General features: G+C 52.4%; 41 protein-coding genes, 1 tRNA gene and 2 rRNA genes. 10 read left to right on the top strand and 34 right to left on the bottom strand.

Annotated elements, in window-relative coordinates:
* Positions 1–193: 193 nt before the first annotated feature.
* The 10 genes from FBR45_RS26125 to FBR45_RS26085 all read right to left on the bottom strand — a co-directional run bounded on the left by FBR45_RS26125 (position 194) and on the right by FBR45_RS26085 (position 10,246).
* Positions 194–538, bottom strand: coding sequence for an NHLP leader peptide family RiPP precursor (locus FBR45_RS26125; RefSeq protein ID WP_138507404.1), 345 nt, complete (start codon positions 536–538; stop codon positions 194–196).
* 34 nt (positions 539–572) lie between these two features.
* Entirely contained in the window at positions 573–902 is a 330-nt protein-coding gene (locus FBR45_RS26120) for an NHLP leader peptide family RiPP precursor (protein ID WP_138507403.1), read from the bottom strand.
* A 468-nt stretch (positions 903–1,370) separates the two neighbouring features.
* Positions 1,371–3,353 carry an adenylate/guanylate cyclase domain-containing protein gene (locus tag FBR45_RS26110; protein ID WP_171044969.1) on the bottom strand — a complete coding sequence of 661 codons (1,983 nt, stop codon included), beginning with the start codon at positions 3,351–3,353 and terminating at the stop codon, positions 1,371–1,373.
* Positions 3,353–3,526 carry a hypothetical protein gene (locus tag FBR45_RS26475; RefSeq protein WP_171044968.1) on the bottom strand — a complete coding sequence of 58 codons (174 nt, stop codon included), beginning with the start codon at positions 3,524–3,526 and terminating at the stop codon, positions 3,353–3,355. The genes FBR45_RS26110 and FBR45_RS26475 overlap by 1 nt, the downstream gene beginning before the upstream one ends.
* Before the next feature lie 386 nt (positions 3,527–3,912).
* On the bottom strand, positions 3,913–4,092 hold the full coding sequence (locus FBR45_RS26105) for a hypothetical protein (RefSeq protein ID WP_138507400.1): 180 nt from the start codon (positions 4,090–4,092) through the stop codon (positions 3,913–3,915).
* 209 nt (positions 4,093–4,301) lie between these two features.
* Positions 4,302–7,376 carry a lantibiotic dehydratase gene (locus tag FBR45_RS26100; RefSeq protein WP_138507399.1) on the bottom strand — a complete coding sequence of 1,025 codons (3,075 nt, stop codon included), beginning with the start codon at positions 7,374–7,376 and terminating at the stop codon, positions 4,302–4,304.
* Between the two features lie 155 nt (positions 7,377–7,531).
* Positions 7,532–7,891: a response regulator gene (locus FBR45_RS26095; RefSeq protein WP_138507398.1), complete on the bottom strand. Its 360-nt coding sequence runs from the start codon at positions 7,889–7,891 to the stop codon at positions 7,532–7,534.
* A 6-nt stretch (positions 7,892–7,897) separates the two neighbouring features.
* A complete protein-coding gene (locus FBR45_RS26470; RefSeq protein ID WP_171044967.1) occupies positions 7,898–8,038 on the bottom strand; it encodes a hypothetical protein in 141 nt (46 codons plus the stop codon).
* A gap of 204 nt (positions 8,039–8,242) precedes the next feature.
* Positions 8,243–9,394 (bottom strand): sensor histidine kinase, encoded by a 1,152-nt coding sequence (locus FBR45_RS26090; RefSeq protein ID WP_138507397.1) that lies wholly within the window; start codon positions 9,392–9,394, stop codon positions 8,243–8,245.
* Between the two features lie 78 nt (positions 9,395–9,472).
* Complete coding sequence (locus tag FBR45_RS26085) at positions 9,473–10,246, bottom strand: LytR/AlgR family response regulator transcription factor (protein ID WP_138507396.1); 774 nt, start codon at positions 10,244–10,246, stop codon at positions 9,473–9,475.
* A gap of 145 nt (positions 10,247–10,391) precedes the next feature.
* Between FBR45_RS26085 and FBR45_RS26080 the strand changes: the two genes are divergently transcribed.
* Positions 10,392–10,628: a helix-turn-helix domain-containing protein gene (locus tag FBR45_RS26080; RefSeq protein WP_077922442.1), complete on the top strand. Its 237-nt coding sequence runs from the start codon at positions 10,392–10,394 to the stop codon at positions 10,626–10,628.
* Positions 10,629–10,933: 305 nt separating this feature from the next.
* Here FBR45_RS26080 and FBR45_RS26075 read toward each other — a convergent pair whose 3' ends face one another.
* Together FBR45_RS26075 and FBR45_RS26070 are read right to left on the bottom strand one after the other, a co-directional pair.
* Positions 10,934–11,851, bottom strand: coding sequence for a PfkB family carbohydrate kinase (locus FBR45_RS26075; protein WP_138507395.1), 918 nt, complete (start codon positions 11,849–11,851; stop codon positions 10,934–10,936).
* 96 nt (positions 11,852–11,947) lie between these two features.
* Entirely contained in the window at positions 11,948–13,150 is a 1,203-nt protein-coding gene (locus FBR45_RS26070; protein ID WP_138507394.1) for a hypothetical protein, read from the bottom strand.
* Positions 13,151–13,373: 223 nt separating this feature from the next.
* On the opposite strand from FBR45_RS26070, the gene cysS reads away from it, so the two are divergent.
* From cysS to FBR45_RS26055, 3 genes are read left to right on the top strand one after another with little or no spacing between them, the layout of a single operon-like run.
* Positions 13,374–14,864, top strand: a complete 1,491-nt coding sequence (gene cysS / locus FBR45_RS26065; protein WP_138507393.1) for a cysteine--tRNA ligase — start codon at positions 13,374–13,376, stop codon at positions 14,862–14,864.
* Positions 14,865–14,872: 8 nt separating this feature from the next.
* Positions 14,873–15,892 carry a M28 family peptidase gene (locus FBR45_RS26060; protein ID WP_138507392.1) on the top strand — a complete coding sequence of 340 codons (1,020 nt, stop codon included), beginning with the start codon at positions 14,873–14,875 and terminating at the stop codon, positions 15,890–15,892.
* Positions 15,893–15,899: 7 nt separating this feature from the next.
* Positions 15,900–16,316: a hypothetical protein gene (locus FBR45_RS26055; RefSeq protein WP_246082394.1), complete on the top strand. Its 417-nt coding sequence runs from the start codon at positions 15,900–15,902 to the stop codon at positions 16,314–16,316.
* Between the two features lie 18 nt (positions 16,317–16,334).
* On the opposite strand, the gene nadD is transcribed toward FBR45_RS26055, so the two are convergent.
* The 7 genes from nadD to FBR45_RS26020 all read right to left on the bottom strand — a co-directional run bounded on the left by nadD (position 16,335) and on the right by FBR45_RS26020 (position 21,868).
* On the bottom strand, positions 16,335–16,907 hold the full coding sequence (gene nadD / locus FBR45_RS26050; RefSeq protein ID WP_138507391.1) for a nicotinate (nicotinamide) nucleotide adenylyltransferase: 573 nt from the start codon (positions 16,905–16,907) through the stop codon (positions 16,335–16,337).
* Positions 16,908–16,980: 73 nt separating this feature from the next.
* The gene (gene gmk, locus FBR45_RS26045) at positions 16,981–17,580 is read right to left on the bottom strand and encodes a guanylate kinase (protein WP_138507390.1); all 600 of its coding nucleotides are present in this window, start codon (positions 17,578–17,580) and stop codon (positions 16,981–16,983) included.
* A 95-nt stretch (positions 17,581–17,675) separates the two neighbouring features.
* On the bottom strand, positions 17,676–17,879 hold the full coding sequence (locus FBR45_RS26040; protein WP_236648818.1) for a hypothetical protein: 204 nt from the start codon (positions 17,877–17,879) through the stop codon (positions 17,676–17,678).
* A gap of 167 nt (positions 17,880–18,046) precedes the next feature.
* Complete coding sequence (locus tag FBR45_RS26035) at positions 18,047–18,727, bottom strand: sigma-70 family RNA polymerase sigma factor (RefSeq protein ID WP_236648819.1); 681 nt, start codon at positions 18,725–18,727, stop codon at positions 18,047–18,049.
* Positions 18,728–18,974: 247 nt separating this feature from the next.
* Positions 18,975–19,472 (bottom strand): hypothetical protein, encoded by a 498-nt coding sequence (locus tag FBR45_RS26030; RefSeq protein ID WP_138507389.1) that lies wholly within the window; start codon positions 19,470–19,472, stop codon positions 18,975–18,977.
* Positions 19,473–19,565: 93 nt separating this feature from the next.
* On the bottom strand, positions 19,566–20,366 hold the full coding sequence (locus FBR45_RS26025) for a (Fe-S)-binding protein (RefSeq protein WP_077922451.1): 801 nt from the start codon (positions 20,364–20,366) through the stop codon (positions 19,566–19,568).
* Positions 20,367–20,485: 119 nt separating this feature from the next.
* Complete coding sequence (locus FBR45_RS26020) at positions 20,486–21,868, bottom strand: 4Fe-4S dicluster domain-containing protein (protein WP_138507388.1); 1,383 nt, start codon at positions 21,866–21,868, stop codon at positions 20,486–20,488.
* Between the two features lie 143 nt (positions 21,869–22,011).
* Here FBR45_RS26020 and FBR45_RS26015 point away from each other — a divergent pair.
* A tRNA-Phe gene (locus FBR45_RS26015) sits at positions 22,012–22,084 on the top strand.
* A 209-nt stretch (positions 22,085–22,293) separates the two neighbouring features.
* Here the strand turns inward: FBR45_RS26015 and FBR45_RS26010 are convergent.
* The 4 genes from FBR45_RS26010 to FBR45_RS25995 all read right to left on the bottom strand — a co-directional run bounded on the left by FBR45_RS26010 (position 22,294) and on the right by FBR45_RS25995 (position 27,552).
* A complete protein-coding gene (locus tag FBR45_RS26010; RefSeq protein ID WP_138507387.1) occupies positions 22,294–24,117 on the bottom strand; it encodes a MutS-related protein in 1,824 nt (607 codons plus the stop codon).
* Between the two features lie 57 nt (positions 24,118–24,174).
* Positions 24,175–24,588: a Fur family transcriptional regulator gene (locus FBR45_RS26005; protein WP_138507386.1), complete on the bottom strand. Its 414-nt coding sequence runs from the start codon at positions 24,586–24,588 to the stop codon at positions 24,175–24,177.
* 80 nt (positions 24,589–24,668) lie between these two features.
* The gene (locus FBR45_RS26000; protein WP_138507385.1) at positions 24,669–26,480 is read right to left on the bottom strand and encodes an ABC transporter ATP-binding protein; all 1,812 of its coding nucleotides are present in this window, start codon (positions 26,478–26,480) and stop codon (positions 24,669–24,671) included.
* Between the two features lie 97 nt (positions 26,481–26,577).
* Positions 26,578–27,552, bottom strand: coding sequence for a gliding motility protein GldB-related protein (locus FBR45_RS25995; RefSeq protein WP_138507384.1), 975 nt, complete (start codon positions 27,550–27,552; stop codon positions 26,578–26,580).
* Positions 27,553–27,591: 39 nt separating this feature from the next.
* Between FBR45_RS25995 and FBR45_RS25990 the strand changes: the two genes are divergently transcribed.
* Positions 27,592–28,491, top strand: a complete 900-nt coding sequence (locus FBR45_RS25990) for an outer membrane beta-barrel protein (protein ID WP_138507383.1) — start codon at positions 27,592–27,594, stop codon at positions 28,489–28,491.
* 26 nt (positions 28,492–28,517) lie between these two features.
* On the opposite strand, the gene hisF is transcribed toward FBR45_RS25990, so the two are convergent.
* The 8 genes from hisF to FBR45_RS25950 all read right to left on the bottom strand — a co-directional run bounded on the left by hisF (position 28,518) and on the right by FBR45_RS25950 (position 35,144).
* The gene (hisF, locus tag FBR45_RS25985; RefSeq protein WP_138507382.1) at positions 28,518–29,315 is read right to left on the bottom strand and encodes an imidazole glycerol phosphate synthase subunit HisF; all 798 of its coding nucleotides are present in this window, start codon (positions 29,313–29,315) and stop codon (positions 28,518–28,520) included.
* Between the two features lie 3 nt (positions 29,316–29,318).
* Complete coding sequence (locus tag FBR45_RS25980) at positions 29,319–29,741, bottom strand: GNAT family N-acetyltransferase (RefSeq protein ID WP_138507381.1); 423 nt, start codon at positions 29,739–29,741, stop codon at positions 29,319–29,321.
* Positions 29,738–30,448: a hypothetical protein gene (locus FBR45_RS25975; protein ID WP_138507380.1), complete on the bottom strand. Its 711-nt coding sequence runs from the start codon at positions 30,446–30,448 to the stop codon at positions 29,738–29,740. Before FBR45_RS25975 ends, FBR45_RS25980 begins: the two co-directional genes overlap by 4 nt.
* Before the next feature lie 11 nt (positions 30,449–30,459).
* A complete protein-coding gene (gene hisA / locus FBR45_RS25970; RefSeq protein WP_138507379.1) occupies positions 30,460–31,182 on the bottom strand; it encodes a 1-(5-phosphoribosyl)-5-[(5-phosphoribosylamino)methylideneamino]imidazole-4-carboxamide isomerase in 723 nt (240 codons plus the stop codon).
* A complete protein-coding gene (locus FBR45_RS25965; protein ID WP_138507378.1) occupies positions 31,160–31,636 on the bottom strand; it encodes a four helix bundle protein in 477 nt (158 codons plus the stop codon). The genes hisA and FBR45_RS25965 overlap by 23 nt, the downstream gene beginning before the upstream one ends.
* 76 nt (positions 31,637–31,712) lie before the next feature.
* On the bottom strand, positions 31,713–32,300 hold the full coding sequence (gene hisH / locus FBR45_RS25960; RefSeq protein ID WP_138507377.1) for an imidazole glycerol phosphate synthase subunit HisH: 588 nt from the start codon (positions 32,298–32,300) through the stop codon (positions 31,713–31,715).
* 305 nt (positions 32,301–32,605) lie between these two features.
* On the bottom strand, positions 32,606–34,138 hold the full coding sequence (locus FBR45_RS25955; RefSeq protein WP_138507376.1) for a M20/M25/M40 family metallo-hydrolase: 1,533 nt from the start codon (positions 34,136–34,138) through the stop codon (positions 32,606–32,608).
* Between the two features lie 97 nt (positions 34,139–34,235).
* Positions 34,236–35,144, bottom strand: a complete 909-nt coding sequence (locus tag FBR45_RS25950; protein WP_138507375.1) for a DUF72 domain-containing protein — start codon at positions 35,142–35,144, stop codon at positions 34,236–34,238.
* A 162-nt stretch (positions 35,145–35,306) separates the two neighbouring features.
* Between FBR45_RS25950 and FBR45_RS25945 the strand changes: the two genes are divergently transcribed.
* Together FBR45_RS25945 and FBR45_RS25940 are read left to right on the top strand one after the other, a co-directional pair.
* Complete coding sequence (locus FBR45_RS25945) at positions 35,307–38,027, top strand: valine--tRNA ligase (protein WP_138507374.1); 2,721 nt, start codon at positions 35,307–35,309, stop codon at positions 38,025–38,027.
* Positions 38,028–38,175: 148 nt separating this feature from the next.
* Positions 38,176–38,724 carry a D-glycero-alpha-D-manno-heptose-1,7-bisphosphate 7-phosphatase gene (locus FBR45_RS25940; protein ID WP_138507406.1) on the top strand — a complete coding sequence of 183 codons (549 nt, stop codon included), beginning with the start codon at positions 38,176–38,178 and terminating at the stop codon, positions 38,722–38,724.
* Between the two features lie 294 nt (positions 38,725–39,018).
* Here the strand turns inward: FBR45_RS25940 and FBR45_RS25935 are convergent, their stop codons facing one another.
* A complete protein-coding gene (locus FBR45_RS25935; protein WP_138507373.1) occupies positions 39,019–40,503 on the bottom strand; it encodes a type III PLP-dependent enzyme domain-containing protein in 1,485 nt (494 codons plus the stop codon).
* Between the two features lie 327 nt (positions 40,504–40,830).
* Here FBR45_RS25935 and FBR45_RS25930 point away from each other — a divergent pair, with 327 nt between their 5' ends.
* Together FBR45_RS25930 and FBR45_RS25925 are read left to right on the top strand one after the other, a co-directional pair.
* Positions 40,831–42,195: a UDP-N-acetylmuramate--L-alanine ligase gene (locus FBR45_RS25930; RefSeq protein WP_138507372.1), complete on the top strand. Its 1,365-nt coding sequence runs from the start codon at positions 40,831–40,833 to the stop codon at positions 42,193–42,195.
* 54 nt (positions 42,196–42,249) lie between these two features.
* Positions 42,250–42,804, top strand: a complete 555-nt coding sequence (locus tag FBR45_RS25925; protein ID WP_138507405.1) for an LOG family protein — start codon at positions 42,250–42,252, stop codon at positions 42,802–42,804.
* Between the two features lie 71 nt (positions 42,805–42,875).
* Here the strand turns inward: FBR45_RS25925 and rrf are convergent.
* Together rrf and FBR45_RS25915 are read right to left on the bottom strand one after the other, a co-directional pair.
* Positions 42,876–42,986, bottom strand: a 5S ribosomal RNA gene (gene rrf, locus FBR45_RS25920).
* Between the two features lie 150 nt (positions 42,987–43,136).
* Positions 43,137–43,250: ribosomal RNA gene (locus FBR45_RS25915) — 23S ribosomal RNA — on the bottom strand; the annotation flags it as partial.

Here is a 43,250-nt window from a genome sequence, read left to right as displayed (position 1 = left end):
TGGTATAACCGGCAACGCAGGCATTCGGCGCTAGGCTATCTTTCCCCTTTTGACTATTACAGTGGGCAGTGCCAACAAGTTGCTTAAAAGTTTGTCCAGTGTTTTGTTGCAAGTCCATATTGCCAATCTGACTTTGAAGCAGGGAGTAACAAAATCTAGCCTATAAAACCGAAACAAAACTCTTACAAAGAGCCTAACTTATTGTTGGCAGTTCGTATGGTTGCAAAATTATTGGGAGAGAAATAATAACAGGCATGAAAGGAAAGCCACTGGCTCCCCCAGCTACACTCTCAAGTTGTTCTTCGTTCAACTCTACATCTTCCGTATTTTGTTTAGCGGGAATGTTGATGTATGCTGTAGCTTCGTCGGTTTGGTCACGTACTACAAGTCTCTTACCTTCGGGCAGGCTTAACTTTTGGCCGGTTAGCTTTTCGATGGCAGCTACAGGGTTGGCTACTAGCTCCTCCTTAAATTGGGCATCTTCCCAAGCTCTTTGTACAATCTGAGCGTACAGTTTTTGTTCTTTTGTGAACTCCATTGTTTTACTTGTTTTGGTTTATTATTTATTTAAATTAAATGGTAATACAATCTTTAAGGTTGGGAAATAAGCTAACCACAAAATTTCCCCAAATTTGGTGCCCGCCACCGGCTACGGCTTCGAGCTGCTCTTCGCTTAGTTCCATATTCTCGATCTCGGGCTCGGCGGGAATGTTTACGTATATTTTTGACTTATCAGTTTGGTCATTAACGACAAGGGTTTTTCCTTCTGGTATCGCTACTTTAACGCCCGTCAATTTCTCTATTGCTTTTATCGGGTCAGTCAGGAGCTCTTTCCTGTAATTGACATCCTCCCAAGCTTTGGAAATAATTTTTTCTATAATTTCCTGTTTTCGCTGTTCCATATCTTTATTTATATAATATAAAGAAGTATTATAGTTATCTTAAAATTTGTCAGAGCTACTGACAATCTCCTTATTGTTCACGCTTAGCCTATGATAGCAAGTAGACTATTTTTCAAAAAAAAGATAAATGTATATGGCCAAGCCAAAATTGGTAGATGTTGTTGAAATTAATCGATAGCCCTGAGCCGTGTACTCATCAAGCTTAGCCTGAATCTCTTCCTTCGACTTCTTTACGATGTGCTCTGCATCGAGCGTTAATTTTGAATAATAGATCAGGGATTCTACCTTACACTCTTTCATTATTTTGTAGATAAATCTTCAGTTAACAGTATTCTGGCGTCTATTAAAACAGCCTATTTAGCTAAAACAGAAATTCTGTAACTACTTTATATAAGATAACCCCAAGTGCCGCGTACAAAGCTATTTTCCAGGTATCCTTTCTTTTTTCTTCTCTGCTCTTTTCCATGATCACGCTAGTTCATATACAAACTTTTTCTCCACGAAGTACATACCCATATCCCCTTTTCCTTTGGCATGAACCTGCCCTCTGTATTCGAACGAGAAACATTCTTCGTCCTTGATCAGATCGTATAGGGTCTCGCTTATATTAACCTTCCCGACCAGCCCACTGCTTTCCATTCGGCTGGCGGTGTTTACGGTATCGCCCCACACATCGTACTGGAACTTTTTGACCCCTACGATACCAGCCACAATAGGTCCGGCATGGATGCCCAGGCGCATGTCAAAGGCAGGACGACCCTGGGCGCGGTTTTCAGCGGCTCGCTGTATCATGAATGTCTGCATCTCCAGGCCGGCCAGGACAATGTTCTTCAGCGCCCGTTCGTCCGTATGTGGAATGCCGCCGGCTGCCATGTAGGCATCACCAATGGTTTTAATTTTTTCGATCTGATATTTACCGGCAATTAGGTCAAACGCTTTGAAGCAGGTATGAATCTCTTCGACCAGGCTTTGCGGAGACATCTGCTCGGCGGTCTGCGTAAAGGACTTGAAATCCGTGAACAGGATCGAAACCAGGTTATATTCGCGGGCATCGACATGCCCTTTTTCTTTCAGCTCCTCCGCAATCTCTTCGGGCAAAATGTTCAGCAGCAAAGCCTCAGAGCGATCTTTCTCGATTTTCAGTGCCGCTCTTGATTTCCTGACGTAGTTAAGCTGAGCCCATAAACCAGCCGCCACCAGGAGAATCAAACCCAACGACAGGATAATCATATTCCGTTGCTTTTCCTGCCGCTCTACTTCCTCTTTATGCTTCAACTGAATGGCATGCTCTTTTCTGACATAGGCAATACTATCGACCAGCTGCTGCTTCTGAAACTCCATGCCCATGACTTTATTGGCCGTTTCTGACAGGTTTAAGCTATCTTCCAGCGTGTTAGCCTGCTCAAAATAGTGCAATGCCTGCCGGTCATTTCCTAACGCCTTGTACGATTGGTACAGACAATCGCATCCCCGTTTTTTCAGTGAGACAGACCCTATTTCTCGCGCCAGTCGTAAACCCTCCTGGCATTTGTTTACCGCGTCAGTAACTTTTGCCGACCGATGCAAAATACTGCCAATAGCGATCTGCGATTCTGCCTGGCTCTGCAGGCTGCCTATCTGTTTAGAATAGATCAGACAGCGCGTGTAATAGGGTAAAGCTCGTTTATAATCTGACTGCGCATAGAATAAATCACCCAAGCTATTCAATGCCAGTATCTGTAACTGCTTATCCTTTTTTTTGTCGGCAATTTGTAACGATTCGTTAAAACTTTGAAATGCGTTATCGTACTTGCCCTGTTTCAAATAAATATTACCGATAGCATCCTGTATCTGGGCAATTCTTTCCTGGTTGCCTCCTCGTTTGTAAACAGCATAAGCCTGAGTAAAATACTTCATAGCGTTGCTGTAATCCTTCGCTTTAGTGTAAATTAAGCCGATGTTATTGGTAGCGGCTGTTAAATTATCGGTGTCTCCAATTTCTTTAAATATGATTGCCGCCTGCCGAAAATGCTCCAGTGCTTTAAGGTAATTTCCCTGGCTATTGTATACGCTACCAATATTATTCAGCGTTGAAGCAACTCCTTTTCTATAGTGTATCTTTTTAAAGGTTTCAGCCCCTTTTTTGAAAGCCGCAACTGCTTTTGAGAAATCACCCTGGTAATAGTAGGTTATTGCCATGTAGTTAAAACAATCCCCTACTTTCTTTCCATCACCGATGGTCTGGTAAAGTTTTTGGCTTTTTTCGAACAGTATCAGTGATTGTTGATAGGCCTGCGTATCCTGAAAGTGAACCCCCTGGTTAAAAAGGCTATCAGCTATCTTCCTGTTAATGGCCTTAGTTACACTGGCTGGTTTACTTGTGGTCTGTGTTGATGTGGTCTGTGCATACAACCTGTTCTCTATCCCTGTCGATAGAAGAACCCCCAGCAATATGCACATCCACGACTTCATCATCCTCTAATAATAAAACCCCCATCTGTTCCACCCGATATAATATCCAGCTGCTCGTCGTTCAGCTCCATGTCCTCTACTGGCTCGGCCGGAAAAATGGCAGCTTTAGTAGACGAATTCACTTGATCAGCAACGATCACCTTGTTGTTTTCCTGGTTGTTCTGTAGTTCCATGACTTTGTCTGTTTTGATTGGTTTTTCAGAACAAAATTGCCTACGCATTTACTGATAAAACTGACAAAAAAACCGACAAAACCGCAATTATGCTCCCTGTTCCGCTCCATTTCAGGACAACCTCCCCCGCTCTTGGTACGGGGGAGTACGTATGCCCGCCTGGTTCGTTTTAGTATGGATCACTTTGAATCATTTCCGGTGTAGCTACGGTGCTACGCCCCGGCTTCCTAGTACTATGAGTATAAGTAGTACGCGTCTGTATAAATTCTTAGCTTTTAGTTGTGTTCTGTTGCCCTGATGACATTGTAAAGGTCTTAGTCAAAGGCAGATATATCAATAACTCGAGGTTATACTTTAGTCATTCAGGTTATAAGCGCAGGGCCCTGTCAGGCTGCCTCGTCGTAATGCTGCAACGGCTCGTCGGCGGGCAGATCCAGGCCGTCGAACAGATCGCCGGCCGATACCATCCAGTTGTCATCAAATGAGCCAATCTCGTCGGCCATCGAGTCGATGTCGTTATTAATCCACACCTCAAAAGAGAACTCAGACGTGATGCGCTTTTTCATGATCTTATTTGTTTAGAGAGTCATTGTGCCTTTGTTTTTGTGATTGATTTGTTGATTCAAAGTTGCGACCTAACCCGTCGGGCTTCAATAACCGGCCGTTATAGCTTAATCCGTTTGGGCAAACTTTATTCGATTTGGTTATAAAGCCCATAAAAAAAGCCACGAAACGCATCGTCCCGTGGCTTTTCGTGAGCGGATCACGTAGTATACTATAGTTTCTGCCGTGCCCAGACCGAATCGTAATGTTTGGCCAGGCAGTAATATAGTACAAGCTCGTAGGCCCGCTGTTTGGACGGAAACAGCCGGTTCACCACCATATGAATCAGGCTGCTCAGCATAGAGTGCAACGTTTGCGGATTGTACTCATAAGCGGCCACCAGCTTTTGCAACAGTTCGGTTTGCCGGCAGTGCCATTGGTTATGTTCGTCGGCCAGCGGAAAATCGGCCGATAGGGCATGCTCCAGGAGCGAGCGGTAGGTGCGGTATTTTTCGTTCAGTTGCCGACGCAGCGCCGACTCGCCCCCGAACTCCAGAAAGAAGCTTTCTTTAAGCCGGCTCATGATGGCCAGGCACCCGTCGGGCAAGAGGCCTGCCCCGGCCAGGAGCTGATTAATTTTACGGATGGCAAACGCAAAGCGCAGGTTTTCGTCGAAGGCATCGCCGGTGCGCGCCATGAAGGCCAGCGTCGACAGGCTGTCGCAGTGAAACAGCGTTTCGCACAGGCCGATGTGTTCCATACCATACCGCTCCAGTTCGCGCTGGTAGGTGTCGATCTGAACGCGGTGTACGATACCCGCTTCTATAGATTCGGCCAGCGCCTTTTCTACCATACGTACCACCTGATGGTAAAATTCAAGGTGCGCGTTGCCCCGAAACCGAAGCCGCAGGTGGGGGTCGGTATCTTTATAGCGCACGAAGAAAAACTCCTGGATGATCTGCGTTTTCAGCAGCTGCTGCACAACGGGGTAAATGGTTTGCAGCAGCAGGGCGTCGGATGTTTTTTCGCCCGTGTACACTTTCAGGTAGAACCACTCGCTGCCTACTGAAAATTTGCGCTGGGGCAGGTGTGTATTTGTCTGACTCAGACCGGGTAGCGACGGGGCGGCTTTGTTATGAAACGGAATAATGATTTCGTGCGTGAAGTGCTCACGTTTGTTGATCAGCGGGCAGCGGTCGGGCTGGGTCAGGCATTCGACCAGCCGAATCTGCGTTTGTTTTTTGATTTCGTCGATGAGCAGGTTGAGCGACGCCGGTACGTGCAGCGCTATGTACAGTTCATTATCGCCCTGAGCCAGCATAAACTGATCGGGCAGGCCAACGGCTGTTAGCTGAGCTACCAACCGCAGCGGATTGTCGGGCGTCAGGTCACGACATTGAATCTGCCAGGTAGCCCGGCTTATCAGGATGTTGCGGTATCTGACGCGGGGCAGGTAAGCCTGGGTTCGCAAAACGCCCCAGTTCCAGACCACGTTCAGGTGCATATCCTGCGCCTGTAAATCGCAGAGAAACCGGTAAATGGGCAGGCCCTGGCTAAAATTATGCGCGTTGGTCAGCCGCGGCACCACGCGCTGGTTCAGGCGTTTGGAACGCAGCACAACCCGATTGTTGCGCACCGATACCATCAGGTCGGATAACGGAATCTGATGATCAGGCGCCACCGACGACTGGCCCATATACGGAATTTCGTACTGGTAGAGCGTAGGCCGGATCAGGATATTACCCACCCGGTTTTCGGGCAGGTGCACAATTTCGGCCATGATCACGTTGGGGTGATGCTCTTCTTCGGCGGTAGCGCAACTCCGGATGTGTTCGGCTAGCTGGGGGTCGCCTTCGCCAAAGCGGCTCATGAGGTTAATGGCCGACGGTCCTTTGCAGGCCAGCAGATTGAACAGAAAATCGCCTTCGTCGAGTGCCCGGGCCGAGCGGGCCAGCAGCGACCCAAAGGCGTAAAAGCTGCCCGGCAACGGTGCCGACGCGGCTTGCTGGCTACTGATGTAGGTTAGATCGTCGTCGGTCAGGATAATTTCGTCCTGTTTGGTTCGCAGGGTTTCGGCGTATTTGTCCATGACCAGCGTCTGCCACCAGTCCCAGGCGGTGGTCTGGGCCACTGCAGCACTGGCAAAGGTAAGGTCGTCGATGAGCGGGGCGTAGCCTACACCCAGCATGGAACTGTGGCCGTAGCCGATACCGAACTCGCTGTCGAGCGCCAGCGCCAGCGGTACCTCTTCGTCTTCGTACCGATTATAAAACAGCCGTTTGAACTCGTCGAGATTGGGGCAGACGAAGGGCTGGTTCAGGGCCATCAGTTTCTCCAGCGGGCGCTGCAGGTGCTGCATGGCGCGTTCGCTCAACTGCAGGCCTGGCGTATCGAAAAACGTGTCGACCTGTACAACATCGGCAGTGGGTACGGCAATGGACCGATCCAGAAACCACTGCCGAACCTGCGTATACGCCACGAGCCGGTCGGGCTGCTGCAACTGATGCTGAAGCTGGCGCAGATCGCTGGCCCAGCCATCGGCATTCTCCAGCGAAGCAATTTGCTCGGTCAGCCGGTCGAGGTAGTGCAGGCCAGTTACGGTAGGTTCGATCTCGAAGATGAGCAGCTGCCCTTCAATCAGTTGTTCAACAAAGTCGATGGCTTCTTCGGCCTGGGCATCCCGTTCGATCAGCAGCGCGGCCAGTTCCTGGATGGTGGCGCCGGTACGGGCGGCTTTGAGAACAAGGGTCAAGTACTGATCGGCCTCGACAACGCTGATAAAGTAGTTCCGGTTACTGGCTTCGCGCTGTTGTTCGACATAACGAAGCGACGAGCCAACCGGGTAGAGCGATGAGTTAGGAAAAAGGCGTAGCTGCGTCCGAATGGTGGGCTGGCTCGTGAGCCACTCCCGAATGCCCAGCAGGCAATCCATATCAACACGGGTGTGGGTACGCAGCGATTGGGCCGGAGCGGCCTGAAATTGGGTGTATTCGCCAAACTGACCCGTCGTGCATCCTGCAAACATACCGTAGGGTGTAGCGCGGCTACACATCCGAATCAGGTACTTATGTAAGGTAGCCAGCAGTTTATCCTGCTCGGGCAGGACCTCGCCCGCCAGCCAGCGCCGGAATCGTTCGTAGAGGGTTGGCGACGCAGCCAGGATAGCCTCCTGCGCCAGCGGATCCTGATAATGTTGCCGTAAAAGTTCTTCGAGGGGGTGGGAACTCAGCTGCTGGTAAAACTGAATTAGCCGGTCGAGGGAATAAAGGGGCCGACGTATCAAAAAAAAACGGCTTAGCTGGATCATTCGGGAAGTATATCGACGTGGAGGAACTTACTAAGATAGTGAGCCCTGCCAGGGGTGTCAACAAAACCCGCTTTTTTTCGACTAATTACCCGAATAAATTATTGTTACTAAACAGATCGGAACGTATTTAGGATCATTTTCGTGTAACTACATCTTTATCCAAACACAGCTACATAGCGCTCCATACTCATCGCGAACCGGTCAAATGAATACGGTTCGGTCAGGAAATCAAAGGGATGCAGGTTCAGATAGCTGAACAGATGAGCTGGATAGGGCGAGGTAACAATAACCGCCGGATGCTGGCGAAGGGCGGCCAGAAACGGCTCCGGCACATCCTCGTCAGGGGCCGACAACCGCAAAAAAACCAGCGTACACTCCCTGGACCGGATGCAGGCGAGCGCATCTTCAGTAAACGCACCAGTCTGGCCGAAACATAGCCAGCCAGTGCGCTGAAGATAGTGAGCAAGCTGGCTTCGGCTTACTCTCGAATAGTTAAGGGTGAGATAGGTTTGCAAGAGGTGCTAGTCGCCAATAGTCAGGAAATCACAAATTCGGCTCGACTTACCTGTGTTTGAATTAGTCACACCAGCGGGCGTCAGGCACACAATGCGCTCTTTCTTCAGCGTAAGGCGGGGCGATACGGTAGCTGTTTGATTTTTCATGGTAATAGGCGTTAGAAGGTTGGTTTAGAAGTTAGCAAGAAACAACTGTCGCTGGTGACCAGTGGCCGTTGACAGGATAAACATAGCAGATGACCCTAGCCCGCAGCAAGTTGTTTAGATCGATTTCGGTCACTTTTCGACTAATAGCCGACTTTTTTCGATGAATGATTGCCCACCAGAAACCAGGTGTTGTTATACCGCCGGTTAGCGAGTCATCTCCTGAATGGGTTCCAGGTCGATAACGAGCTGAACCCGGTACACATCGGCCGCTGGCGTAATCGTCAGCGTGTGTTTATGGGCATATAAGGCCTCCAGCCGACGGCGCACATTTATCAGCCCTACCCCACCCGATTTAGCCCTGGTGCCAGCGGTACCTCGTCGGGGCGCCACGCTGTTGACTACGCTAAACGTTAGCCGGTGTTCGACTACGGTGGCGTCTACCCGTACGTACGCGTTGGACATGCCTCCTTTTATGCCATGCTTGAAGGCGTTCTCCACGAAGGCGATCAGCAGCAGCGGGGCAACCTGACACCCCCCGGCATCACCCTGCTGCTGGTAGTCGATTGTAATGGGCTGATCGGCCAGACGATTGCGCTCCAGGTTGAGGTAGTTCTGAATATACGCCAGCTCTTTGTCGAGGGCAATGCGGGGCTGGTCGGTTTCGTAGAGGTTGTAGCGCATCAGCTCGGCGAGTTGCAGCACGAGGTTGGCTGCGGGCTCATCGGTATCGAAGATGCGGGCGTAAATGCTGTTGAGGGTATTGAACAGAAAGTGCGGGTTGACCTGGGCCTTCAAAAAATTCAGCTCCAGGGCAAGTTTATCGCGTTCGGCCAGAACCAGTCGTCGCTGGTAACCGATAATGTCCCGAAAGGCTTTGAAGGTCAGTAGCGCAATGGGGATGCTAAACCCGTAAAACAGATTCCATAAAGCAACCCGCAGGCTGGTAAAGCAGCCCAGCCAGCCAGCTTCCTGAACCATGGCGTTTATTTTGGTTGCATAGGTTGGTTTTCCGTCCGGCCGTACTTTATCACTGATCGCGTCCAGATAGTGAAATAACTCACTATTGATCTGGTACATGACAAAGAAAACCACAAGGATGACGGTAGCCAGACGCAGGTACCTCTGAGAGTAAATGAAGGCCGGAAATACGTAGTACCCCAGCAGGTAATACAGCCCGACTGTTTCCAGAAAATCAACGACCGAAGCCGTACGAACCACTCGCTCATTGTCTTCGAAAATCCGGCTGCCGGTGCTGTCGATAAGCACAACGTATACGACCAGCCACATCAGCAGATGGCCCAGCACCCGAAACAGGCGTCGGTTTGGCCGATACACCGTGTCGAGTAGCTGACGCACTGGCCGACCAGCAGACCCTGGCGTATTTGTAAACGGATTTGTCACATTACCTGGCAACTAGAAACGTATACGTTGGGGCTATAGCATATTCTTTTTCAGCTCATTCATAACCGTTTCGCGGTAGGTAACGCCAATGACTACTTTCTTGCCATCAAGTGTAGTAATCTGATTACCGTCAATTTCTTTGATGGCCTGCCGACGCACAATAAACGAGCGGTTGACGCGCAAAAACTGGGAAGGCGGCAACATGTCTTCCAGCTTGGTCATGGTCATGTGCGTGACCAGCACACGGCCGGTCAGGTGCAGCTTCAGATAATCTTTCATGCCTTCGGCAAAGACAATATCTTCGGGAGCTACCCGCACCAGTTTCTTGTCTTCCTTGATCAGGAAGTAGGGTACATTCTCGCGCGGGTCGGCCGGGGCCTGCGCAGGCTGGCTAACCGGCGACGCTACGGGCGCGGCAGCACCGGTGTTCGGCACAAAGCCCAACCGTTTAACAACGCGGTTGATAGCTTCCAGAAATTTGTCGAAGCCAACGGGTTTCAGCAGATAATGCGTGACCGAATCGAAGTCGTAGGTTTCGGCCGCAAACTGGGGCGAGGCCGTGACCATAATCACCATCGGATGCGGCTGCGGCAGTGACTTCAGAAACTGAACCCCGGTCATATCGGGCATCTCCACATCCAGAAACAAAATAGCAGGTTTCAGCGCCTGCACCTTCTCTAGTCCCTCAAACGGGTCGAAGCTCTGGCCCAGCAATGCCAGGTACGGCATCCGACTGATGTACTTCGACATAATCACGTGTGCCGGCGACTCATCGTCGACCAGATAGCAGGTCAGGATTTCATTCATAGCACCGGCAATATATTCATTAGCCTGCTTCGATACACAATTGGTCGATGAAGCAGACCAATTGGTCGAAATAAGTTTATGTCAGCTAGCGCCTGCGTTTGTTTTGTACTGTTCAAGTGCTACCAAAACCTCAAATCAGAAAGTCATGAACCCAATTGCTCTCAAGATCCGCAAACTACGGGAGATTCACGGCTACCCGCAGGAATACGTTGCTTTTCAGCTTGGTGTCAGCCAGGCCGCTTATAGTAAGAAAGAAACCGGGCGTACGGAATTGTCGCTGACGGTACTGCAGCAGGTATCGCAATTGTACGGCATTAGCCTGATCGATCTGCTGAACCTCACCACGCAGGATTTGATTATCATGGCCATTCGCCAACAGTAGCCGCTCCGTCAATTCATCAGCAAACCGGAGGTTTTACTTACTACCAAACCCTGACAGTGGTAAACAACCAATACCTGACTGAAAACCAGTGTAGACTGCTGATAGAACACTGGCGCACTGCCCACAACCTGAGTCACGGACAACCACAGCCGCTGTACGAATAAATCTGGACTGGCGTGAACACGCCGACGGTGAAGAACAACACTGGATACCCCAAAACCGGTCCATCCAACAAATGACTACCGGGCAATTGAGTAAATAAATCAGTCGTTGGCTATTAGTTGACAATAGCCAACGACTGCTGCTTAATTCAGGCCAAAGGCCGATAGCTTCACAAACTCGCTGACACGCTCGTCGATTTCGTCCTGCGTCAGGTTCATGATCCGCTCAGCCCCGAATTTCTCGACGCAGAACGACGCCATGGCCGACCCGTAGATGATGGCCCGCTTCATGTTGTCGAACGATATATCATCGGTTTTGGCCAGGTAACCGATAAATCCACCCGCAAACGTATCGCCGGCACCGGTCGGGTCAAAGACCGATTCGAGCGGCAACGCCGGCGCGAAGAAGATCCGGTCTTCCTGGAATAGCAGCGCACCGTGTTCGCCTTTCTTGATGATGACCGTCTGGGGCCCCATCGTGCGGATTTTGGCAGCCGCCTTCACCAGCGAGTATTCTTTGGTCAGCTGTCGCGCTTCTTCGTCATTTACCACCAGCACATCGACCAGCTTCAGGAGCGCCATCAGGTCCGGGTTGGCAATCTCGATCCAGAGGTTCATGGTGTCTAGGACGATCAGTTTGGGGCGGGTGTTCAGCCGCTCGATAACCGTTTTCTGAATAGCCGGGGCCGTGTTGCCCAACATCAGGTACTGACAATCCTGGTACGAATCCGGAACAACCGGATCGAAGTTCTCCATCACGTTCAGCTGCACCTCAACGGTGTCCCGGGTGTTCATATCGTTATGATACTTGCCCGACCAGAAAAACGTTTTCTCACCGGCCCGCACCTGCAATCCATCGGTATTGACGCCGTGGCTGTTCAGATCGCGGATCATCGACTCCGGAAAATCATCGCCTACCACAGCAACGAGGTTGTTGTTCTTCGTAAAATACGAAGCCGACAGGGTAATATAGGTAGCGGCACCGCCGATGATCTTGTCGGTTTTGCCAAAGGGCGTTTCCAGCGCGTCGAAGGCTACGGAACCGATGGTTAATAAGCTCATTGTTTATCTTTTTTGGTTTACAGTTTTTCGGTATTCTGGTTGCGGTTTTCGATCCCCACCGTGGTCCGACTACGCGTCAGCACACCGTTATTCGTTTTATCTTTCCTTCTTCCGGCCGATAACGGGGCAGCGTTTGAACGGCTTCGTCCGATCGAACAGGTAGCGGTAGGTAACGTGCGTCTTAACGATCGTTGACCCGAGCTGGCTCACAAACCGGACCATAATTGGGTTGAAATCGCCTACCCAGTTCATCTCCAGCGTGTCGTACTGGAAATTTGGATTGTGGTCGGCTTCGTGCGGCATCCGGAGCGCAATGGCCGCTTCGAGTCCTTTACCCTGATGCGCGGGCGCTACGCCAAACACGACTCCAAACGCCTTACGGTTGGTTTTGCGCAACACGTGCCACAAAAAGGTCAGTTTGCCGAGTAAATTCAGTTTGCCGTTTACGTGCTTAAAAATCTGGTTCAACTCGGGTAGGCAAACAAAGAAAGCCACCGGTTCGCCTTGATAATAAGCAAAATAGATGATTTTCTCGTCGATAACCGGCTTCAGCTTTTGCATCAGCACCTGCGCCTGCTCGGCCGACATTTCCTTCACGCCCGAGTGCCCGCCCCAGGCTGCATTATAAATATGCCGAAACTGCTCGGCCGCAGCCGGCAGCTGCTTCTTATCAATGGTCCGGAACGAGTAGTCGGGGTTCTCGTAGATACGCTGTGCCCGGTCTTTAACCGACTGCGACATTTCGGTCAGCCGGGCCCAGGTAGTTGGAATGCCGAAGGTGAATTGTTTGAAGTAATCCTGAAAGCCGTAAGCCTCGAAGAAACCGATGTAGTAGGGTTTGGTATACGGCATGCAGTAGTTGGGCTCGCGGTCGAACCCGTCGACCAGCAAGCCCCACCACCGGTCGCGGTCGCCGAAGTTGATCGGGCCGTCCATGGCTTCCATACCACGACTCTGGAGCCAGGCTTTGGCCGCGTCGAACAGCCGAAACGCAGCCGCCTGATCGTCTATGCATTCAAAAAACCCCATGCCGCCGGTGGGCTGGTCGTTATCCAGGCTGGCAATGGCATGATCAATGAAGACCGCCACGCGCCCCATGGTTTCGTTACGGTCGCTGAGCAGCAGATACCGTATGCATTCGCCCTGCTCGAACCGCTTGTTCCGCTTCGGGTCAAAAACCTCCTCAACATCGGCGTTGAGCGGCCGTATCCAGTTGGGATCGGCCTTGTATAAACGAACCGGAAACTGAATAAACTCCTTTTGGTATTGCGGATTGGTGCCTACGTCTACGATCTGCATTCCTGATCAACTCGTGGTTACTGACGAACGGATAGCGGCAAGCCCAGGCCTGAGCCCGTTTTCGTTACCACGTGTACGCTGGTCATGTCAAGTAGGCAAAGATAGCGAGTTTGGCCCGGTCCGTCATTTTCCGGGTAACAATGCGTAGCTTTGTCTACTATAAACGAGTCGTTCAGCTGTTCCGAACGCAACCGGTTTCGAACAGCCGAGCAAGCCCATTACCATGACGCAGCCGCTCAAGCTATACAATACGCTTTCCCGCCGAAAAGAACTGTTTGAACCGCTTAATCCGCCCTACGTGGGCATGTACGTCTGCGGACCAACAGTGTACAATTACGTTCACCTGGGCAACGTTCGTACGTTCCTCACCTTCGACACCCTTTACCGCTACCTGACCTTTATCGGGTATAAAGTGCGGTACGTCCGTAATCTGACCGACGTAGGTCACCTGGTCGGCGACGGCGACGAAGGCGAAGACAAAATCGGGCGCATGGCCAAACTGGAAAAAGTAGAACCGATGGAGATTGTACAGCGGTTTACCAACGATTTCCACACGGTGATGGCCCAGTTCAACACCATTCCGCCCAGCATCGAGCCGACGGCCACGGGCCACATGGTAGAGCAGATCGAAGCCGTACAGACACTACTGGCCAAAGAACTGGCCTACGAATCGAACGGGTCGGTCTACTTCGACATTGATAAATACAACCAGCAGGGCGGCAACTACGGAAAACTGTCGGGCCGGATTCTGGACGACCTGCTGAACGAAACCCGCGAGCTCGACGGCCAGTCGGAGAAGCGTAACCCCCTCGATTTTGCCATCTGGAAACGGGCCTCGCCCGAGCACATCATGCGCTGGAATTCACCCTGGGGCGAAGGCTTTCCGGGCTGGCACCTCGAATGTACCTGCATGAGCACCAAATACCTCGGCAAACAGTTCGATATTCACGGGGGCGGCATGGACCTCAAGTTTCCGCACCACGAATGCGAAATTGCTCAAGGCGACGGACTTACCGGCCACGACCCCGTTCGGTACTGGATGCACTCCAACATGCTGACCGTTAACGGTCAGAAAATGAGCAAGTCGCTGGGGAACTCGTTCCTGCCGGCCGAGCTGTTTGCCGGGAGTCACTACCTACTCGAGCAGGCGTATAGCCCCATGACCGTACGCTTCTTTATGTTGCAGTCGCACTACCGCAGCACCCTCGATTTCTCGAACGACGCCCTCAAGGCCGCTCAGAAAGGGTACCGGCGGCTCGCCAATGGACTGCGGGTGGTCAAAACTATGAGCTACCGGCCCGACGAGAGCGTATCGGCCGATGTGGCCAAACAGGAAGATGTCCGCAAAGCCGTTCAGCAGTTTTACGAAGCCATGAACGACGACCTCAACACCGCCGTAGCCATTGCGCAGGTGTTTACCCTGCTCAAATACGTGAATATGCTGTATCTGAACCAGCTTCAGCCAGCCGCGCTGGGCGACGATGTATTTACGCTGCTGAAAGAGTCGTTCAGCAGCTTCATGCAGGATGTATTGGGCCTGAAAGAAGAAGGCAGCGACAACCAGCCCGTGCTGGAAGGCCTGCTGACCCTCTACCGCGAATACAAGGAACAGCGCCAATACGACAAAGTAGACCAGATTCGTTCGTACTTCAAAGCGCAGGGACTGGCCATCAAAGACATGAAACACCAGATCGACTGGGCATACGAAGAGTAATTACCTGTATGAGCAGATTCTTTTTTAGTATCCTCGCCACGGCGCTTGTTATGGCCGCCTGTAAAGAAAAACCCAGGCAAAGCGACGCTACCCAGCCTGCGGATCAACCGGTACAGGTAACGGCTCCGCCGTTCAACGCCGACTCGGCCTATACCTACATTGACCGGCAGGTAGCTTTCGGGCCGCGGGTTCCGAACACGCCGGCCCACGTGGCTACCGGCAATTACCTGGTTGCTAAACTGAAGCAGTTCGGATGCGAAGTAACGGAGCAGAACTTTGTGGCCACCACCTGGGACGGCAAGAAGCTGAACGCCCGTAACATCATCGGCACTATCAACCCCCAGGCTACCAAGCGCATCGTGCTGGCCAGCCACTGGGATTCGCGCCCCCAGGCCGATCAGGACCCCGATAAGGCTGACCAGTCTAAGCCCGTAACGGCTGCTAACGATGGCGCCAGTGGCGTAGGCGTGCTGCTGGAGTTGGCCCGCACCATTCAGCAGGCCCAGAAAAAGCCCGGGGTTGGTATCGACATTATCTTCTTCGACGCCGAAGACTGGGGTAACTCCGAGAAAGCCGCCAACGATTTTGAACCGGCAACCGGCAATCAGTACGACTACATTGGCTTCTGCCTGGGTTCGCGCTACTGGGCCAAAAACCTGCATAAACCCGGCTATACGGCTTACTTCGGTATTCTGCTCGATATGGTTGGCGCCAAAGGGGCCACCTTCGCCAAAGAAGGCCTTTCGATGCAGTTTGCGCCCAGCGTGGTGAATAAGGTCTGGCAAACCGCCAGCGCGGCCGGCTACAGCCAGTACTTCATCGATCAGCCCGGCGGTCAGATTACTGACGATCACCTGGCTCCCAATACCATTGCCAAAATTCCGATGATTGATATCATTCATACCAACGCCGGTACAGGAGGCTTTTTCCCGGCCTGGCATACGGCCGACGATACCATGAGCAACATCGACCGGGGTACCCTCAAAGCCGTTGGTCAAACGCTGCTCCAGGTCGTATATAATGAATAAGCGGGCTATGAATACGAACCTGTTTGAAGCAGGCCGTCGATTGGTAGGTGGCCTGTTTGTCGTTTGCTGGAGCCTGAGCCTGCTGGCCTGCGGTACAGTCCCGGATCAGTTCGGCAAACTCAACCTAAAAAAATGGCGGGGCGACCGCGGAGGCTGCATGGGCACCCGCTCCGCCCTGGAGGCCGATTTCAGAGCTGAGATTCCGAATCTGAAGGGCAAAACAGCCAATACTATCGGCGAATGGCTCGGCCGACCCGATGCCAATATCCTGGCCGATCGGAACCAGAAATTCTACGTTTACTACCTCGAAAGAGGCCCTCAGTGCGATAAAGTCGGGGCCAAATCGAGCAGCCGCTCGGTAGCGATTCGGATGAGCGCCATTGGCTTGGCTACCGAAATCACCTTCCAGAACGGATTGCCGTAGGTTACCGGCCCTCCGGGGCTATAAATAGAATTTTTTACGCTCGATCATCTCCCCTACTACATCGGGTACCATATACCGGATGGATCGGTTGGCGCGGATACTTTCGCGGATAAACGTGGCTGAGATGTCGAGCAGGGGCGCTTCGACCAGCCGGACATTCGGGTGGGTTTTGAACGCACTCTCTGCCGCACGCGGTCGTTGATACACATATAGACCGTAATACTCCAGAATGGCTTCGTGGTTTTTCCAGTTGGCAAACTGCTCCAGATTGTCTTCACCCATGATGAGCCGGAATATGTGCTGCGGATATTTTTCCGACAGTCGCACAAGCGTATCGATCGTATAGCTCGGCTTGGGCATCGAGAATTCAATATCGGTTGCTTTCAGTCGGCTGTTATCGGCTATGGCCCGCTCAACCATGTCCATCCGGTCAAACTCATGCAGGAGACTTTTGGTCTTCTTGAATGGATTCTGGGGCGACACCACGAACCAGACCTGATCCAGGTCGGTTGAGGTTGCCATAGTATCGGCAATAATGAGGTGTCCGACATGAATCGGATTAAACGAGCCGAAAAAAAGACCTACGTTCAAGAGTACGCGTGTGTTTATGACGGTGGGGTATGTACGCACCGAAACATCAGTGGACTACCCCAACCCGTTTATCTTACAGAATCGACGCTTTGGGCGGAACCTTGTCGTCGTTGACGAAGTCATTAACCAGTTTCTGCGCTTTGTTAAGCGACGTTTCCAGATCGTCATTGACCAGAATCACATCAAACTCGTTCTGAAAGCTCATTTCGAAGTGCACTTTGAACAGGCGCTTCGACAGACTTTCTTCCGTTTCGGAACCGCGGCCAATCAGGCGCTGACGCAGAGTTTCTTCGTCGGGTACTTTCACGAACACGGCCAGGGCTTTGTCGCCGTAATATTCTTTAAGCTTCAACCCACCTTTTACATCGACATCGAAGAGTACGTGTTTGCCGCTGGCCCATACGCGTTCGATTTCTGATTTCAGCGTGCCGTAGAACGCACCGACGTACACTTCTTCCCATTCTACAAACTCATGATTATCTATTTTCTGCTTGAAATCTTCAGGCGTCAGAAAGTAATAATCCTGACCGTTTTGTTCCGAACGGCCTCTGCGGTCGCGGGTACAGGCTGAAATAGAAAAACCGAGATTGTTATTCTCGGCCAGCAGATGCTTGACGATGGTTGTCTTACCAGAACCTGAAGGAGCCGAAAAAATGATGAGTTTCCCGTTCAATGTGTGTTGGTGGTTTACCGGTTATAAAGAAAATCGGGGTAACCAAGGTGGCGCTTGCCAGATCCTTAATTACCCCAATTCGTGTAATGTCTTTCTTAACTAAACGTCAGAATCTTGGCTTTGATCGTTGCCACCAACTGATCGGGGCAACACCGTTTTTCCATGCGTTTGGTCAACAACTCTTTTACTTCTTTTTCGAGGTGGTACATCTCGATGCAGGGTTTGCATGATTCGAGATTGACCTTCAGTCGGGCGAGCTGCTGTTCGGTAGCTTCCCCATCCAGAATCAGCTGGATCATCTTCAAGCAGTCTGCCTGATGACTGCAATGTTCTTTCATCGCAGGCTCTGCGCTGGATGAAGATGACGATGGCAAAGACGTTTGCATTGGAAAAATTTTATTTATTCCAAGAATAATAATACGTTAAGTTATCAGCAGAACCAAAATACAGATAGAAAAAGTTCGGTTTATTCGTCAGTTTCTTCGTTATATCCCATTGATGCTGCGTAATCCCGTAGTTTCTCTTTCAGGAGGTTACGGGCACGGTGCAACCGGGAGCGAACGGTACCGATCGGGATGTCCAGAATCTTAGCCATCTCTTCGTAAGTAAACCCTTCGATATCACAAAGGATAATTACCGTTCTGAAATCAACCGGCAACGCGTTAAGCGCTGTGGCCACTTCATCACCAATCAGATCTGAGACTGATTCAGCCCGCAGATCAACCGTATGCTCAGTTTCGGCATCTTCTGAATTATAGGTCGTTTCAACGTCCTGATAATCTACTTTAGCCGGCTCTTTGCTTTTCTTACGATAATCGTTGATGAAACTGTTCTTCAGTATTCGAAACAGCCATGCTTTAGCGTTGGTTCCCTGCTCAAACGACGAAATAAAGCGGAAAGCCTTTAAATACGTATCCTGCACGAGGTCGTTGGCATCATCCTCGTCAGTTGTCAGGCGGAAAGCAAAGTTGTACATGGAGTCAATGTGGGGCATGAACTCCTTGTTAAATACCTGATACTTCTGCTCGTCGGTATATCGGCGGGCAGGGGCATCAGCCGAGGGCTGCTCAGTAGAACCGCCATCGGGTGTTAGTTGATCGTCGTCGCGAGTTGGCGTATCTGACATAACTTCGGGTATGGTCGCCATAAAAGTAAGCGTTTATTGCCGTTTGCAAGCGGCAGACTTCAACGAATTCCTGAATCAACTGAGACCAATCCGCTGAGTATGATCAAAGGTTGACTGCAAAAACCAATCCTTTGTTCAAAAAAAAGGTTTAAAATCAATGGCTTATGCCGAATTGTCAGTGAACGTTTCTAAATCGGCGAATGTTAAAGCCGGTCCCTGATTAATCACGGATGATTAGTCAGGAACCGGCTTTAAGAAACAGACGCTGTCAGGCCGTAATAGACGAAAAGTAACGTTTCAGCCACGAATCGGCCGCCCTGATCTGCCAGTCTGTCAAAAATTCAGCTTTCGTTTTCACCAGTGTGTTAAAAACCGGCGTGTCAGGCTGGATCGTCCCATTGGCCACCGCGGCTTTGATGGCGGGCAAGGCAAACGTGCCCACCGCCCCGTCAGCCTGCCGGATGGCAGCCGAGCGGTCAAAGAAATCGACCGATAATTGCTGGCCAATTTCGCGCAGGGTCCGGACCGATGCATCGATCGAGCAACCACTGGGCAGGTTAAATCCTTCATCGACACCCACGACCACAAACCGGTTTTCGACGACCTGGGCCGAAGCCAGCAGAGGTTGGCCGTGCGCGGCCCAGTCGCTAAGCGCTGGTTTCAGCCGCTGTTCGATAGCCAGTACATCAGCGTCCGAAAGTGGCCGGCTGGCCTGGTAAACCCAGACACGGGCACCATCGGGCAAGGTTTTAAAATCGGTATACATAAGTTGAATGATAGATGTACAATGAAGAATGATAAACGATGAATGGACTGATCAACTGGCGGCCGCATTCATCGTTTATCATTCTTCATTCGTTTACAGCCCTTCGCGCTGAGCAATTAGCTCCGCGATATCGTAGACCCGAACGCTGTCTTCGCGGTTCTGGTTCTTAACCCCGTCAGACATCATGGTCATGCAAAACGGGCACGAAACCGCGATGGTATCGGCACCAGTGGCCAACGCTTCCTGAACCCGCTCTACGTTTACATCTTTATGGCCAGGTTCGGGTTCTTTGAAGTATTGGCCGCCACCGGCTCCGCAACAAAGACCATTGGCCCGCACGCGCTTCATCTCAACCAGATCGGCGTCCAGAGCCGCCAGCACGTCACGCGGGGCTTCGTAGATTTTGTTGGCCCGACCCAGGTAGCATGAATCGTGAAAGGTGATTTTACGGCCTTTGAACGACTGCCCGTCTTTCACCCGTACGCGCCCTTCGTTGATCAGGCCCTGCAGAAACTGCGAGTGATGAATCACTTCGTAGTTGCCGCCCAGCTCCGGATATTCGTTCTTGATGGTGTTGAAGCAGTGCGGACAGGCCGTCACTATCTTTTTCACATTATAGCCGTTCAGGACCTGGATATTGGCCATGGCCTGCATCTGAAACAGGAACTCATTACCCGCCCGCCGGGCCGGATCGCCGGTACAGGCTTCTTCGGGACCCAGCACGGCGAACTTGATGCCTACATGGTTCAGGATGCGGACAAAAGCGATAGTCACGCGCTTATAGCGATCATCGAACGAGCCCGCACAGCCCACCCAAAACAGCACTTCCGGCTCTTCGCCAGCCGCAGCCATCTCGGCCATTGTCGGTACACTATATGTTTTCTCAGTTGTCATTGCAGCAGGTAGTTTTTGAGTGTTCGGTTTGCAGTGGCTCATCGTATGTCTCATCCGGACAAAGTCTCACGGACCAGCGGGAGACGCGCACTACGGCAAACCGAAAAGGCGTACTTAATTTATTTCGTTACAGACTCGTTAACCTGATCGGCCCAGTTGAACCGGTCGCTGGGCGAAAACTTCCAGGGAGCCATGTTGTTCTCGATGTTGCTGAACATCGCGTTCCAGGAAGCAGGCGCCTGCGACTCTTCCATTACCCGATACCGCCGTAACTGAAGAATAATATCAAGCGGGTTGATATTGATAGGGCAGGCGTTAATACAGGCCTGGCAGGTTGTGCAGGCGTTGAGCTCCTCGGCTGTGATGTAATCGTTCAGCAGCGATTTGTCATCCTTATAGTCGTCGCCGTGGGTTTGCCAGCCGCGCTGAATCTCTTCAAGCCGGTCGCGGGTGTCCATCATGATTTTGCGGGGCGACAGCTTCTTACCGGTGATATTGGCCGGACAGGCTGCCGTACAGCGACCACATTCGGTACAACTGTAGGCGTTCATAAGGTTTATCCATTTCAGGTCATGGACATCTTTGGCGCCAAAGCGACCAACTTCCGCCGGCTGCTGTCCATTATCATTCTCCTGCGAGCCATCGGCCTCAGTCGTAAGCGGTAAACCCAGTGCCAGCTGCACCTCCTTGGTGATCTCGGGCATATTCTGCATTTCGCCTTTTGGTTGCAGATCGGAGAAGTAAACGTTCGGAAAGCCCAGCGCAATGTGCAGGTGTTTCGAGTAAGTTACGTATACCGCAAAGGCCAGGATGCCGAGAATATGCAGCCACCACGCCCCGCGTTCGTAAGCCACTAGGGCTGTATCGCTAAACCCGGCAAACAGCGGCTTCAGATACTGGCTGATAATGAAGTCCGGCACAACGCCCTGCAGCTCGCCATAGTGCCCCACCCCCCGGTCGCGCAGCACGCTATCTGACGCATTCCAGGTCAGAAACGCAATCATCAGTACGATCTCGGCTGTCAGGATAATGGTAGCATCAGGAACCGACCAGCCGCGTAGCTCCCGATGCCGACTGGCCTGCAGGCGGCTTACCCGCGCCACAAACCGACGCGTCAGAAATACCACACAAACGGCCAGCACGCCGAAAGCCAGTACTTCGAACACATCGATCAGGATTGGGTAAACGGGCGTGATATACGGCGCAAACAGCCGGTGCGTACCCAGCACCCCGTCCAGAATGATCTCCAGAATCTCAAGGTTTATGATGACGAACCCGGCGTAGATGACAAAGTGCATGATGCCCACCAGCAGATTGGTGAACATCTTTTTCTGCCCAAAGGCAACCAGTAACATGGTTTTCCAACGTTCGGCAGCGTTGTCAGTGCGGTCTTCGGGCCGACCGAGGTTGATTGCGCGGGCTATAAGCTTCACGCGTTTGGTTATGTACCAGGCCGTAACTGCCAGGGCGGCTACGAACAAAATTTGCTGAATTATTTCCATGTGTATTTCAGAGCAACCTCGCCTGATAGTCAGCAATCTAACTATTCCACCAGGACGTACTTAAAAAATATTCCGTTACAAGTATTGCAAAAGGCCGACAAACCCGTACTTTTGCACCCACGTTTCGCAGTTCAGCGCAACCCGGTGATGTAGCTCAGTTGGTAGAGCAAAGGACTGAAAATCCTTGTGTCGGCGGTTCGATTCCGTCCATCACCACACTCAAAAGCCTTTCCATTATTGGGAAGGCTTTTTTTGTTGTCACTCCCTCCTCCGATCTCTCAAAAAAACAGTATGCGTGCATACCATTTTCTGGCTTAGCAAAGATACGACTTTCTAAAAGCCTAACAAGTGAAAGAAAGGGATGTTTTGACTAATTCGAAGATAAAAGAGGGCAATTCTTACCGCAACTCCTTAGTAGCCAACCCTTACGGCTTACTGCTGACCGTACCGAGCGCGGTATTCATCTCAATTCCGATTGCCTGCATGAGCTGACTGGCGTTGAAACTCTCGCAGATTCCATCCCGTAGCGTATAGTCGAAGATGAGCTTTCCGTCCTGAATATCGGACTGAAAATGGTAGTTGCTTACGAACCCGGCCGCATCGGTGAGCTGCCCTAGCTCCAGATCATGCGTCGATACGAACCCGAATGCGCTGGTGCGGTGGAGTTGACGAATGAGCGCTTCGGCCCCGCGGTGCCGGTCGGCAGAGTTGGTACCTTTTAGAATTTCGTCGAGGAAATACAGGACCGGCGTCCCCGAAGACTGCTGCGTAAGCCGGATCAGCGTCTGCAACCGGATTAGTTCTGCATAGAAGGATGAGGTGCTTTCTTCGAGCGAGTCCTGCGTGCGCATGCTGGTAAACACCCGCACGACCGAAACCGTAAACGAGTCGGCGCTCACGACCGCGCCCGCCAGCGCCAGCACGACGTTAGCCCCTATCGTACGCAGAAAGGTACTCTTTCCCGACATGTTCGATCCTGTTATGAGCACCGTTTTTCCGGAACCCGCCAGCGCCAGCGAATTGGGAACGCTCCGGTCAGGAGGCAGCAGCGGGTGGGCGGCTCGGGTCAGTCTGAGCGTGGCGTCTCCGTCTGCTATGTCGGGGGTAGTGTAGGCTGGATGCGCGTAAGCAAATCCGGCCAGGCTGCTGATCGCTTCCAGCTCGCCCAGTGCTTCGAACCACCGTCCCAGATTGGGGCCATACTGCGCCTGCCAGGCCGACAATCGGAACAAGTAATGAATATCCCACAGGCTTGCTATCCCGAAGAGCAGGTAGAAGTACGGATTACGCCGAAAATTTAGCCCTTCGGTCAGCCGGGCCAGCTGACCAATCGCCTGCGAAGCCCGGTTTCCGTTGGTGCTCAGTGCCTGCCGGATAGCCGCTATCCGGACTGCCTGGCCGGGAGCCTGCTCAGCCTGCTCAAACAGCTGTTGAAACGACCGGAGCGCCACCGAGAGCGCAAACGTTTGCTCACTTACGTCTTTTGCCTGTGCCGATAACTGACTCAACACAAGGCTATGTACCGCCAGCGCAGCCAGAACGGATAAACCAGGCAGGTAACCCAGCAGCCAGGCAACAAACAAGGCGGCCGTTATACTCGGCAGCAGAAACCGAACAAGCGCCAGATAGCCGGGTAACGAAGGCCCTTTACCGGCTCCCCATTGAATCAGCGTTTCGGGCGAGCGGCCAATGGTTTCTTCCAGATCGGCCAGCGCTTCGAACTGCTGCCGCCAATCGATCTCTGCCCGCAGATCGGCAGTAGCCTGCTGGCGGAGCCGAATAACGTCGGCGGGGGCGGGGTTTTGCAGCCAGGCTGCCAGTTTCTGCCGACCTTCGTGGGTATGGGTCCGGTTCAGCAGCCGGAACAGCGAGTGCTTACCGAAAATATCGAGGTCGTGTGTGTACGGATGGGTTGTGTTCGCAAAGGTGTCGCCGGTGTCGGTGCGCAGGTATTGACGATCGAGCCGGGCCAGCTCGTCCTGATTGATGAACGCTTTTTTGCGGGCCAGATCCCGGTCGTGACGAACGGCATGATGTCGCTTGAGCAGAATCATAAATCCGGCCAGCCCAACGACCAGCACCACCACCGCAGCGGCTGCCTGATCGGCCCTGGCCAGCACCCAAACGGCTACTACGGTGCTGATAAACCAAATAAGCCGCCCGATAGCCAGCTGATTATACTGGCGCTGGGCGGCTTGCTGAACCTGTATAAAGTCCTGTTGTCGCTTGCTAAATGTATTCCTGGGCATTCGGTAACACGACCGTTGGGCCGCTGTTTCTCCACTGATTACGGATCTGAGCCCGCCTTATTTGTTGCAATCCTGACACACGCCCTGAATGAGCAGATTCATCTCTTTCCGATCGTAGCCCGTTGGGAGCGACACGGTCGGAATCCGGACTTCGTTAAGGCAGGTCGTTTGTCCGCAGGCTTCGCACTTGAAATGAACGTGGTCGTGGTGGTGATGACCATCGGCGCAGGCATCCCGGCAGAGGGCGTATTTGGTTCCTCCCTCGTCATCGAGCACCTTGTGGATAAGGCCAGCGTCGACGAACGTCCGTAGGGTACGGTATACCGTTACGCGGTCGTGATCCGGGCCGAGCCCGTTTTCTACGTCATTATGGGCCAGCGCATGACCAGCGTTCAGAAACAGATTGAGCACCTGTTCGCGGCCCGTGGTGTGGCGTAGGTTAAACACTTTTAAGGTTTGCGCGGCATTCATGGCGTTAGGTGAAGAGACTGAATACGAGTAAATGAAGCAAGTCTACAGCGTGTAAACAATCCGGTTACCGTATTCATTCATTAGTCATTATCGAGCACCTCGAACTGCAATTTAACCAGGTTTGCGTAGATACCGTCTTCGTAGGCAGCCAGTTCATCGTGGGTGCCCTGCTCGGCCACCTGGCCTTCGCGCATGACGTAGATCCGGTCTACTTTGCGAATAGTGGCCAGCCGGTGGGCAATGATGATGGTCGTGCGGTTCTGCATCAGTTCATCGAGGGCTTCCTGCACGAGCCGCTCCGATTCGGCGTCGAGCGAGCTTGTTGCTTCGTCGAGGATCAGGATGGCCGGATTTTTCAGGATGGCCCGGGCAATGGCAATCCGTTGCCGCTGCCCGCCCGAGAGCTTAACGCCCCGCTCGCCCACAACCGTCTGCAAACCCTCCGGAAAGGATTCGATAAAATCGAGCGCGTTGGCTTTGCGGGCGGCTTCCCGTACTTCGGCTTCGGTAGCGCCGGGCTTCCCGTACTGAATATTTTCGAGGATGGTACCGCCAAAGAGCATGACTTCCTGCGGCACAACGGCAATATTTCGGCGCAGTTCGGTGATGTTGAAGTTACTCAAATCCCGGCCGTCGACGGTGATTTGCCCGCTGCCGACCTGGTAGTAGCGCATCAGCAGCTGCACAATGGTCGACTTACCGGCCCCACTCTGCCCCACCAGCGCAATTTTACGACCGGCGGCCACATCGATCGAGATGCCTTTCAGCACCGCTACATCCGTACGGGATGGATACGAGAACCGAACATCTTTGAACTGTACGTGACCATGTACCGGCACAAACAGTGGTAACTCCTCGTGCGGGTCTACCTCCGACTCCTCTTCCAGAATCTCCAGAATCCGGTCCGAAGCCCCGATGGTTCGCTGCACCTGCGCGTACATATCACCGATGCCCGCTACCGAGCCGCCGATGAAAGCCGTGTAGAAGATAAACGTCAGCAGGTCGGCAAACGGAATTTCGCCCGACTGTACCAGGCTACCGCCGTACCAGACGATACCCATGATACCACCGAACATAGCGAAGATGACAAACGAAACGAATACGCCCCGGAAACGCGCGGTACGCAAGGCCGTGCCGACCATCTTCTGCAGGGCGGCCCCGTAACGGCCAATTTCGATGCGCTCGTTGGTGAACGCCTTCACGATGTTGATCGATTGCAGCGTTTCCTCAACGATGACACTGGCTGCGGCCAGCTGATCCTGCGCTTCTTTCGATAGTTTACGGATATACCGGCCAAAAATCATGGCCGCTACGATGATGACCGGGAAGGTGGCCAGCATGAAGAGCGTCAGTTTCCAGGACACGTACAGGATAAACAGCGTACCGCCTACCAGCGTAGCCACCTGCCGGAACAATTCGGCCAGGGTGATAGACAACACATCCTGAAGTTGCGACACGTCGGCCGAGATCCGGCTTGTCAGCTCGCCAACGCGCCGTTTTTCGAAGAACGGAATCGGCAGCGTCACGATCTTGCTGTACACCTCGCGCCGAACGTCGGCCATCGACCGCTCGCTGACCTGCGCGAAGAAATAAATCCGGAAGAACGAGAAGATGGCCTGCAACACCAGAATGGCGCCGAAGATCAAAATGACCTGCCCGAGCGTAAAGGCCGACTTGCCCTGAATAACGCTCGTTACCTGCCCGATCAGGGCCGGAAAACTCAGCGTGGTCAGGGTCGATAACACCAGGAAGATGAACCCCATGGCAAACTGCGCCCGGTACGGCCGTACGAACCGAAACACCCGCAGGGCTTTCTGGAGGCTTTCCCGGTTCACTTTTTTCTTGTCTTCTTCGTTGGCGTCCTCGCCAAAGTTTCGTCCGCGTTTTGCCATTATAAAAACGGTTTACGGTATTCGGTTTATGGTATTCGGCACCAGCCCGATCGTTTGCCGGTATGCCAGCCACCTGCTCCACTAAACCGCCAGCCGATTACTCTTTTTGTCCTTTATAGCCAGACTGTTCAAACAGCTGGCGGGCATCGGCGTTGCGCATCAGTTCGGCAATGCCAACGCTAGTGTGTTCATCGTGATACTGCCCTACGATGCGCCAGCCCAGCCAGCGCCCGATAGCACCCGGACAGCCCTGCCCGATTTCGGCCGTAAAGGGCCGTTCGTTCAAATATCGCTGTTTTATGGCCGGATTAGTCTGGTAAAGCAGTTGATTATCGATAAAATGTCCCCAGACAATATCCTGCGCGTTAAACGTTTCGGTCAGTTGTTTGTCAGAATAGCCAATGACCAGACTATCGGCCACATCGGGCAGCATGGTTTTGGTGAATACGTACCCTTTGCCATAGTATACCATATCGGCCAGCATAGTCTGGTCGGCCCGGTTGGTGGCGTTGTATTTGTCAGAAATGGCAAAGACAATGGCCGGTACGATATAGTCTTTTTGATAACGTCGTAAAATGTAGGCCGGAAATTGTGGACCCTGGGGTCGATAGGTTGCGGTTGGCCCCGCGAAGTAGTCGATCCCGATCACGATCAGGCTATCGGTAACGACCAGGTCGGGGCCCATGAAGCCGGTTACGAGGGTAACCACTTTGGGGTTCCGGAAATCGGGAAAGTCTTTGCGTATATTCGTGAAGGCTTCGGCCAGCTGGTTTTGCAGGTCGGTCATGTCGCCGAACTCCTGCTGAACCTGCTTATTGAGTTCGTTCAGGGCGGGGTTGGCGATCCGGTTGCTCAATTCGCGGACCAGCGCTGTATCAGTTGTGGTCTCATTCGCGTTAAAGTACAATTGAGCCACCGCCGGGTTGCGATTCAGAAAAGCCCGGATACTATCGGGCAATGGACTGGAAAACAATTGCCGGTCGAGCCGAACTAGCGTAACTTCTTCGTTTTTAGTACACGAAGTCAGATAAACTAAACAAAAAAGCCCGATGAGGGCTGCCCAGTATCGCATCAAAATCGTTTGTTTTCTTTATTGAAAACGTGCAAAATTATGAAAAAAGTTGCAGGGATCAGCCTGATTTTGACGCTGCTGGTAGCTACCACCTTCGGTCAGTCCGTATCGCGCCAGAACATTACCCGGCCCCGAGACAGTTTCTCGAAAGAATCGGACAAGCGATTCCGCAAGATTCTCGGCGATCAGTATGACGAGCGTACGCAGCGCAGCCGGTCCGACAACGAAGAAGCCTACGACGAAGAACGTCGCCGACGCCGGAAACGAAAGCAGCAGTCAGCCGAGTACGACGGCACCGGCCCCGACTACGCCCGGCCCAATAAACTGATCGAGATGAGCATTCGATTTGCGCCCTCGCTCAATCTGAACACGGCCGAAGGGCAGGGCAGCTATGCCGGCTTTCTCGATAATGGTATCGGCGCCCGGATGAGCGTTGGTCCTTCTCTCGATTATTTTTTCTTCAAAGACCGGTACGCGTTCAGCAGTGGCTTGTGGTATACCATTAAACGGTCTGGTTTTCAGATGCCGGGCTCCTTCGGCGAGTCTCGCTTCACACCGGGTGCGCCCTACAAAGAGTCTCTCTATAACCTCCAGTATCTGCAGGTGCCGGTATCGGTAAAAATGTTCGCCAACAACATTGCGCCCAGTATCCGACTATACGTACAGACGGGCGGGCTGCTGAGCCTGAAAGTAGCCGAGCGCGCCTTGCAAACCGAACGCAACGGCTTATACCAGGCCGAAAGCGGTGGAGACCGGCGGCAGTACGGCTTCGGCGATGTTGAGCTGCTGCTCGGCACCGGAGTCCAGTACAAAATCAACGATACCAATGCGTTTAACCTGGGCGTCAGCTACCAGCGTGGTTTGTTCGACGTAGCACGGGGTAGCCAGCTTACGTCCAAAAATCGGGTCGTTTCGCTCGATTTGGGCTTTAAGTTCTAAACCGGCGTTGATTCGTAACGCGGGTTTTACAACCTCATTTCGATGCCGTTGGCGCGCAGATAGGTTTTGAGAGCCGGAATCTCGATCTCTTTGAAGTGAAAAATACTGGCTGCCAGGCCGGCATCGGCTTTGCCCGTGGTAAACACATCGACGAAGTGATCCATCGTACCGGCCCCACCCGAGGCAATAACCGGAATGTTGGCCGCGCCCGAGATCTGCGCCGTCAGTTCGAGCGCGAAACCGGCTTTGGTTCCGTCGGTATCCATAGACGTCAGCAGAATCTCCCCCGCCCCCCGCTCCTCTACTTCTCTGGCCCAGGCCAGGGTGCGCAACTCGGTGGGCTTGCGCCCGCCGTGAGTGTGTACGATATGATCGTAGGACGATGAGCCAGATCCGCTGGTAGCAGGCTCTTCGCCGACTTCGATCCAGCGGGTGTCGATGGCAACAACGATACACTGGCTCCCAAACTCCAGCGCGAGCTCATCGACCAGGGCCGGGTTCCGGACGGCCGACGAGTTGATCGAGATTTTGTCGGCTCCGGCGTTGAGGAGGGCCGATACATCGGCAACTGACGAAATACCGCCCCCCACCGTAAAGGGAATATTGATGGTATGCGCCACGTTCCGAACCAGCTCGATCAGTGTCTTGCGGCCGTCTACGGTGGCAGTAATGTCCAGAAAAACCAATTCGTCGGCGCCCTGTTCGGCATATACGGCCGCTAAAGCTACCGGATCGCCAGCGTCGCGGAGGTTAACGAAGTTGGTTCCTTTAACAGTGCGCCCGTCTTTGATGTCGAGGCAGGGAATAATGCGTTTGGTCAGCATGCGTTAGTACGTTTCGATCAGCTTGCGCTGCATAAAGAAGTCAGGTTGGTCGATCACTCTAAAGCCAAATTGTTCGTAGAGCGAGTGCGCATCGCGGGTAGCGAGCATCCATCGGCGCAGGCCCTGCAGTTCGGGCCAGTCCGATATGGTCTGAACGAGCCATTTCGACAGCCCTTTGCCCCGGTGTTCGGACAGTATAAACACGTCTGATAGGTAAGCGAACGTAGCCTGATCGGTAATTACCCGCGCAAAACCGACCTGCTGCTCATGCTGGTAAACGCCGAAACACAACGAATTGGCAATGGACCGCTCCACAATATCGAACGGTATGTTTTTGGCCCAGTACGATTGCTGGCTCAGAAACTCCCGGATCAGCGGCACGTTCAGCCGGCTTTTGTCGGTGCTGATGGTATAGTCAGTTATCATACAGTAACCAGATTTTGGGGTATATCGACAGCGCAAAGAGACGACGTTGGCGTATCAAAAAGGGTAAAGATTCGTTTCAGCAGCGAAATCACTTTCTGCAACTCTACTACCCGTGGCGTAACACGGGCGTAACCGACCGGACAATGGTAGGTATAACTCCTGCGGGTATCGGCCGATACGATATCGAACCGATAGTTGACCCCATCGCTCATGATAGCCCGTGGTTCTGTCTTTTTCGCCCTGATGGTAACGCCACTGTCCGAGTATACACTTACCCTCACAGCGGTGTCGCGCAGGGTCGGTTTAGGATTGATGTTGTCTTTCAGAAGCGACTGATCTGGTAAAGTGAGCAGGTCATCGGCCAACAACTGCTGCCAGACAAGGGTATCTGCAACCTGCTTATGGACAAGCCGACGGGCTTTTTTGATCGTATTCTGGCGCCACTGTAAAGCGTAGTGTGACAAAAACAAGCCCGTCTCTTTCTTATCGATGACATAAAGCTCGTCCGCATCGCCGTACGTAAGCGATTCATTTATCCAGATACGCACCTGATACTCGGCCGGTTTCAACCTCAAATCGCGTAATCTCACTTGTTGGGCTAAATGCTCAAACCGGGCCGATTCCTTGGCAGAATCGTCGACAAAGCCCCTGGCCCAGCCCGTCTGGCCGATAAGAAGGAGTAAGCCTATATGTATGACCTGGCGCATAATCGGTACGGTTAAAGGCCGCTGAACAGCATCAGCTCTTTCAGCGTAACCCGCCCTTCGTAGATCGCTTTACCAACGATGACACCAAACAGGTTCATATCGGCCAGCGTTTCGATGTCCTGCATATTGCTGACGCCCCCGCTGGCAATGATATTCAGTTCCGGTGCCCGATCCTGCAGGTTCCGGTACAGATCGAACGATGGCCCCTGCAATAATCCGTCTTTCGACACATCGGTGCTAATCACATACTTAACCCCTTTATCCACATAGTTATCCACAAAATCGTAGACCCAGAGCTCGGTACCTTCTTCCCAGCCACTGACGGCGATTTTCTCGTGTTTGGCGTCGGCACCCAGGATGATTCTGTCGGCGCCGAAGCGGCTCAGCCAGCGCTCAAACACGTCGGGTTGCTTTACAGCAATGCTACCGCCCGTTACCTGTTTGGCGCCACACTCAAACGCCACCCGCAAGTCGTCGTCCGACTGTACGCCCCCGCCAAAATCAATGTGAAGCCGGGTTTTGGCCGCAATCTGTTCCAGTACTTTCCAGTTGATAACCCGCTTTTCGCGGGCTCCGTCCAGATCTACCAGGTGCAGGCGCGTCAGGCCGGCATCTTCAAACTGCTGGGCCACCTCCAGCGGACGGGCGTTGTATTCTTTCTTCTGGCGATAATCGCCCTGGGTGAGCCGAACGGCTTTACCATCAATGAGGTCAATTGCGGGAATGATATACATCAATTTGGAGGAAAGAAGAAGGACGTAAGAAAAAGATACCATATCGACCGAATGTTCGGCTTAGAATTGGCAACGGTAGCCAGAGTGAATGTAAAAAGCCTCTTGTCAGCTTTCTTTGCAAACCGTAAATCATTCGTTGTATCTCCTGAACATTGGCGATGAGTTTTTCTACCTCTGCCTGATGAACGAACTGAAGATCACAAGCCAAAATAAGTTGTGTTTCCACTTCGTAAGCCGAGGATAAACTTATCGCCAAAAACCGAACAAAATCTTTATCAGATCGTCCAGAACCTTCGGCAATGTTGGATGGTATCGACACTGCAGCGCGTCTTAGCTGTGACGTCAACCCAAACCGCTCACTGGCGGGAAAACGAGCCGTGAGACCATAAATATCTTTTACAAGTCCGCGGGCTAACTGCCAAACTTTTAGTTCTCTAAAGTTGTGTGCTTCCATGGTTTTAGATAAAAAGAATAAGACATAAAAAGAGCGTAAAAAGAACATCTTTCTTCTACTATCTTTTTTCTTTCTTCTATAACCTGAGAAAGTTCTCCAGAATCCGCTGCCCAACGTCGCCACTGATTTCGGCGTGGAACTGGGCCGCGTAAAAGTTGTCGCGATGCAGCATGGCACTGAACGGGCGAACGTAGTCGCAGACGGCCGTTGTTTCGGCACATACATCGGCCGCATAGCTATGCACGAAATAGACATAGGCGTTGTCGGCCAGACCGTTCGTGAGCGGGCCGCGCATCGAGTGAATGTTATTCCAGCCCGTATGCGGCACTTTGAAGCCGGGTTCGGCCGGAAATCGGCGCACGTCGATATCAAAAATGCCCATGCAGGTCGTATTGTTCTCTTCGGAATAACGGCACATGAGCTGCATACCTACACAGGTGCCCAGCACGGGCTGTTTCAGCGACGGAATCAGCTGGTCGAGGCCCCGCTGCCGCAGGTAAGCCATGGCGGTACTGGCCTCGCCTACCCCCGGAAAAATAACCTTATCGGCCGATCGAATCTCGGCCTCGTCGTCGGTCAGCAGGTAAGGCGCCCCCAGCCGATCGAGCGCAAACATGACCGACTGCACGTTGCCGGCGTTGTATTTTACGATAACAGTTTTCATGGCAGCCCCTGGTAATGAGTAATGGATAATGAACAATGGAAAATAAACAGCTGCTACCTGATTATTCATTGTGCATTATTCATTATCCATTAAAAAAAGCCCGGTTCTTGGATCAGAACCGGGCTTTGTGTGTATCTGTATGAACAATCAGTCAAAACAAATCACAAAAACAGTAGCACCCCGTTCTGCGGCTATGGCCGAACGTGATGGTGGTGCGAACGCGCTGTCTTCGTGGTAATCATAGAGCAAATATACTTCATTTCCGGCGCACAAAGCAAACAATAGCGTGGTTTGCCCGCTGCTGGTTAGTTGGTCAGGATAGCCAGCCAGGTCGTGACGCCCTCTACATAGTTGCCAACCCGCAGGTTCTCGTTGGCCGCGTGCTGGTTGTTATCGAGGTTGACCATCGGTACGTGGATGGCAGGTATGTTGAGCGTTCGCAGAAACGGCACGATCGGCACCGACCCGCCCGTCATCCGGATCTTCACGGGTTCGCGTCCGAATGCCCGTACCATAGCCCGGGTTAGCCAGACATCTTCCGGAATACCGATCTCGGTGCGGAATGGCAGCATTTCTCCGCTGGCTTTCAGCTGAATTAGTTTCGGGTACTGCATGCGTTCGGCTTCGGTTGGTTCATGGTCCAGCACCCGAAATCCCTTCCCTTCGATGTACGTACGAATCAGCGATACCAGCCGGGCCGGGTCGGTTTCGGGTACCAGCCGCAGGTCCAGCTCGGCAATGGCCCGGTCCGGAATAACCGTGCCGGCCTGCTTGCCTACGTAGGCACTTTGCAGACCCCGGATGTTCAGCGATGGGTATTGCAGCGCTTCCTGGTAGTTACGCCCCACCCGGTCGGGCGCGGCTATGCCCACGGTTTTAGCAATCTGCGCCGGATCGTCAGGCACCGCGGCCAGTAGTTTAGCGGCTTTTTCGTCGATCGTAATGCCGTCGTAATAACCAGGAATGGTTACGCGTCCGTCGTCGTCTTTCATACCCGCCAGCAACTGAACCAGCCGGAGAGCCGGGTTGGGCGCGTAGTTGCCGTAATGACCACTATGCTGCGGGCCGCGCGGTCCGAAGGTGGTCAGCGTAACGGTTGTGATACCCCGGCAGCCGTAAATCAGGGTGGGCAGGTTAGACAGGTGCCGCCCACCGTCCATTACCAGCAACAGATCGGCGGCCAGTTTTTCTTTGTTAGCCAGTACGGTGCTGGCCAGGTGCGGAGAACCGATTTCCTCCTCGCTGTCCAGAATCACTTTCAGGTTATAGCGCTGGGGTATTTTTTCTTTCTCGAGAGCGGTCAGGGCCGCCAGCAGCATGGCAATGGGCCCTTTATCGTCGGACGATGACCGGCCGAAAATGCGCCAGTCGGGGTTGTAGTTCGTCTGGAGTTTACTCCAGTCTATGGGCGCCCAGCTGCCGTCCTCGCCGAGTTCTTTCAGCACAGGCCGGTAGGGATCGGCTTGCTGCCATTGGCTCGGCACAACGGGTTGCCCGTCGAAATGCATGTAGAGCAGTAGTGTTTTCGGATTGCTGGCGGGGCTGGCGGTACGGGTAGCGGGCGCTTTTTTCTCGGCCAGTACCAGCGGATTGGTGGGGGTTGTCAGGGTAGACACCTGGAAGCCGCGTTGCTCGAAAGCCCGCCGGAGCCAGTCGATGTTGGGCTGCATCTGCCCCTCGATGTGAGCGTTGTTGGGGATACTCAGCAACGCATCCAGCTCAGAAAACGAAGCCCGAACGTGCTTTTGGGTAATGGCCTGCAACTGAGCCGTCGTCAGCGTTTGGGCGAAAGCACCCGAACAAGCCAGCGCGATTGATAGAAGTAACACCTGTTTCATTCGGGAAAATACGAAGCGTTTCCCAAATCTGGCTGCCTCTATGCTCTAAACGCCCGTTCATGCTCAGTTAGTTACCACACCTGCCCGGTCTGGCTACCTAAAACAAACTACCCTGCACCACTTTTGGCTGCAGCACGGGCTCTTTCAGGTTCAGTCCGCAATGCTGATTCAGCTGACGGGTCCAGTACAGAATCAGTTCGGGCGCGGTATCGTTGTCGGCCCCGCCGTGCACAAAGATATAGGCCGTTTGCAGCCCCTTGTCGAACCAGGCTTTGAGCCGCTGTACCCAGGCGTCGACCCGGCTATAGTCGGTGGGGTGACCTTCGTTGGCAATAAAGCGGAGTGTCAGGACCGGGCTGCTCAGGCCCATGTGCAGAACGTCGCGCCGACCGGCTACGTCGGTCATAACCACGTGTCGGCGCAGCAGGTAAAGCTGTTCGAGCGTCTGGTTCCAGGTTGCCGTTCGGAACCAGTCCGGATGGCGGCACTCCACCGCCACATCGAGTTCGTCAGGCAGGCTTTTCAGATAAGCTTCCAGCACCGGCCATTTTTCCGGTCCAAACGAGGGCGGCAGTTGCAGAAACGGCATACCCAAAAACTCCTCGAGGCCAAGTACCGCGTTGACGAACTCGTCGGTCAGCGCTTCGGTGGCCACCAGCTGCCGCTCATGGCTGATGACTTGCGGAAATTTTGGGCAGTAGGTAAACCCGGGGGTAGCTTCCTGTTTCCACTTCCCGATCATACCTGCCGTCGGAATCTGGTAATGGGTCAGGTTTAGCTCAATGGTGTTGAACTGCCGGGTATAGTGGTGCAGGTAGTCGCGTTCTTTGGTGGTAGAGGGATATACTTTGCCCACGTAGTCTTTATTGGCCCAGATTGGTCCGCCAATATAAACCTGCGGGCGCGGACTAGGCTCTACGGCAGCCCAGATGCGGGCGTTGAACGCAGCCCCCGGCGGAAGCGAAAAATTAACCGCGTCGAGGTTATGTACCTTTCCAAATTCCATACGTATTCTAATGAAGTGTAGCCTTGAAACTGACCAGGCCCGGGTTTCGTTTTTTAGCCCTGTTCAATTTAGCTAATTTTGTGCTTCTGCCTACCAGATCGGCTAGTATCCGGCCTAACCACAGGTGCAGTTGGTCTGGATTGCGCTTACTCCGAATGACTTATGATCGCCAAGACATACAATCCTAAAGACATCGAAGAAAAATGGTATCAATATTGGCTTGATAACCAATTTTTCAAGTCTACGCCAGACGAGCGGGAGCCGTATACCATTGTTATTCCGCCCCCAAACGTGACGGGTGTCCTGCATATGGGCCACATGCTCAACAACACGATTCAGGATGTCCTGATCCGGAAGGCGCGTATGGAGGGCAAAAACGCCTGCTGGGTGCCCGGTACCGACCATGCCAGTATCGCCACCGAAGCTAAAGTGGTAGCGATGCTCAAAGAGCGTGGCATTAACAAACACGATCTGACCCGCGAGCAGTTTCTGGAATACGCCTGGGAATGGACCCACAAATACGGTGGTATCATTCTTCAGCAACTCCGTAAACTGGGTGCATCGTGCGACTGGGACCGGACGCGCTTCACGATGGAGCCGGCGCTCTACGATGAGGTCATCGATACGTTTGTAGACCTGCACGAGAAAGGTAAAATCTACCGGGGTGTTCGTATGGTTAACTGGGACCCCCAGGGACTCACGGCCGTATCGGACGAGGAAGTTATCACGAAGGAAGTTCAACAGAAACTGGTTTATATCCGCTATGATATTGTCGGCAGCAACGGCCAGGACTCTATCACGATTGCCACCGTTCGGCCCGAGACCATCATGGCCGACGCGGCAATCTGCGTAAACCCCAACGACGAGCGCTACAAACACCTCCACGGTAAAAAAGCCATTATTCCGCTCATCAACCGGGAAATTCCGATCATCACGGATGAGTACGTAACGATGGATTTTGGAACGGGCGGCCTGAAGGTAACCCCGGCCCACGACCCGAATGACTATGCCCTGGGTATCAAATACAACCTGCCCGTACTGGACATTCTGAACGACGACGGCACCCTGAACGAGAAAGCTCAGATTCTGGTTGGCCAGGATCGTTTTGCGGCCCGGAAAGCCATTATCAAACTCCTCGAAGAGTCTGGTAATCTGGAGAAAACCGAAGACTACAAGTCGAATGTAGGCACCTCCGAGCGGACCGGCGCCGTTATTGAGCCGAAATTGTCGTTGCAGTGGTTCCTAAAGATGGACGAGATCGCGAAGCCAGCCCTCGAGAGCGTGCTGTCCGATACGGTTCAGCTCAACCCAGCCAAGTTCAAGAATATGTACCGGTCCTGGATGGAAAACCCACACGACTGGTGTATCAGCCGCCAGCTGTGGTGGGGACAACGGATTCCGGCTTTCTACCTCCAAGACGGCACCTATGTTGTGGCCCGCAACAAGCACGAAGCGCTGGAAAAGGTACAGCACGAGCGACTCCTGTTTGCTATGACCGAGGCTGACCTGACACAGGATGAAGATGTGCTGGACACCTGGTTTTCGTCGTGGTTATGGCCCATGTCGGTGTTTAAACCATCCGGCAATTCCGACGAACCTAAGGCCGGCCCGAACGATCTGGACTACTATTACCCGACTAATACGCTCGTTACCGGCTTTGACATTATCTTCTTCTGGGTTGCCCGGATGATCATGGCGGGCTATGAGTTCAAAGGCGAACGTCCTTTCAAAGACGTGTATTTCACGGGTATGGTCCGCGACAAACTCGGCCGCAAAATGTCAAAACAGCTGGGTAACTCGCCCGATCCGCTCGACCTGATCGATCAGTTTGGTGCCGATGGAGTCCGGACGGGTATGCTTTTCAGTTCAGCCGCTGGCAACGACCTGCTGTTCGACGAGAAGCTGGTTGAACAGGGTCGTAACTTCAGCAACAAAATCTGGAACGCCTTCCGGTTGGTAAAAGGATGGACAGTCGTAGAGACGCAATCCGTTGCGTCTCATTCGCGCCAGCCAGATTCGGCCGATCAGGAGACGCAACGGATTGCATCTCTACCCATCCAATGGTTTGAGGCCAAGCTGAGCGCCACGCTGACTCAGATCGAAGACGATTTCAGCAAGTTCCGAATTTCTGACGCCCTGCAGGCCATATATAAGCTGATCTGGGACGATTTCTGCTCGCAGTACCTCGAACTCATCAAACCGGCATTCGACGTATCTACGGGCACTGCAACGCCCATAGACGCCCCTACGTACAACGCTACGATCGATTTCTTTGAGCGGCTCATGCAACTGGCCCATCCGTTCATGCCGTTCATAACCGAAGAAATCTGGCAGGAAATCAGAGAACGGAAACCCGGCGACAGCATATGCGTAGCCAGCTTTCCGAAGGCCGGTACGGTCGACGCGCAGATTCTGTCTGATTTCGAAACGCTGTTCGAGATTATTACGAACGTCCGAAACATTCGGAATACAAAACAGATTTCTCCTAAAACTGAACTACCGCTGGCCATCAAGACAGCCGCGCCGGCCCGGTTTGCGTCTCTCGAGCCCCTGATTCAGAAAATGGCGAATGTATCGGCTATTAGCTATCTGGATGAATCAGCCGAAGGACGCTCGGCCGATTCGGTCTCGTTCCTGCTGAAGAGCGATGAGTTTTTCGTCAACATTGCCGGCGAGATCGACATGGAGCAGGAAGCAGAAGCCGCCCGCAAGGAGCTTGACTACCTGACGGGTTTCCGCGAATCGATTTTGAAGAAGCTGTCTAACGAGAAATTCGTGGCCAATGCCAAACCCGAAGTCGTTGACCGCGAGCGGCAGAAACTAGCCGATGCCGACGCAAAAATTCAGGCGCTGGAGCAGCGGCTGCGTGATCTGGTGGCGTAGATAATGTGTTGACTCCGGCCCGGCACCCGTTCTGTAAGTGTCGGGCTGGAGTTCATAGTATAAGTTTACCAGACATTGTTCGGGTAATACTTCAAATAAATAAAAGAATAGTTGTATAATTAACCCATCAACAACGAACAGCGCAATGATGAACAAGTGCATTTTCTTAGATCGTGACGGCGTATTGAATGAAGACAGAACCGACTACGTTTATCGGGTCGAAGACTTCATCATACCCGAAGGCGTTCCGGAAGCACTGCGTTCGCTCAAAGCAGCCGGTTATCTGCTCATTGTAATTACCAACCAGGCCGGCATTGCTAAGGGACTCTACACGCGCGATGATGTGATGGCCTGTTACAATTACCTCCAGGAGCGCTGTGATCATCTCATCGACGATATTTATTACAGCCCCCATCATCCGAGTTACGACTCTGAATCGCTGACCCGCAAGCCTGGTTCTCTGTTGCTCGAAAAAGCCATGGCCAAGTATGACATCACTCCCGACGAATCGTGGATGATTGGGGATGCCTTACGCGACATGCAGGCCGGTCGCCGGGTAGGAGTACGCACCGTCCGTATTGCCCATTCGCCCGAGCTGACCCCCGAATGCGACGGCTGCGCGCCTAACCTGCTGGAGGCTTCGCGCTTCGTCCTTGAGGTAGCCCACAAAAGCAATACCGCCAACCAGGCAGCCTAGGCTATCTGATTGGCGGCAAATCGACAGTTTCTTGTCCCTACGCTCGTACCTGCTGTGTCGACGCGGGCTTCTGCACGCTTCCGTAGGCAGGACAGTTGGCTTTCCGCGCACACGATCCCAGCGATACTGTCGCTAGCAGAGCGCCCAAAATCAGTAGTTTTTTCATGAATAAGATGGTCGTTTGAATCTCTATTGCGGTCAGATGATAAACGAAATTACGCATCTGAATCGTACAAAAAACGTACCACGCCGGCCGGTAGAAACGAATCAGTTTCGTTTCTACCGGCCTATCGGTTAGGTATCGTCTCGCACGAGTTCAGCTTCTTCTTCGCGTTCTTCGGCGGCTTCTGTGGCTTCCAGCTCGGTCATACCCGGTTCGGCACCGCCGTAACCCAGTATTTTCAGCATTACCTCACTGTTTTGCTCCGGTGCAAACAGGCGAGTCCGTAGGTTGCCCTCGTCGTCTTTGTCGACAATGACGTGCTGCGGGGCCGGAATGAGGCAGTGCTGAATACCACCGTAGCCGCCCAGCGACTCCTGATAAGCGCCCGTATGGAAAAGACCGATATACTGGTCTTCGGCATCCTGATCAAAAATGGGCAGGTACAGGTCAGCGCTGTGAGTTTCGGTATTATAAAAGTCGTGAGAGTCGCAGGTCAGACCACCGAGGTTTACTTTCTGGTACGGGTTGTCCCAGTTGTTGACCGACAGCATAATGTATTTCTGCCCCAGGCCCCACGAATCGGGCAGTTGGGTAATGAACGAACCATCGATCATGTACCACAACTCTTTGTCATTCTGGAGCTTCTGATCGATCACTTTATAAATAACGGCACCGCTTTCGCCGACGGTATAGGAACCAAATTCGGTGAAAATATTCGGAACCGGTACGTTATTCTTGTTACAGATCCACTGAATACTTTCCACGATCTGATCGATCATGGCCTGGTAGTCATACGTGAACTGAAACGAAGTCTGGATAGGCATGCCACCCCCAATATCAACGGAATCGAGGTCTGGACACATCTTTCGTAACTCGCAGTATTTGTACATGAACCGGCTCAGCTCACTCCAGTAATACGCGCTGTCTTTAATGCCCGTATTGATGAAGAAGTGAAGCATTTTCAGCTTGAACCGCTCGTTAGTCGCGATTTTGCTACGGTACAGTTCGTTCACATCGCTGTAGCGAATGCCTAGCCGCGAGGTGTAAAAGGCGAAGTTCGGCTCCTCGTCTGTAGCGATCCGGATCCCGAAGTTGACGGTTTCGGCCGTAACCGAGTTCTCGTAGGCTTCGATCTCTTTCAGATTGTCGAGAACGGGAATACAGTTCGTGAATCCTTCGTTCAGTAGTTCGCTGATGTACTGCGTATAGAGCGGCCGCTTATAACCATTACAAATGATATACGTGTTCTTACTCACCTTGCCAGCTTTGTAGAGTTCCCGAATTATGGGAACATCATAGGCCGAAGACGTTTCGAGATGGACGTTATTTTTGAGAACCTCGTCGAGTACAAATCGGAAATGGGATGACTTCGTGCAGTAGCAGTACGTATAGTTACCCTTGTAGTTATACCGCTTCATGGCGTTCTTGAACAGCAGCTTGGCGTGTTCAATATGCTCCGTGATTTTAGGCAGGTAGGTCAGCTTAAGGGGCGTACCGTACTCTTTGACTATGTCCATCAAGGGGACATTATTGAACATCAGTTGGTTGTTCTCAACATTGAACTCCCGCGTAGGGAACTCAAATGTCTGATCAATGAGGTCATAGTATGTCTTCATCCCTCCGGTTATCGCATAAAATGGGCTGTCCGCTGAAGCGGTTTGTGGTTCAAAAAACAGGCGCGAAAATGGCCACTAAAAATGGGGTTTCCAAGACCAGTACGCGTGCAAGATAGTCAACGAAAAATGCGGGGGTTTGATTCGACACAGGCCCAAAATTAATGATTGCGCAATATGCGACCGCCTTCTGCCCGGCTACAAAGTGGTTTAATAACAACAGGTCAGCAAATTCGTTTTTCCATAATCACACCGATGCCCGTCGGTACCCATACCGAGTATTGACATCGAAAAAACGTACTTTTGCCTGTTTACCGACCGTTATACGGAATGTCTAAATCAATACACTTTATTTCGATTGGTGGCAGCGCCATGCATAACCTCGCGCTGGCACTTCATCAACAGGGCTATATCGTTACCGGCTCCGACGACGAGATTTACGAACCATCCCGCTCCCGACTGCAGCAACAGGGTCTGTTACCAGCCACAATTGGCTGGTTTCCGGAAAAAATCCATGCTGAACTGGAAGCCGTTATTGTTGGTATGCACGCCAGGAAAGACAACCCGGAACTGGTCAGGGCGCAGGAACTGGGGTTACCCATCTTTTCTTACCCGGAATACATTTACCAGCAAAGCAAGCAGAAACAGCGGGTGGTCATTGCGGGCAGCCATGGCAAAACAACCATAACGTCGATCGTTATGCACGTACTGAAGTATCATAACCGGCAGTTCGATTACCTGGTAGGTGCTCAGCTCAATGGTTTCGAAACGATGGCCAAACTTTCTGCGGATGCTCCTCTTATTGTAATTGAGGGCGATGAATATGCATCATCACCGGTCGATTCTCAACCCAAATTTCTGCATTACCATCCCCACATCGCACTGATCAGTGGTATTGCCTGGGATCATGTCAATCTGTACCCAACCTGGGAGCTGTACGTCGATCAATTCGAAATGCTGGCTGAAGCCATGCCTAAGGGTGGTATTCTCATTTTTGATGAGTCTGACGACATGCTCGACGTTATCGGTCAGAAGGAGCGGGCCGATGTTAACGAAATTCCTTACCAGGCCCATCCGCATACGATCGTCGACGGAGCAACCTTTCTGATTACCCGACAGAGCAAGCAAATTCCGGTGCAGATTTTCGGCGAGCATAACATGAGGAATCTGTCTGGTGCCTTGACGGTACTGGATCAGATTGGTATTACAGACGACCAGTTCTACGAAGCGATTTCTTCGTTTAAAGGTGCGGCTCACCGACTCGAGAAGGTTGCCCAGAACGGTACACGAATTGTTTTCCGCGACTTTGCTCATTCGCCTTCCAAAGTAGAAGCAACTACAGAAGCAGTAAAGCAACAGTTCCCCAGTAAACGCCTGCTAGCCGCTTTTGAACTGCATACGTACAGCAGCCTCAACAAAACGTTTTTAAGCCAGTACAAAGGAAGTCTGGACTCCGCAGATACAGCCGTTGTCTATTTTGACGTCAACACATTTGCCATCAAGCAGCTTTCGCCCATCAGTCCTGACGACGTAAAGATTGCTTTTGAACGGCCTGATCTGACTGTACTAACCGACCCGGCTGATCTTGAGGCTTACCTTTCCAGTCAGCGTGATAAGGCCGATGCTTTCTTGTTCATGAGTTCGGGTACGTTCGGAGGAGTCAACCTCGAAACTCTTTCGGATCAGCTTATTTAACCGTTATACTATCAACTCTTAATGGGCTGGACGCAGATGCAGCCCTCTTATTTTATGCACAGTATCGTCGTTTATTGCGGCTCTAGCCCTGGAGCAAACTCAGTTTATAAAGAAGTTGCCATTGAATTGGGTGAGAAGCTGGCGGCTTTCAACATTAGGCTCATTTATGGCGGTGGGGGCTTTGGTCTGATGGGTAATGTGGCCGATGCAGTCATGCAGAATGGCGGAGAAGTGACGGGCGTGATACCAAATTTCCTCGCAGAGCTCGAAGTGGCGCACAACACCCTCACCGAACTACACTTTGTAGAGACCATGCACGAACGCAAGTTCAAGATGGTTCAGCTAGCCAAAGGCGTCATCACGCTCCCGGGTGGCTATGGCACCTTCGACGAGTTGTTCGAGATACTGGCCTGGCGTCAGCTGAAGTTATATGACGGCCCGATTGTCGTCATAAACGTGAACGGTTACTATGATCTGATGCTACAGCAACTTGATCGCTGCGTTACCGATGGCTTCTTGAAGGCAGAAAACAGAGACTTGCTACTGATTGCCGAATCGGTTGACGACGCTCTACGACAAATAAAGGAGTTTTGGGACCAGGTTTATTAATTAGCTCATCGCTGCATAAGCAAAAAGCCGTTACCCGGAATCGGATAACGGCTTTTGCCTTCAATAACAGCAGGTGGCACCTTCCTACTCTCCCACTTGTGACAGCAGTACCATCGGCAGTACGGGGCTTAACGGCTCTGTTCGGAATGGAAGAGGTGTTCACCCGCCTTACCAGCACCAACCTGCTTGTTGCTTGTCGACCGCAGCCGCTACTAGGCTTGACTGTGATCTAATGATTTATTCTTTACCCTACAGGAAGAAGAGACAGTCTAAAACGCCCAGAGAGACTTTTATACAAAACGATCAGGTTATCAATAATTTCAGACCAAGCGAAGCACACGCGTCCGGGGCCATTAGTACGGCTCAGCTCAACACATCTCTGTGCCTACACCTGCCGCCTATCAACGTCGTCGTCTCCAACGCCCCTTTATACCGGATGACTCATC

Source organism: Spirosoma lacussanchae, from assembly GCF_005870035.1.
GTDB lineage: Bacteria > Bacteroidota > Bacteroidia > Cytophagales > Spirosomataceae > Spirosoma > Spirosoma lacussanchae.
The sequence above is the reverse complement of the archived record's forward strand: the minus strand, read 5'-3'. Positions and strand labels throughout refer to the sequence as shown.

Coding starts and splice junctions, on each gene's coding strand:
- FBR45_RS26125 (WP_138507404.1), bottom strand. CDS start 538: ATGGAGTTCACAAAAGAACAAAAACTGTACGCTCAGATTGTACAAAGA.
- FBR45_RS26120 (WP_138507403.1), bottom strand. CDS start 902: ATGGAACAGCGAAAACAGGAAATTATAGAAAAAATTATTTCCAAAGCT.
- FBR45_RS26110 (WP_171044969.1), bottom strand. CDS start 3,353: ATGAAGTCGTGGATGTGCATATTGCTGGGGGTTCTTCTATCGACAGGG.
- FBR45_RS26475 (WP_171044968.1), bottom strand. CDS start 3,526: ATGGAACTACAGAACAACCAGGAAAACAACAAGGTGATCGTTGCTGAT.
- FBR45_RS26105 (WP_138507400.1), bottom strand. CDS start 4,092: ATGAAAAAGCGCATCACGTCTGAGTTCTCTTTTGAGGTGTGGATTAAT.
- FBR45_RS26100 (WP_138507399.1), bottom strand. CDS start 7,376: ATGATCCAGCTAAGCCGTTTTTTTTTGATACGTCGGCCCCTTTATTCC.
- FBR45_RS26470 (WP_171044967.1), bottom strand. CDS start 8,038: ATGAAAAATCAAACAGCTACCGTATCGCCCCGCCTTACGCTGAAGAAA.
- FBR45_RS26085 (WP_138507396.1), bottom strand. CDS start 10,246: ATGAATGAAATCCTGACCTGCTATCTGGTCGACGATGAGTCGCCGGCA.
- FBR45_RS26080 (WP_077922442.1), top strand. CDS start 10,392: ATGAACCCAATTGCTCTCAAGATCCGCAAACTACGGGAGATTCACGGC.
- FBR45_RS26075 (WP_138507395.1), bottom strand. CDS start 11,851: ATGAGCTTATTAACCATCGGTTCCGTAGCCTTCGACGCGCTGGAAACG.
- FBR45_RS26070 (WP_138507394.1), bottom strand. CDS start 13,150: ATGCAGATCGTAGACGTAGGCACCAATCCGCAATACCAAAAGGAGTTT.
- cysS (WP_138507393.1), top strand. CDS start 13,374: ATGACGCAGCCGCTCAAGCTATACAATACGCTTTCCCGCCGAAAAGAA.
- FBR45_RS26060 (WP_138507392.1), top strand. CDS start 14,873: ATGAGCAGATTCTTTTTTAGTATCCTCGCCACGGCGCTTGTTATGGCC.
- FBR45_RS26055 (WP_246082394.1), top strand. CDS start 15,900: ATGAATACGAACCTGTTTGAAGCAGGCCGTCGATTGGTAGGTGGCCTG.
- FBR45_RS26040 (WP_236648818.1), bottom strand. CDS start 17,879: ATGATCCAGCTGATTCTGGATGGGGAAGCTACCGAACAGCAGCTCGCC.
- FBR45_RS26035 (WP_236648819.1), bottom strand. CDS start 18,727: ATGGCGACCATACCCGAAGTTATGTCAGATACGCCAACTCGCGACGAC.
- FBR45_RS26030 (WP_138507389.1), bottom strand. CDS start 19,472: ATGTATACCGATTTTAAAACCTTGCCCGATGGTGCCCGTGTCTGGGTT.
- FBR45_RS26025 (WP_077922451.1), bottom strand. CDS start 20,366: ATGACAACTGAGAAAACATATAGTGTACCGACAATGGCCGAGATGGCT.
- FBR45_RS26020 (WP_138507388.1), bottom strand. CDS start 21,868: ATGGAAATAATTCAGCAAATTTTGTTCGTAGCCGCCCTGGCAGTTACG.
- FBR45_RS26010 (WP_138507387.1), bottom strand. CDS start 24,117: ATGCCCAGGAATACATTTAGCAAGCGACAACAGGACTTTATACAGGTT.
- FBR45_RS26005 (WP_138507386.1), bottom strand. CDS start 24,588: ATGAATGCCGCGCAAACCTTAAAAGTGTTTAACCTACGCCACACCACG.
- FBR45_RS26000 (WP_138507385.1), bottom strand. CDS start 26,480: ATGGCAAAACGCGGACGAAACTTTGGCGAGGACGCCAACGAAGAAGAC.
- FBR45_RS25995 (WP_138507384.1), bottom strand. CDS start 27,552: ATGCGATACTGGGCAGCCCTCATCGGGCTTTTTTGTTTAGTTTATCTG.
- FBR45_RS25990 (WP_138507383.1), top strand. CDS start 27,592: ATGAAAAAAGTTGCAGGGATCAGCCTGATTTTGACGCTGCTGGTAGCT.
- hisF (WP_138507382.1), bottom strand. CDS start 29,315: ATGCTGACCAAACGCATTATTCCCTGCCTCGACATCAAAGACGGGCGC.
- FBR45_RS25980 (WP_138507381.1), bottom strand. CDS start 29,741: ATGATAACTGACTATACCATCAGCACCGACAAAAGCCGGCTGAACGTG.
- FBR45_RS25975 (WP_138507380.1), bottom strand. CDS start 30,448: ATGCGCCAGGTCATACATATAGGCTTACTCCTTCTTATCGGCCAGACG.
- hisA (WP_138507379.1), bottom strand. CDS start 31,182: ATGTATATCATTCCCGCAATTGACCTCATTGATGGTAAAGCCGTTCGG.
- FBR45_RS25965 (WP_138507378.1), bottom strand. CDS start 31,636: ATGGAAGCACACAACTTTAGAGAACTAAAAGTTTGGCAGTTAGCCCGC.
- hisH (WP_138507377.1), bottom strand. CDS start 32,300: ATGAAAACTGTTATCGTAAAATACAACGCCGGCAACGTGCAGTCGGTC.
- FBR45_RS25955 (WP_138507376.1), bottom strand. CDS start 34,138: ATGAAACAGGTGTTACTTCTATCAATCGCGCTGGCTTGTTCGGGTGCT.
- FBR45_RS25950 (WP_138507375.1), bottom strand. CDS start 35,144: ATGGAATTTGGAAAGGTACATAACCTCGACGCGGTTAATTTTTCGCTT.
- FBR45_RS25945 (WP_138507374.1), top strand. CDS start 35,307: ATGATCGCCAAGACATACAATCCTAAAGACATCGAAGAAAAATGGTAT.
- FBR45_RS25940 (WP_138507406.1), top strand. CDS start 38,176: ATGAACAAGTGCATTTTCTTAGATCGTGACGGCGTATTGAATGAAGAC.
- FBR45_RS25935 (WP_138507373.1), bottom strand. CDS start 40,503: ATGAAGACATACTATGACCTCATTGATCAGACATTTGAGTTCCCTACG.
- FBR45_RS25930 (WP_138507372.1), top strand. CDS start 40,831: ATGTCTAAATCAATACACTTTATTTCGATTGGTGGCAGCGCCATGCAT.
- FBR45_RS25925 (WP_138507405.1), top strand. CDS start 42,250: ATGCACAGTATCGTCGTTTATTGCGGCTCTAGCCCTGGAGCAAACTCA.